This window comes from Phaeodactylibacter xiamenensis, from assembly GCF_965229835.1.
In the GTDB taxonomy this organism is placed as follows: Bacteria; Bacteroidota; Bacteroidia; order Chitinophagales; family Saprospiraceae; genus Phaeodactylibacter; species Phaeodactylibacter xiamenensis.
Genome location: NZ_OZ245931.1, coordinates 3,516,626 through 3,573,783, shown reverse-complemented (window position 1 = coordinate 3,573,783; position 57,158 = coordinate 3,516,626). Strand labels below are relative to the sequence as shown.

Below are 57,158 nucleotides of genomic sequence, written 5' to 3'. Positions count from 1 at the left end.
AGCCTGTTGGCAATATGATTATTGATATAGGCGGGGGCACTACTGAAATTGCGGTGATCGCACTTTCAGGTATCGTTTGTGACCAGTCTATCCGCATCGCTGGAGATGAATTTACCAGCGACATTATGAGCTACATGAAGCGGCAGCATAATATTCTCATCGGGGAGCGTACAGCAGAGCAGATCAAAATCAACGTTGGCTCTGCACTGCACGAACTGGAGAACCCACCTGAAGATTTTGCGGTCAACGGGCGGGACCTGATGACGGGTATTCCCAAGCAGATCATGATTTCTTACAGCGAGATCGCTCACTCCCTCGATAAGTCTATCTCAAAAATTGAGGATGCCATTTTGAAGGCACTGGAAACTACGCCACCTGAACTTGCATCCGATATTTACCGTACAGGGATTTACCTGACTGGTGGTGGTGCGCTCATTCGCGGGCTGGACAAACGTATTGCTCAGAAAACGAAGCTTAAGGTGCACGTTGCTGAGGATCCGCTCCGTGCAGTAGTATTGGGTACCGGCATAGCGCTTAAGAATACCGACCGTTTTTCTTTCCTGATTGACCGGAAGAGCGTGTAGGAAAGCCAAATCACTGAACTTTTAAAAAACAACCGCCAGCCATGAGAGGCCTATTGCAGCTTTTTGCAGCTTATGGGAACTTCCTGCTTTTTGGTTTCCTGGAGCTGCTCGCCCTTATTCTGGTGGTCAGTTTCAATCAGCGTCAGGGTGCGATCTGGGATAATTCCTGGGGAATGGCTACTGCCGCGTTGGATCAGTCCGCAGACTGGCTGGGAGAACAATGGGCCCTGCGCGATGAGCTGATTAAACTGCAGGGCGAAAACATACGCCTCATGGAGCAGCTTGACAACGCAAGGTACTCCAATGCGGTGCGGCAGGATACCTTTCTGAAAGATTCCACTGAGCAGCTCTTTTCTTATATCCCTGCCAACGTAATCAGCAACTCCACCATAGGCACAGCTAATTACCTGCGCCTCGATAAAGGCTCAAATCATGGGGTCCGGCCCAATATGGGCGTTGTTTCTTCGGATGGTATCGTGGGGGTGGTCAGAGCCGTGACACCCCATTACAGCCAGGTGATGTCGCTGCTGCACCGGGAAACCCGCATCAAAGCAGCTCTGTCCAACTCCGGTTATTTCGGGACACTCACCTGGAACGGCAAAAACGCCCGGCTGATGCAACTGGAAGCGATCCCCAAGCACGCGGTGGTAGCGGAAGGTGATACCGTGGTCACCAGCGGATATTCTCAATTGTTCCCGTACGGACTACCTGTCGGGACTATAAAGTCTTTTGATTTTTCGGGAGGTGGGAATTTTTATAACATACAGGTCATGCTGCGCAATGACCTTAATAAGTTGCGTTATGTCTACGTCATTGAAAATGAGATGTGGAAAGAGCATAAGGAATTAGACGAAGCGGTCAATGAATAATACGGTCATTTGGAATATCATACGGTTTTTTGTCCTGCTGGCGCTGCAGGGGCTTTTCTTAAAGCGCATTTCTGATGGTTGGGTGACTGGCAGCCTGTATATCAATGTCTTTCTCTATCCGTTGTTTATTTTGCTGCTGCCGTTGCAGACGCCCCGTACTGGTGTTTTGCTGCTGTCCTTTTTGATGGGGATCGGTGTAGACCTGTTCTATGACTCTCCGGGTGTTCATGCTGCCGCTTTAACAGCTATGGGGTATGCCAGGGCCCTCTTTTTAAGCCTGTATGAGCCCCGTGAAGGGTACAAGCTAAATGATAAACCTACACCTGCCGGCCTCGGTATGAACTGGTTTATGAAGTATTCAGCGTCCCTGATGGTGTTGCACCTGCTGGTTTACTTTAGCGTTGATGCCTTTTCGCCCATTTATATTTTGGGCATACTTTTACGTACCTTTTTCACCTTTGTCTCCTCAATGGCGGCGGTCTTGATCTTTGTTTTTATCTTCATGCCTAAACGCTGACCCAGGGTTTAAGCATTAATTGTTCACTGAAATTATTTTGAAGTGGCAGATACATTTAGCAGACGGCAATACATCATACGGAGCCTCTTTGTGTTGGCGGCATTCGGGCTGATTTATCGTGCCTTCCAGCTACAGGTACTGGACTCCACCTACAAGGACAATCCCGACGCCACAGCAATTGATGAGCAGGTTGTCTATCCGGCACGGGGCACCATCTACGACCGCGATGGTGAAATACTGGTCTACAACGTACCCATGTATGACCTTATGGTTACTTACAATCAGCTGAATGAGGACATGGATACGGCTGCTTTTTGCGAACTGCTGGGTATAGAGCGCAGTTATTTTGATCAGACCCTCGACAAAAACTGGCGTGACCCAAGGTATTCCAAATCAGTTCCCTTCCCTTTTCTGACTCAATTGTCCGCAAAACAGTTTGCAGCATTGGAGGAACGCCTCTACCAGTTCCCGGGCTTTTCCCCTCGCCTGCGCCATGCCCGCGGCTATCCTCATGACAACGCCTGTCACGTTCTTGGCTATATCCGGGAAGCGGATCAAAACGACATTAAACTCTCTGATGGCAAATACGAGCCCCGGGACTACCTGGGCAAAAGTGGGCTGGAACTTTCCTACGAAGACACCCTGCGCGGTGAGAAAGGCATGTCTCTGATACTAAAAGACAACCTGGGCCGTGAAGTAGGGCCCTATAAAGATGGTGAACTTGATGTGGATGCCGTTTTTGGGAAGGACCTGATTACGACTATTGACCTCGATTTGCAAGCCTACGGTGAGTTGTTGATGGAGAATAAAATAGGTGCGGTAGTCGCTTTGGAGCCTACCACCGGAGAGGTGTTGGCCATGATCAGTTCGCCAAATTACAATCCAAATCTTCTTGCCATCGGGCACGGCAAAGGCAATCCCTACGGCCGGCTTTCAGTAGATAAAACGCAGCCCCTGTTTGACCGCAGTATTATGGGGCAGTATCCGCCTGGGTCGCTGTTTAAGACCATCGTCGCTTTGGTCGGCATGCAGGAGGGCTATCTGGACCCCAACCGTACCATTCCCTGCTCTGGCGCCTACTACTTCAACGGAATGCGGCTCACCGGCTGTCATGGCCACCCCACCTGCCTCAATGTAGAAATGGGAATTCAGCATTCCTGCAACGCCTACTTTGTTACTGCTTTCCGCGAAATCGTTGACGGGCCGGGGGGCTTCCGTAACCCGGAGAAAGGGCTTGATCTTTTCAACAGCTACCTGGATAAGTTTGGCCTGGGCAAACCACTCGGGATCGACCTGCCCAGAGAGCAAAGCGGATTCTATCCCACCACACAATTCTACACGGATTACTTCAATAAACAACAGGAGGGGCAGCGCTGGAACTCTGTTTGGATCCGCTCCCTGGGCATTGGGCAGGGGGAGCTGCAAATGACCAACCTGCAAATGGCAAACGTAGCCGCCACTATCGCTAACCGGGGCTTCTATGTAACCCCGCACCTGGTCAGAGGTTACAGGGGAAGCGGCGTAGATGTGCCTATCCCTGACCGGTTCACCAGGCGCAACTACGTCGGGATTGACAGTTCCTACTTCGAAATCATTGCTAACGGCATGGAAAAAGTAACGGTCTCCGGTACAGCACGCATGGCTTATATACCGGATATTCCGGTCTGTGGAAAAACCGGTACAGCCGAAAATCCCCATGGTGAGGATCACTCGGTTTTCTTTGCTTTCGCGCCTAAAAAGGACCCGAAGATCGCTATCGTCGTTTATGTGGAGAATTCAGGTTTTGGCGGTACTTACGCAGCACCTATCGCCAGCCTGATGATTGAAAAATACCTGACTGACACCATTAGTGACAACCGGCAGTGGCTCGAAAAGCGTATGCTGGAAGCCAATCTTCTGCCTGAACTACCCTAACGAATATTAACGCATGATTTTATCCGCTATCGTAGCCACTGATAAAAACGGAGTTATCGGAAAAGACGATGATATCCCCTGGCATCTGCCGGCGGATTTGAAATATTTCAAGCGCCGTACGCTCAATCATCACATCATCATGGGGCGTAAGACCTTTGAGTCTATCGGCCGCCCCTTGCCGAAGCGCACCAATATTATCGTTACCCGTAACCCTTTCTTTATGGTGTCTAACTGCCTCGTGGCAGGGAGCCTTCAGGAGGCGATAGATCTGGCGCGCAACAACGGTGAGGACGAAGCCTTTATCATCGGAGGTGGTACCATTTATGAACAAGCTATGCCCCTCATAGACCGGCTCTATCTTACAGAAGTGGATACAGAAGTGGAAAACGGAGAGGTCTTTTTCCCGGCGGTAGATCCTGCTGTTTGGTCCGAAGTATCGAGTGAGGCGCATCAGCCGGATGAGAAAAATCCCCACGCTTACACCTTCAAAGTACTGGAGCGCAAAGCTTAAGCTTCTGTTTGTTTGATGCCATAGGGCGTCCACACTGACCTGGCTTTGCGCGTATGTTCCCGGATAGCCTGATTACGATCCAGGCTTTCTTTTGTCATATAGCCTCGGGCGTGGTCCAGGTGCAGCAGTATGGCACGGTGCCTGATCTGTTTGCTTTTTAAGCCTAAGTTGAACAGGCGTTCTCCCAACTCCCGGTCTTCACCGCCGTATTGCATACGTTCGTCAGCGCCATTCACAGCAAGCACATCTGCTTTCCAAACCGAAGTGTTGCAGCCATTGAAGCTGGCTTTGGTAGGTGTGGCAAAATCCCAAAAGGCGCCCCAGTTCGGGCTTGCACCAAGTTTGCGCAGCTGACTGCGCCCCTCCAGTCCACGGGCTTTGAGCCAGGCCGGGTCAAAACATTGCTGGGTCTGAATATCCTCTTCTGATATGGCCTCGCTCAGGGACATAGGGAGCTTGCAGTAACCGCCGGAAAGGAAATAACCAGGTTCGGCAAATTTTGCATGCGTCTCAAGAAAATCGGCACGGGGGATACAGTCTCCATCCGTAAAAAGCAGGTAAGGATAGCGGGCATCTGCCGTAGCTTTATTCAGAATAGCTGTTTTTTGAAAACCATTGTCTTCGTGCCAGATATGCCGGATCGCAAAAGGGCTGTCTTTTTGGTGTTGGTTGATTAGCTTTCGGGTTGCTTCTCCGGAGCCATCATCAGCAATGACGACCTCAAAATGCGGGTAGGTTTGCTGTTGGTACCCCAGCAAAACCTTATGCAACCATTCGGGCTGATTGTAAGTCGATATAATGACGGATATCTGCAATGGTTGTTCCATTTTCTGGCATAACTTATTTGGCAGGACGACGGTTGAGTTCCCACAAGCGGGCATATTTCAGGAAGTTGAAACCGGCGGCCATACAGCAATAAAGAAAACCGTAAAGGCCATCCAGAAAACCCCGCTTCAGAATATAAAGTTTGAAAAACTTAAAAAAGGGCCCCAGGATTAAATCCCTGAATAAAGAAACGCGTTGCCCTTCTGCATTTTTGAATGTTGCATCAATGTCCGCAAACTTTAGGAGCTGTTCGGCATGTTCCAATACGTTGCGGTAGGGGTAGTGGTGCAAATCCGCAGGCAAATGCCGAATCTGTTCTTTGGGCAATATAACCCTGTCGTGTGGGTTAGTGCCGCCCCACTGCCCCTGCCGCCGGTCCCAAAGCCGGGTTTTACGGTCGGGGTACCAGGCGTAGCGCAGCCAACGCCCGCAGTAGTTGTTTAGCCGGTTGAAGGCATAGCCGTTAGCAGCCCAGTTTTGTTTTACTGCCAGGATAGCTTTAGCCATCTCCTCGGAAACCCGCTCGTCGGCATCAAGCGAAAGCACGTAGTCGTACTTCGCCTGCTGCATGGCGTAGTTTTTTTGCTCAATATGCCCCTTGAACGGGTGCTGCAAAAACCGCACGCCGAGTTCCTGGCAAATAGCCGGGGTCTCATCTGTACTGAAAGAGTCGACCACTACGACCTCGTCCACCACCGGCAGCATCGATTCGATGCAGGCGCGGATGTGCCTCGCTTCGTTTAGCGTAATGATAACACCAGAAATGCTGACAGGGTTACTCACGGTACGGTCCTATGGTTGAGCCGCAAAATTACGCTTTTTTCAGGAGCAGGCAACGGAAACAAAAGGGCCACTTCAGGTGTCTATTCAAAAAACTAAAAGGACCACATGAGCTTTACGCCTGAACAAACCACTGAGCTGATCCGCCGCCGCCGGGCGATTTTCCCCAAGACCTATATTGATAAGCCTATTCCAAAGGCTATCATTGAGGAGGTACTGGAAAACGCCAACTGGGCACCTACTCACCGGTTTACAGAACCCTGGCGCTTTCGCGTATTCACGGGCGACTCCCGTGCGCGGTTGGGCGAGCGGCTGGCTGAGTTGTACAAAATGAAAGCGCAGGGCGAATTGTTCTCTGAGCGGAAGTACGAGAAGAACCTGCAAAAGCCGCTGCGCTCCGGTTGCGTGATTGCCATCTGCATGCAACGCGACCCCGGGGAAAGTGTGCCGGAGTGGGAAGAAGTCGCTGCGGTAGCCTGCGCAGTTCAGAATATGTGGCTGACCTGTACGGCACACAGCATCGGTAGCTACTGGAGCTCTGCCAAAGCCCTGCAGCAAGACCGCGAATTTCTCAACCTGCAGGAAGGGGAGCGCTGCCTGGGGCTGTTCTATATGGGCTATCACAACCTGCCGGAACTGCCTGGCAAACGGGGGCCGATTGAAGAGAAGGTAACTTGGATGTAATTCAGCTCTTCAGCACCCACTGCTCCAGCTCCTGCAGTGAAATCTTATTTTCGTAGATAGCTTTGCCGATGATGGCACCAAAACAGCCAATGTCCCGGAGCTCGTCCAGCTCGTCCAGGCTGCTGATGCCACCGCTGGCAATCAGTTGCAGGCCGGTGAATTCCGACCGGATATCCTTGTACAAAGGCAGGGCGGTGCCTTCGAGCAAACCATCCTTGGAGACATCGGTGCAGATGGTGTACCTGATGCCTTTCGAGATGTAGCCTTCCAGAAACGGGAATAGCTCCTGCTCGCTTTGCTCCTGCCAGCCACTGACGGCAATTTTCCCATCCTTTACGTCGGAGCCCAGTATGATGCGCTCTGCCCCAAAACGCTGCAGCCAGGCTTCGAATACCGCCGGTTGCTTCACGGCTATGGTGCCGCCGGTAACTTGCTTCGCGCCGCTATCGAAAGCTATCCTCAGGTCTTCATCTGACTTCAGCCCGCCGCCGAAGTCGATATGCAGGTTGGTCTTCGTCGCCAGCGTTTCCAGTACCTTGTAGTTGACGATCTGCTTGGCTTTAGCGCCGTCGAGGTCGACCAGGTGCAGGCGCTGCAGGCCATGTGCTTCGTAAGCCTTCGCTACCTCCAGCGGGTCTTCGTTATAAACTTTCTTGCGGTCGTAGTCGCCCTGTGTCAGGCGCACGCATTTGCCTTCAATAATGTCAATAGCGGGGATGGGGTGCATACTAAAGTTGGATAAAGTGCTTAAGAATGGCTTCGCCTACCTTGCCCGATTTTTCCGGGTGGAACTGAGTGGCGTAGAAATTGTCTTTTTGCAATGCAGAGCTGAAAGGCAGTACATGTTCGGTGGTCGCAGTGGTATAGGGCCCCTGCTCCACGTAGTAGCTGTGCACAAAGTAGACGTATTCCCCTTCCAGCCCGGGGCTAAACAGCCCGTCGCCCAGATTGCGGATGCTGTTCCAGCCCATGTGGGGGATTTTTTCACCCTGCTTTGGGCGGAAGCGCACCACTTCCTGTGGGATAATGCCCAGGCAATCGGTATCGTTTTCTTCAGAATGCCGGCACAACAACTGCATGCCCAGGCAGATACCCAGTACCGGCTGCTTCAGGTTGCGGATGACCTCGTCCAGCCCGCGCTCCCGAAGATAAGCCATAGTGGTATTTGCTTCGCCCACGCCGGGGAAGATCACCTTTTCGGCGGCTTGTATTTCGGCAGCGTCTCCAGTCAGATGAGCCTCAATGCCCAGGCGCTGCATGGCGAACTGTACCGACCGGACGTTGCCGGCGTTATAATCGATGATGGCTACTTTCATGGTTTGGCTGGTTTATAATACGCCCTTCGTGCTTGGCAACTGCAAATGCTCCGTATCCCGTCGTTTCGCCATTCGGATGGCCCGCGCCCAGGCTTTGAAGATCGCTTCGATTTTGTGGTGCTCATTGGTGCCTTCCACTTTGATGTTCAGATTAGCTTTTGCCGCATCGGAAAAGGACTTGAAGAAGTGGAAAAACATCTCGGTAGGCATATCGCCAATTTTCTCCCGCTTAAATTCCGCCTCCCAGACGATCCACGGGCGGCCTCCGAAGTCAATAGCCACCTGCGCCAGACAGTCGTCCATAGGCAGTGCGTAGCCGTAGCGCTCCAGGCCAAGTTTGTCGCCCAGTGCTTTGGCGAAAGCCTCGCCCAGTGCCAGTGCGGTGTCCTCTATGGTATGGTGTTCGTCCACTTCGAGGTCGCCCCTGACTTTGATGGACAGGTCGAGCCCACCGTGGCGCGCCAGTTGGTCGAGCATATGGTCGAAAAAGCCCAGCCCGGTATCCATCTCACTCTTGCCCGTGCCGTCCAGGTCGAGCTGTATGAGAATGTCGGTCTCCTTGGTGGTCCGTTGCACTTTAGCGGTCCGTTCGCTCAGGCGCAGAAAGCGGTAGATGTCACCCCAGTCGGTAGTAGTGAGAGCAATAGCCTCATGTACGGCCCGGTTGTCTCCTTCCACCTCATCGGCCCCGAGGTCAGGCTGATTGTTGAGCCAGATGCCCTTTGCGCCCAGATTTTTGGCCAACTCCATATCTGTCAGGCGGTCGCCCACGACAAAAGAATTCGCCAGGTCATAATCGCCGTTCATGTAGGGGGCCATCAGCCCGGTGCGCGGCTTACGGGTGGGGGCGTTGTCTTCCGGAAAACTTCGGTCAATCAGCACATCAATGAAGGGGATCCCCTCGGCTTCAAAGGCGCTCATCATTTTGTGGTGCGCGGGCCAGAAGGTCTCCTCCGGGAAAACCTCTGTACCCAGCCCATCCTGATTGGTGATCATGACGAACTCGAAGTCCAGTTCTTTCACAATACGGGACAGGTGCTGAAAAACACCGGGGTAGAAATCCAGCTTTTCCAGACTGTCGATCTGATAGCCTTCCGGCTCCAGAATAAGCGTACCATCGCGGTCCAGGATCAATAATTTCTTCATCCTGCAAAGGTAGCAAATTCAAGGTTTAGGGCAGTAGCCAGTGCAGAAACCTGACACAGGGAAGACGAGCCCATGGATACTTTATTGAAATTTTCATATCTTATGGGATAACAAATTTGCCTTATGAAAACCCTGATCCATAGCACATTACTCTTCTTCCTGAGTGGGCTTTTAGCCTCCGCGCCGCCCTATGCACCTGCTGTTCCCGAAGCTGGCCTTGTGGCTTACTATTCTTTCAACGATTGTGATGCCCGTGATGACTCGGACAATGGCTCTCACGGCCGGATGTACGGCAGCACGAGCTGTTGGTGTGGGATAGAGGGCAGCGGACTGCTGTTTGATGGCGTAGACGACTTTGTGGAATTTGAAGGATCGGTCAACCGTTATTTCAACACTTCAGACTTTACGGTCAGCTTTTATTTTAAGCCGGAGCAGTACCTGGTTTTTCAGCAAAGCCTGTTGTCCAAGCGGGAGGAGTGCGAAGATTACAATATGCTGGACATTTTGCTCGACCTTAATGCTCAGGAAATTACTACTCTGGTGCACGAGAACCCTCATAAATTCTATCCCGGGCTTAGCCCCGGTCTCGACACCACCCGTTGGATGCACTTCGCCATCACCCGGGAGGGCACCCGTGCTTTTACCTACGTCAACGGCCGCCTGGCCCAGAAAGCTTTCCGCTGCAGCGGTGTGGACATTTCCAACTCAGTCCCCCTTTCCTTTGGCAACAGCCCCTGCGTCCAACAGGGCAGCGCCCGCCGGTTCAGGGGCGTCCTCGACGAGCTGCGGGTATACAGCCGCGCCCTTAGCCCGGAGGAAATCTGGTCTCTTTACCAGCAAAATCCAGCGGAGGAGGCCCCTTCCGATTGCCTTACCTGACCTCCCGGAACGGGTCGCTGTGGTAAGCCCTTGAGGTGGTATAGTTCCAGGAGCGCCAGCCAGGCTGGTACTGCCTGCTCAGTTGCCTGCTAACCGACTTTAGTTTGCGCTCCAGCTGTTCATCTGTCCAACCGGCAGCAATCTGCAGGCGGTGCCGCTCTTCCCAAAGGGTAGGCAAATTGACCGGAGAGACTTCGCGGGTCAGGAAATCAGTGTCTAGTTGGCCGGGGGAAGCCTGCCGGATATTGTAGCGCGTGATCATCCGGTCCCAGTTGACGGTGCTGTACAATAGCAGGAGTACCAATGCCAGTTGTGCGGATTTTTGAAGCACAAAGGAGATGGTGCGTTGCTCCCGCGTTTTGAGGTAAACCAGCCATAGTCCGCCTAGTGTGGCAATCAGGAAGCCAAATACGCCCAGGCGCTTGTACGCCAGCCCGAAGTTGGCCACATACTGCCAGTTGCGTAGCCCTACCGATAAGACCAGCATCGCATTTTGTGCCAGCCACAGATGAGCCAGCCACCGCAGCCTTTCATTATCCGGCAAAAAATTGAGATTGCCCCGGAAGAACCAGAGCAACACCCCCATCGCCATGAGGATAGACAAGATCAACAGATAAGTGCCCTCGTGCACGTACTGACTCAGCTCCTGCGGCGTGGCCTGCCCGTAGTTGATCCAGACGAAACGCAAATCCGCCAGGTTAGCCACAAAGAGAAGCCCGTTCAGCACAGCCAGGCTGAAAACCCCCGTTTGGTACTCCCGTTTGAGCCCCAGCGTGCCCACTTCCGGCTTTGGTGTGCCCCGTTTGCGCTTCAGCACTGACCGGAAAGGGGCTTCCCAGTCTTTGAGGAAATCGCCCCACAGCGAAGGCCAGACCAGGCCACCAACTACAAAGCAGCCCATCACAAACAGGAGTATTTGGCCCACATCCCAGTTGAATTGCAGCCAGCTGCCCGGCCAGAACCGTTGCCAAAAGGCCGCGAATTGCGGGTTGGCATGGTAATAAATCGTTCCGAAAGCCAGCCCGAGCCCTGCCGGCAGGACCGCAAAGGGTGCCCAGCGGAATGCCGGTTTCCAGGCCAGGGGCTGCCAGGAACGGATGAGTTGATACAACGCGGCTATCGGGCTGCCAAGAAGCTTGGTGATGCCCAGCATGCCGGCAAACCAGAGGAAGCGCAGTGGCCGCTGGTGCAAATGCCCGGTGAAAATCAGAAAAGAGAGGAAGAAGGCTATAATCGAAAGGTCAGAATTCCGCCAGGCCACCAGCACCGCACTGCTGAGCAATGCCCCTGCCAGCCAGCGGGATGCGCTTTGGTGCCGGAGTTCAGGGTAGCTCAGTGCCGCAGTGCCAATAGCCGTGAGTGCAAAGACCACCACATTTAGCCCGAGGTAGGCATCGTAGAAGAGTTGTACGTAAATTAATGCACCAGTCATCCATAGTGCCAATTTGGTTAAGGGGTGCTGAAGGTTAATGTTCTTTTTCATAAAGTACTTTGTATTTCAAAGTTGGTAGATAAAAAAATAGAGTTTTTACTCTGGCTGCCCGCTATTGCCAGCCCGCAGCAATGCCTCCAATACATCGAGGTGGGCCTGAAAAGCCTTGCGCCCTTCATCTGTAGCCCGGTAAGAGGTATTAGGCTTCCGGGCAATGAAACGTTTTCGGACTTCCAGATAAGTTTCCTTTTCCAGGGCTTTGATGTGGGAAGCCAGGCGGCCGTCGGTCAGGTTGAGGGTTTCCTTCAGGCTGCTGAAGTCTACCCATTCTTCCAGCATGAGCACAGACATAATGCCCAGCCGTACCCGGTGGTCAAAAGCAGGATTTAATTTGGTGATGATGTGTTTCATGCCTCCCGCTCATATTTGAAGTACATAGCAGTACCGTAAAGGATATGCAGAATTCCGAAGCCTATGGCCCAAAACTCCAGCCCGTATCCGGTAAAAAAGGCGGAGATAAGCCCCAGCCCGACTTCCATCAGCCCGAGATAGCGGATGTCGTTGAGGGTGTACTTGCTGGCATTGAAGAGTGCCAGCCCATAGAAAATCAGGGTAGCTGAAGCGATGAGGTCGGCTTCTCCATGTTTAATGAGCGCCAGACAAAAGATCCCCCCAGCCGCCAGCGGAATGAACAGGTTAATCAGGAGCCGGCGGGTGAGCCGGTCCCAGACAGGCAATCCCTTCCGGCGTGCCTTCCGGGTCGTGAAGTAAATGCCTGTGGCCAGCGCCAAAATCAGCACCAGAGCCGCATCAAGAAAGAAGAAGCTGATAGGGTCGAGTCCGGTGGGGTGATCGGAAATGCGGTCATAGGTTATGGTGCCTTCGAAAGGCGTTGCGCCCAGATACCAAAAGGCGGCAACCGCACCGAGCAGCGCCCAGATGCCGGCAGCTACTCCGGAGAGGCCGCTAAGGGAAATGAAACGGGAGGAGCGCTCCATAATGCTGCGGATTTCTGTCAGCGCTTCCAGGTGTTCTTGGTGGTGAGTTGTCATTTTAGAGTACTTTGAAATTCAAAGTTATTGGTTTTAATGATAGAACGCAACTTTGGCGGGCTTATTTTGGAAAGATTCAGTTGGGTCTACCGCTGAAGCACTACCGGCTGTTTTCGGACCTCCCCGGTTGCTGAGCGTCCCAGCAGATAGTAGGTGCCATTAGGCAGAGCGGAAACCTGGCATTGGACGGTGCCTTGCATATCAGTCCACACCTGCATGCTCTGCCCGGTACTGTTGAAGAGTTGTAGTTCCCAGGTGCCTTCCGGCAAATTGGCGGTAAACTGTTCTCTCACCGGATTGGGGGCAATAACAAGGTTAGCGATAGGCGCTGCTGTGGAGTTGCTGGCCACAACCGGGTCGAGTTCGAAATCCCAAATGCCCCGGCCATAGGTACCAAAGCGGGCGGTGTGGATCTCAGGCAGGTATTCTACCGACCAGTAAGTCTGCGCGGGCGAGCAGTCGCCCCCCAGATAGTACCAGCGCTCCTCTGCTGTGATGAAAACGTAAGGGCCGGCTTCTGTTGCCGCAAACAGGTAGGCTTCGTCTGGTGTGCCGGTGATTTCAAAGACCAGCGTTGAGGGCAGGCCTTCCGACATATCGGTAAAGTTTTGCCCTCCGTCTGTGCTGACGTAGACCGGTGGATTGGAATAACCACTCCCGCCCAGGTAAACCTTGTCAATATCCTGAGTGGAAGCGTAGATCGTTTGGCCGTAGAGGTAATGCCCTTCCGGAATGAAATTCACCGTCTGTTCCCAGGTATAGCCAGCCTCGTCTGAGGTAAAAAACCGGCCATTGGTGGTCGCGGCGTACCAGCGGTTGTAGTCCAGAGGTGAGGCTTCCATGGCAGAGAGTTCTCCATCGCCGGAGGCGGCGGCAAAATCGAAGTCAATCTGCGTGGCGGCAATTCCGTTTGGAGATGGGTCAAGGCGGATGAGGTAAGAGCCCGGTCCACCATCAATATTCCCACCAGCCATAAAGGCGCCCACATCGCCTGGGAAGGGACTGGCCATAAGCGGAGGCAGCCACACAGACTCATCCTCAGACTCAAGGTCGTAATCGCCGGTAATCCCGCCGTTTTGGGGGTTTTGATAGTAGGATACCCAGCCCCCGGGGTAAACCGTCCAGAGGTATTGCCCGTCATTGGAGAAAACGATATGGCCGTAGTCTCCCGAGATAATCTGATCGAACCGCTGAATACCAGGATCATCGAAATGGCGGGAGCGCTGAAAACCCTGATCCTGTGAACCGGCATATACGAATTGGTTATTGGCAGGGTCGGTACGGACGCTGTAGTATTGGCTGACATTGAGGTCCTCCATGCCGATATTGTCCACCGTTGCCAGTTGATCGTAAGATACTGACAAGCCGCCGTGGTTACTAATGAGGGTAAAAGGTATGCCATCAGCGGTTTCGTAGGCGTCAAAATGCATGATATCGGCATGCAGGGTATTGGCAATATCAGAGTAGTAAGCCCACCAGTCATTGATTTTTTCCCAGGATTGTCCTCCGTCGAGGCTGCGGAAGCATTCCACTTCGCCCATGTACAGCACATCCGGGTTGTCAGGGCTGACGAAGATGCCAACATCCCAGGGGCGGGCGGGCAGGTCACCCCGTTTTGACCAGGTCATGCCTTTGTCCACTGAGCGCCAGACTTCCCAGCTACCCTGCTGGGGGCTGGTGTAGGCATAAAGTACCAGGCTGTCAGCAATTGCGGTACCGGCCAGGTTGGCCCGTGCCCCGCCAAAGTCCAGGTTGGTCGAAGGGTTAATCCAGTCGAGCTGTCCGTTGTCGGGATTGGCGTGGTAAATTTTACCGGTGTTATTGGCGGCTTTCTCCACCAGCATCATCCGGCCATAGTGGTGGGGTGCGGAAAGACGCAAGCGGTTGAAATCATTGGTGTTGAAAGTGCTCACGGGCGAGTATATTTCTCCCTGACTGGTGGACCGGTACAGTTGGATGTCTGCCCAGTAGGACGGTTTGGCGAGCACATAAATTCTCGAAATGCTGTCTTGCACAAGGATAGGGGAGTGGATGTTGCCCCAGCGGTCATCGTGGCTGATGCCAACGGACTGCTGCCAGGTGTAGCCATCGTCATCGGAGTAGTGTGGAATCCGTCCGGTAAAGGCAATCATGCGCCGCCCATTTTGATAGGGAATAAATTCCAGCATTCCGGGGGTAAACCGCAGGTCCTGATTCACGATTTCCCAGTGGCTGCCATCGAGCAGCCCCCGCCAAAGAGAGCCGCCTGCGGAGATCAGCCACAGCTCGTCGGTAGCCGGGTCGTACTCGGTATCAAAAACACTGCCCGCCTGATTGATGCTGCCCCGTTCCCGCCACGAACCGGGGAGGAGCCCATCGGCGAAAAGCCCGCCCTCGCAGCCCGACCTGAGGTCGATTCTCCGGCTGGCCTTGGCGCGGTGCCGGCGCAGCCGGGTTTGGTGTTCAATTGCTTTCCAGTCCGTGCCGGGAGCTGCCTGATGCAGGAGTTCCAGCCATTGGCTTTTGGCATCATTTTTTGATTCTTCCTCTCCAAAATGAATGATCGTTTCCCCGTTTGTAGGAGCGGGGAGCGGTACCTCATTTTGTGTGGATGAAAAATCAACCAATGTCAGGTTGAGTACAGCTAAGCATAAGAGCGCGAGTGGCCATTGATATTTCATGAACATGGGATTTAAGGATCTTGGGTACAAGATAATGGATTGCGGCTACTCCGAAAGTAGCCCGGACGTCAAAAGGAGGGAAAAGGGAGGCCGGAATTAGTCCCCAAGATACGCATCTACAAAATACATGTCAATATCCTGCCCCTTTGTTTCGGTATATTTTCCGTTTCGCGAAAAGCTGAAGAAGTCCTGTATAAAGGCATGAGTAGCCTCGGAAACATTGACTTTTCCGGCTTCTCCGCTGGTTTCCATGCGGGCGGCAAGGTTGACGGTGTCGCCCCAGATATCGTAGGCAAATTTTTTGATGCCTACGATGCCTGCAACTACCGGTCCGGTATGTATGCCGATACGGGCTTCAAAGCAGGTACGCCCTTCGGCTTCCCGTTGTATTTTCAGGCCCGCCATGAACTCCTGAATCTCCATAGCAGCCAGGGTCACGCGCACGGCTTCATCTTCATCCGTGTCCCGCATGCCGCCTACGGCCAGGTAAGCATCGCCTACCGTTTTGATCTTCTCCAGGCCGTATTTTTCCATGATCTCATCAAAGGCGCGGAAGCAGTGGTCAATCTCGGCGACCAGGTCCTCCGGTTCCATGCCCTCTGAGATATGGCTGAAACCTTTGAAGTCAGAGAACATGACTGTGACCAATTCATGCCGCTTGGCTTTGGCAAAACCAAACTCTTTGAGTTCCCGGGCGGTTTCTTCAGGCAGGATATTGAGCAGGAGTTCTTCGGACTTTTGCTTTTCCTTTTCCAGTTCTTTGGTGCGTTCCTGTACCAGGGCTTCCAGTTCCTGCTCCCGGCGGTGGGCGAGGATGATCCGCCAGCGCATAACGCCAAAAACGGCACTGCTGAGCAAGAGCGTGCACAGCACCCAAAACCACCAGGTATTGTAAAAGGCTTCGTGGACGACCACAGGTATAGCTAGTTCTCTCTGATTCCAGTTAGGGCTGTTCGCCCCGGCTTTGGCTCGGACCCGGAAGGTATAGCTGCCGGCAGGGATGTTGTTGTAGCGCACCAGGGTGGTGGTGGCAGGTGGGCTCCACTCCTCCTCGTATCCTTCGAGTTTATAGCTATAGGTGTTTTCGAGTGGCTGCCGGTAGTCAGCCAGTGCAAAGCCAAAAGAGAAAATGCGGTCCCAGGGGGAGAGGTCTACCCGCTCGCCGGGGTCTAATCCGTAATTGCGTTGGATAAGAGTATCTTCTGCTACATCGTATTTGCTAAAGTGGGTCAGCAGCAGGTGTGCTTCCTGGTCTTCGAGCTGTTGCTCCTGAAACTGCGGGCCGGGGAAGAAGGCATTGATGCCGTTCAATCCGCCAAAGTAGAGCCGTCCTGCCCGGGAGCGGTAGAAGGAAATCCGGTTGAACTCATTCGCTGTCAGCCCGTCTTCCACATAGTAGTTGGTGCAGGAGCCATTGGGCACGGCCATCCGGCTCAGCCCGTTGTCCGTACTCACCCAAAGGCAGGAGTCGCCTTCCGGCAAAATACCATTGATGAAGTCGTTCGATAGCCCATCTGCTGTGGTGTAAATGACCAGGCTGTCCTGCCCGGGAAGGATGCAATGGAGCCCTTCACCCGATCCGATCCATAGCTTACCAGCTTTATCCTCGTAGATGGCATTCACCTGATTGCTCCGAAGAGGCACCGGGCTGTCTTTTCCGGTATGATAGTGAGCCACCCGGCCCTGCCCCGGCACGATTTCGTGGAGCCCATTGTCGAGTGTGCCTACCCAGAGGCGGTCGCCGGAGGCATTGAAGTGGAGGTAGCTGATGTTGCCGTCTAAACTATCCCATTGCCCCACCTCATCTTCAAAAGGAATAAGGCGGTCTGTGGTGGGCTCATATTGATAAAGCCACTGCAGATAGCCCATCCAAAGCGTGCTGTCGGGGGCCACGACCACATGGCCGAGGTCTTTATCCGGCTTTTTGAGAATATCACGCACCTGTAGTGTTTCCAGGTCGATCCGCTTGCCGTTTCCGGTATAAAGCGCCCCATCAAAGTAGGTCAGCCCAAAAGGGGAATTGAAATAGTCATTGAAAGGGAAAAGCGGGCGGAGCCCATCGGTTTCCGGCTCAAGCACATGGATGGAACTGTAGTAGGAAAAGTAGATATTCCCATCATCGTCCTCGGTAATCCCGCGGGTGCTGCAGTAAATGTTGCTGCAATACTCACTGCCGCCTTCGAGGTAATGGGCAAAGAGTTGTTCTGCCTGCACGATCCGTATAGCACCAAAATCCGAAGCCACCCAAACCACGCCAGACTGATCGCGGAAAATCTGCCGGTAGGTAGCAGTATTTTTGGTAATGGACCGAATTTTGGGCGCAAAGTTTTCAACGCTACCCAGCAGGGCATTGTAATACAGCAACATACCCCGGCAGCCCACCCACAGGCTGCCATCCTGCTCCACCAGAAGAGCGGAAGCAACGGCATTACGAATACTGGCAGGGTGTTCGCTGAAGGTTTCCTGTGCCAGGTCAAAGGTGAAAAGTTGTCCATCAGCACATAGAACATAAACCAAGGCATCCGTTCCAGCGATTTGTACGATACGGTTGCTTTCCGGTACCGGCACAATATGCCGCTGCAGCACACGGCCTGTAGCACTGAGTTCCCAGAGCTCATTGCCTACGGCCCCGAGCAATAACTTTTGCCGGACCTGAGCCATGGGGCGCCCGATGTGCCTGCCGGCAAGTCGTGACAGCTCCTCATAACGGCCATCCGGCTGCATGAGCAAAAGGTGCGTAGTGGCTGTTTCTTCATGGTAAGCCGCCGACCAGATCTGCCCGCCGAGACCAAGCGTGAGATCATGCGGGACTACCGCTTCCCGTATGCGTACATCGCCTTCTTTGATCTTATAGTCTTCAAATTGGTTGTTGCCCGGATCAAAGCGGGTGATATAATTGGGGCTGCCCAGCCACAACCGCTGCTCGGTATCGATAACCATATCGGAAAAGGATTCGTGTGGCAGATAGGTGGAGGGGGACTGCGGCGTGTAGGTGACGAATTCATACCCGTCAAACCGGTTGAGCCCGTTGATGGTAGCCATCCAGATAAAGCCGGCGCTATCCTGCAAAATTTTTGAGACAATACGGTGGCTCAGCCCATCCTCAAAGTCGTACACCTTAATCTGTACATCACTCTGTGCCCGCAGCAGGGTGCAGAACAGCAATGGGAACAGTAGTATGCTTAGGCGGTGCATAAGGTTTGGATTGAGGCAATTGTGGGTTCGCTTCCAAAGTACGCAAATTGTGCGGAAAGGTGCGCCACCCCAGGGTATACTCTTTTCTACTTTTGGATGAAACCTTTGGTTGACCCGATGAACTAGGATTGGGCACGACAGCGGCGCTTGAATTGCGAAAATAAATATTTGTTTTGCAATTGATTTATTTAAAACATTTGTTTATTTTTACAGTAGATTGACAATTCGTCTAGTTCACCCGTCACTAAAACCTATTACATATTATGCAAATCCTCAAAATTGGTTTATTTATTCTGGCCGGGCTTATCGGCCTGTTCGCTATTGGAGGGCTTATTGCCCCCCGCGAAGTGTCCCTCAGCCGTTCCACCATTATTGAAGCACCACAGGAAATGGTTTTCAATACCGTGAATGACCTGAAAACCTGGGAATCCTGGTCACCCTGGAAGGAAATGGACCCGGCTATGAAGGTCACTATGGGCGACCCTTCTGTAGGCACAGGCGCATTTTATTCATGGACAGGCGAGAACTCGGGGGAAGGGCGTATGGAGATCACTTCTTCTTCTGCACCGGAAGAGCTGACCACGCACGTAGATTTCAAGGGACAGGGCGGTGCAGATGCAGCCTGGACGTTCAAGCCGGTAGATGGTGGTACGGAAACCACCTGGGCGTTTCATACGGAGTTCCCTTACCCTTTCAATGCGATGCTGCTGTTTCAGGACTTTGAAGGTGCGATTGAGAAGGATTACGACAGAGGGCTGGAGTTGCTGAAGGAGCAGGTGGAGGCGAAGGCTGCCGCTGCGCCTCAGTTCAGAGTACGGGCGGTTGAGCTGCCGTTGCGCCATTTCATAGCCTTACGGCAAACGGTGGATATGTCGGAAATGACCGACGTTTTTGATACCAATACTCCAAAAGTTTATCAGGCGGTAGAGCAGGCGGGGCTGACGATGGTGGGTATGCCTTGCGGGCTGTACTATACCTGGGATGAAGCTACAGGAACTACGGACTGTGCGCAGGCTATCCCGTTAGCAGAGGCTCATCGGTTAGAGGGTTTTGAAAGTATTGAGATCTCAGAAAGTGAGGCACTTTTGGTTGAATATTACGGTAACCCTGAAGGTACAGGTGCTGCACATGGTGCAATAGAAGGCTATTGCAAACAGCAAGGTTTAGTTGCCGGAGAGCCTGCTATCGAAGAGTACGTCACGGACCCGGCATCAGAGCCGGATACCTCCAAGTGGCTGACTCGTATTTACTATCCTTTGGTGTCAAAGGGATGATCCGACTGTAATAATTGGTGCTGATGGAGGTGGGTGGCAATGCCCATCTCCTGCAGTGCTACCATGAGGTCTGTGCGGATATTGTGCTGTACGGACCAGGCATTGGCCGGAGAGGTTGCCCATGCAGCGATCCAGCATTTGATGGCTTTCTCGCCCATTTCCATCACCCAAAACCGGGGTTTTTCCTTGACCTGGCTGGCGTTGTACTGTTCAGCGATGCGCATAGCCGTATAGCGGACGCTGGAGAGGTCAGCTTCCGGAGAAATAAAAAACTCCACATGCGCCCAGATGTAGGTGTCATGGACAGAAAAATTGATAACCTCCCGCTTTAGCATATCTGAATTCGCAACGATGTATCGTTTCCAGTCCCAGGTTTTGACGGTCGTGTGCAGCATGGAGATATCCTCAACCGTACCGTAGTATCCATCTATAACCACTGTATCGCCCAACCGGATGGCGGAGGAAAAGCTAAGGAGGATGCCGGAAATGAAATTCTCAATGACTGGTCTGGCAGCGATACCCAAAACGATACCGAAGGCAGAAATCAGTAGAGAGATTGAAGTAATGGGGAGCTTCGTGGAGAAGGGCAGTACCCCAATCAGAATGATTATGAGGATAGAGAAGGTGATTGTTCCTTTTCTGATGATGCTGAAGCGCCCGGAGATATTGTCGGCGGCCCGTTCCAGGGAAGCTTCCGGTGAATCCCCGGGAGGAGAAACGGTTTTGACAGGGTTCAGGGTTTCTATTTCCTCTAATCGCTGGAGCTTGCGCTTTTTGTAGCCCGCTATCATTTTGAGCAGGCCATACAGCAACAGGGCACCCCCCATGGCGACCAGTGATACATATATCCAAATGGTTTGTGTCATTTGTAGTGAGCTTTTATTATTTTAGCTTATGTCAACCAAACGAAACAAGACAAAGCTGAAGAACTATGATAACTCTACGCCCCATTCTTATGAAGTTTTCCTTCCTTTTGTTGTGCGCCGGTTTTCTGGCTTCGTGCGCCACCAACCCGGTGACGGGCAAAAAGGAATTCATGTTGCTCAGCAAAGAGCAGGAGGTGCAAATGGGTATTAGTTATGACCCTCAGGTCGTTGCCTCTTATGGATTATACGAAGATGATAAAATCCAGCAGTTTATTACGACTCAGGGCCGGTTAATGGCCCGGATTTCTCACCGGCCGGACCTGCCCTATGAGTTTAAGGTGCTGGATTCGCCGGTAGTGAACGCTTTTGCAGTACCGGGAGGTTTCGTCTACTTCACCCGGGGGATTATGGCTCACTTCAATAACGAAGCTGAGTTTGCAGGGGTGCTTGGGCACGAAATCGGGCACGTGACCGCCCGGCATTCGGCCCGGCAGTACAGCCGTCAGATGCTTGGCCAGGTAGGGCTGATTGCCGGCATCATCGTCTCTCCTAAGTTTGCGGAGTTTGCAGATGTGGCGAGCCAGGGTTTGGGGCTGCTGTTTCTGAAATATGGCCGGGATGCGGAGACCGAGTCCGACCGGCTGGGCGTGGAATACTCTACGAAAATAGGTTATGATGCCAGGGAAATGGCCGACTTTTTCCAAACACTGAAGCGCCTGACCGATCAGAGCGGAGGGCGGCTGCCAACCTTCATGTCTACGCACCCAGACCCGGCTAACCGGTACGAAAATACCAAGGCTCTGGCCCAAAAGTGGCAGCAGCGCTCCAATGGCCGTAATTTAAAGGTAGGGCGTGATTCTTACCTGAATATGATCGATGGGCTGCTCTACGGCGAAGACCCCCGTCAGGGCTATGTGGAACGCAATACTTTTTATCATCCTGACCTCAAGTTCCAGTATCCCATTCCAAATGGCTGGCGGACGGTCAATACGCCCAGTCAGGTACAAATGGCACCTGAAGATGGTAATGCCCTTATGACCCTCTCGTTGTCTTCTAAGAATAACCTGACTCAGGCAGAACAGGCCTATATGGAAACCCATCAGTTTGAAGTGACGAGCCGGAATAACCGGCAGGTTAACGGACTGAATGCCCGTGTGGTACAGGGGCGTCAGGTGGATGAGCAGAATCAGCAGGTCATCAATATTCTGCTTTACTTTATTGAGTACGAAGGGCGGGTATACCAGCTACTGGGCATGGCGTATCAGCAGCAGTATGGCAACTACGAAAGCAGCTTCCTGCGCACGATGAACGGTTTTGACCGCCTGACGGATGCCTCCAGGATCAATGTACAGCCAGAACGCATCAAAATCGTAAAAGCGCCGCGCACCACCAACCTGCGTAGCCTGCTGACCAGCAATGGGATCCCGAATGATCGTCTGGAAGAGTTTGCTATCTTGAATGGGATGGAGCTCAATACGCAGGTAGAGAGCGGAACCCTTTTCAAGGTGGTGGATAAGGCAAGGAATTAATATCTTGCGGCAAAAATGAAATCTATGAAAAGTCCAATCCGACTAACTTTAATGCTGGCAAGTGCCTTTCTGTTGTTTACGGCACAGAAGTGCGGCAGCGGTAAATATGAGTACGAGCCCACCACCTCTATCGAAATTGCGAAAACAGGCTGCTTTGGCCAGTGCCCTACCTATGTTTTCTCGCTTAAAGGCGATGGTTCGGCTACTTTCAATGGGCGCCGCTTCGTAGAGCCGGAAGGGGAGCACCACCGGACTTATTCGGCAGATACCACCAACATGGTTTTTTCCCGCCTGATTGAGGCCGATCTGTATCAGTACGAGCGGGAGTATACCGATAACGTGACGGATTTGCCGACCACATACCTCACCTTTGAGCATGAGGGCAAACAGAAAAAAATCAAACTCTACTATGGTTACCCGGAAGAGCTGGGCACCATCGTGGAGCAGCTACAGGAAGTTGCCCTCACGAAAGGCTGGATGGAGGGAAAAGCTCCGGAAGAGGAGAAATAAGAAAAGTTATGCAAAAATGATAACAGCCCTCAGTGCTCCGCTGCGCTGAGGGCTGTTTTGTATTAGCTGGTTGCCAGCACCGGGCGCCCCTGCATCCATTTTCTGAAAATACGGTCAACTTCGGGATTGTCTTTCCAGTTGTGCTCAATGCCATCCAGCACCAGTATTTCCTCAAAAAGGGCGTCCTGCGCATGCCCTTCCTCCAGTGCTTCGCTATAGGGGATATGGCTGAAGGTCACCTGTGAGTAAAGCGGCAGGAACTCCGGGTAAATCTTGTTAAAATGAGCAGCGATTTCCTTACGCAACAGGAATTTGGGGTCTGCCACCTTATCCCGCATTTCTATAAAATTGCGCAGGGCAAGGTCGGCAATAGCGTTGGCATCTTTGATCCGCGAATGATTGAAGGCTTCGATGATCTCCGTCCAGTTGCCATCGTGAGCGTCAATGAGCTCATCGAGTAAGGTACAGTCTTCAAAACCAGAATTCATGCCCTGCCCGTAGAAAGGAACGATAGCGTGGGAAGCATCGCCCATGATCAGGACCTTATCTTCGTAGCGCCAGGGGCTGCAGCGAATGGTGACCAGGGAAGAAGTCGGGTTCTCGCGAAATTTTTCCAGCAGGTTGGGGATAAGTGGGATGGCATCTGCAAAGTAAGTTTGGAAGAAGGCCATGATCTCCTCATCCGTATTCAACTGATCGAAAGCCGGGGTTTGCCCCTCATAGGCCAGGAACAGCGTGCCGGTGAAGCTGCCATCAACATTAGGCAAAGCGATCATCATGAACTGGCCCCGTGGCCAAATGTGGAGTGCATGGGGGTCAAGTGCGTGCCTGCCATCCGTTGTAGGAGGTATGTGCAGTTCCTTATAGCCATAGTCCAGGAAGGACTGACTGTAATTGAAACGGGGGAGGGCTTTCATAAGGCTTCGCCGCACTGCTGAGAATGCACCGTCAGTGCCGAATATCCGGTCCGCATTTACCGTCAGGTGCTCGCCGGTATCCCGGTGCTCAAAGTGCGCTTTGGCTTCCTCAGCCACTACGCCAAGGCACTTATATCCAAAGTGAAATTTCAGGTTGTCGTACTGATCGGCGATATCAATCAGCTCAATATTGAGCCCGCCCCGGGAGACAGAGTAGATGGCCTGGTCTTGGTCGCCATAGGGCTGAAAGGTAAGCTGCCCGGCGGTATCATGCATTTTTCTGCCCCGCATCGGGATGGCCTGTTGCCGGATCGTATCTTTAATGCCAGCCCGTTCCATGGCTTTCCACCCCCGGTCGCTCATAGCCAGGTTGATGGACCGCCCACCTTTGAAGCCTGCCTTCCGGGGGTCATCGCGGAGTTCAAATACATCAACCTGATAGCCACGCTTGGCAAGCAGTACGGCCCAAAGCGAGCCTACTAGCCCGGCGCCAACAATGAGGATGCGATCTTTCATAATGGGTTGGTTTTGAGTCCTAAAACATGAAGCGCAGCGCGATAAATTGCGATACGAATCCGACGAGGTAACCGCCGTAGAGGTCAGTTGGTTCATGCGCCTGCAGAATGAGGCGGCAGGTGCCAACGAGCCCGGCCAGGAGCACTGTAAGCATCAGCACCCAGTACATGCTGACTTCATAGACGCCGATTGCGCCAAGATTGATGAGGAAGGTGTCGTGGCTAAAGAGCAGCAGGGTAATGACCACCATACCCAACAGGCCGCCCATACCCACAGCGTGCGCACTGATTTTGGAAAAGATATTGATGAAAAAAGCAATAAACAGGCCAATCGCTGCCCCCAGCAGAAAAGCGGAAAAGGCATTAGGCACCTGTGCATTGCCCAGGAAGTTGCGGAACATCCAAATGTAAAACATGCCCGTGATGACGTAGGGGCCGATGCGCTCCTGCTTCGTCTTCATCTCCAGGGAACTCACCAGCCCGGTAAAGCGCAGCATGGCTACAGCAAACCCGGGAATAAAAAAGGTAGACAGGAACACCTGCAGAATGAGCAGCTTGCTAAACTTATCGCCAATGCTGTATACTCCGAAGAGGTAGGGATTGATCAGCAAGAGGAGAACCAGCATGTAGGTCACAATCAATAGGGGGTGGAAAAGTACGGAGATGACCTGAGCCAGTGGTTTCAGCATGTAACGACGTTTTGGTTGCGCCTAAAGATACAAATTATGCAAGAGTAAAGTTGACCCTGCCCGGCAGTAAAGAATATGCAAATATTTAGTCATCCATTCCGTTTTCAACAACGGTCTGCTTAACTTTCCGTCAAGATCAGGGCTATGCAGGAGATATTTGATCAGATAATACTGGAGTACAATGGATGGGCGCTGCGCCTGGGGCAGGTGGTGCTGGGTACCAGTATTCTGATTGTGCTTGCTTTCCTGTACTGGCTGGTCGCCCGCCGGCTTTTTCCAAAAATTGCCGCTCACCTGGAGCTGCCACAGGAGGAACGCCGCAAAGCCCGCCGGATTTTAGGCACCTTACTGGTCCTGATGGCAGCCGTCGCGCTAATTGCGGTGCTGCAACTCGACCGGCAGCTGGTGGAGACTACCAATGAGAATGCACCCAACCTGTTCATCTCCACTTTCGTTCAGGCGATGCTGATCTGGCAGTTTGCCCGCCTGCTGGACTTCGTCATTTCGCGTCTGCTGGTTACCAATTATTATCGTAACCGGAGGGAAGACCCCGTGGAGTTGGACCGCTATCAAACGGATTCCAAAAACAAGACGAATCGTACGGTACAATATGCCGTATACATCCTGGCGCTGCTCTTTATTGTACAGGCTTTTGAAATAGACTGGGTGTTTTACACTTATAAACCCGCTGGTGCGGAGGACGGGCAAACCCGGAATTTCTCAGTCTCCAATCTTCTGAATGCGGCGTTCATTATTGTGCTGGCGCGATTGTTCAGTTGGATGATCATTCAGCTTATCCTCAGTCAGTACTACCGGAGCAAGCAGATTAATGTGGGCTCGCAGTATGCCTTCAATCAGCTGCTGCAATACTTCGTTTATATCATTGCCGGGCTGATGGCGCTGGAGGCACTTGGCTTTACGCTTACCCTGATTTGGGGCGGTGCAGCGGCGCTACTGGTGGGCGTGGGGCTAGGCCTTCAGGAAACGTTCAAGGATTTGTTCTCTGGTGTGATCCTGTTGTTCGAGCGCCGGGCAGAGGTCGGTGATGTAGTGGAAGTGGACGGCCTTATCGGTACGGTAAAACGGATTGGCGTGCGGACTTCGCTGGTGGAGACCCGTGATAACATCGTTGTGATTGTCCCCAACTCCCGCCTGATCGTTCAGCATTTTGTCAACTGGAGCCACAACGACAATAAGGCCCGCTTTTACATTAAGGTGGGTGTGGCCTACGGATCGGATACGGAGCTGGTCAAGCAGTTGCTGCTGGATATCGCGCGGAGCAATGCGGAAGTCATCCGCCACCCGGCACCTTTTGTGCGTTTTGTGGATTTTGGAGACTCTTCCCTCGACTTTGAGCTCCACTTCTGGTCGCACGAGTTCATCCGAATCGAGGATGTCAAGAGTGATATGCGTTTTAAGGTTGACCACGCTTTCCGGGAAAATGGTGTCACCATTCCATTCCCACAACGCGATGTTTGGATGAAGGGAGGAGGTTAAGTTATCTGTTCCGGGGTCAGGTATTCTTCTCCAATTAGTTCTTCGTACAGATCAATCATTTTTTCGGAAAGGGGCTCGCCCAGGAATTGTTGGGCATGTTCAAAGCCGTCATGGATGAGCCGGGCCTGGTATTCGGTATCGGTAAGCACTTTTCGGATACCCTCGGCAATAGCTTCGGGTTGTGTGGGGTCTGTCAGATGTGCTCCGGGGCCGCCTGCTTCAGGCAGGGAAGCGGTATCGGACGTCAAAACCGGGACTTTACTAAACAGCGCTTCGAGAATAGGAATACCGAAGCCCTCATAAAGCGAAGGATAGACAAAAAGAGAGGCACTTTGGTAGACTGCCGGGAGGTCGTTAAAGCGGACATCTGCAAAGTGGATATGATCGCTGATTTGCAGTTGCTTGGCCAAACGAAGGATTTGCTGCTTATGCCTGGCACCTCTGCCCACAACTACAAGTGGAATCCGTTCTGATGCAGGCATTATGGATAATGCTTTGATGACCCCGGATAAATTCTTGCGTGGTATGATGGCACCCACCGATAAAATATATTCTTTAGGTAACTGGTACCGCTGCCTTACCGCTTCCAGGGTTTTATTTGACCGTTCCTGCATATAGCGCTCGTGGCAGGACTGGTAAATAACCGATACCTTCTCCGGTGGCACCTCATAAAAGTGCAGCAGGTCCTGCCGGGTATTTTCGCTAATAGCTACGATGTGGTCTGCCTCCCGGCAAGCGTACTTAAGTCTGAAGTCAAGCGCCAGCCGGCGCGAAAAAGTATACTGCTTAGGGAATCGTTTGAAAATCAGGTCATGCACCGTGACCACACTTTTAATTCCCGTTTTGGATAAGCCAAAGGGCAGAGACTGATTAAGACCGTGAAAGAGCTGTATGCGTTGCCGCTTCAGGTCACGTTTGATACCAAAATTTTGCCATAGCAGCGGGAACCCTTTTCGGCGGGGCATGTGGGTATTGTACAAGGCACTGTTGAGGAAGAACTGCGTCTCTTCGTTACGGGTCAGGCGCGGCGTATACAGGAAATAGGCATTGTCCGGATAGTACTCCGCGAGATTGGAGAGGAGCGTACGGCTGTAGTTGCCGGGCCCGGTAAAATTATTGTACAACTGCCTTGCGTCATATCCGATGCGTAGCATAGGCGGTCAGGCGTTGGTAGCTGAAGTAGAACAAAAGGAGTCAGGCATTGGATCAATACAATTGACGGTTTTATGCAAAAGGAACTGCTTCAATTTAGCAATTGTTTTACCTTTTCCAAAGGCAAATTCATAATTCCTGCTATGTGCTCCGGTGTCTGCCCGGCCTCGAAAAGTGTTTTGATCGCCAGTTGTAACTGCTGACGGGCTTGCTGCAGCTCTTCCTCTTTCCGGGAAAGCACCTCCTCTTTCTGTGAAATGACTTCCTCCTTCTGTGAAATGACCTCCTCCTTCTGTGAAATGACCTCCTCCTTCTGTGAAATGACCTCCTCCTTCTGTGAAATGACTTCCTCCTTCTGTGAAATGACCTCCTCCTTTTTGGCTATCTCCAGCTCTACTTTGGTAAGTTGTAGTTCTTTATCGGCTAATTGCCGCTGGTAATCTTTGAACTCTTCAATCAGGTCATCTTCGGCATCCATGATTTCTCTGACCACCGGTTCCGCAATGGCCTGTTGCAGGCGTCGTAGCAGGGGACGGTACCGTTCGGGCAGCTCGGTTTCTTCAATATGCAGCATGTGCCGGTCGTTGGTAGCATAGGATTGGTCAAAAAGCGCAAGCAGCTGCTCCAGTTCGGTGCGCCGGTGCCCTTTCAGATAAGGGATTTGGATGATGATGCTATCGTGCGTGAGGCTTTCGATGAAGATTTCCCGGCCTTCAATTTCTTCTCCGGTAGCCGCATCAATGTACTGCCGGTTAACCCGGATAACCGGAGCAGTAGTATGTTCAAGCTTATGCCCGAGAAAGTAGATGCTCAGTATAGGCAGTGCCTGCCTGGAAGCATAATCTTCCGGAGACTCCTGTACAACGTTGTTCTTATTCCTGTACTGTTCGCCCAGGTAACGCCGGAAGCGCATGATATCCGTGGCAAGCTTGGCTTTTTGCAATTCCAGGATGATCAGTTGCTCCTCTCCATTGGCATACCTTATCCTGGCGCTGAAATCCATCCGAAGCACCATCAGGTTCTCCCCAAGGGGGAAGTGATGCTCAGTCGGGCGAAAGTCAAGGCTGATGACTTCTTCTCCAATAATGGCAGACAGTAAAAGACGAGCTAGTTTCTCGTCGCGCATGAGGTATTTGAATACCACATCGTAGATTGGGTTTGCAATTTGTACCATACCATTTTACAGTTTGGGATTAATAATAGCTCCGTACAAATTGACTATTGGGCGTTATAAAGCAATTAACAGAAACAGAGCCCACTACCCGATTTGTGGAAAGCATCGACAATAAACATAAGCAAGTAGTGGGTTTAAAACTCTTTTCCTAAACAGCAAAGCTTTCTCCGCAGGCGCAGGTGCGGGAGGCATTCGGGTTGTTGAATACAAAGCCCTCCCCATTGAGCCCGCCGGAAAACTCCAGCGTGGTGTTACAAAGGTAAATGAAGCTGCGCAGATCGGTGACGACTTTCTCGCCGTTGTCTTCAAAGACCTGATCATCGGCTTTAGCCTCATTGGAAAACTCCAGTTGATAGGTTAGCCCGGAACAGCCCCCGCTCGTGACCCATACCCGGACAAAGTAATCGGCTCCGTAATTCTTGGCTTTACGAATCTCTGCAATCTGGCTTTTTGCGCTTTCTGCAACTTTTATCATGGCGGACCAATATTTATCATTTAGACACACCGGCTATTCCACCGGAAGATCAAAGTTAGTAACATTAGCAGAGCCAGTCAAGTTCACACCTTTGCAGCAGCGCACTTTTCCATAAGATGGGGCAGAAAAATCAGGCCCATGCTCCGGATTATTTTTTAATCCCTTCCCGGTGCCGTAACTTTAGGCGTTCAACCCTGAGCCTATGTTTTTAGAACCGCATTTTAAGGGACAGCGCAGCGGATGGATAGAAATCATCTGCGGGTCCATGTTTTCCGGTAAGACCGAGGAATTGATCCGCCGCCTGAAGCGCGCCAAAATTGCCAATCAGCGGGTGGAAATCTTCAAGCCCAAGGTCGATACGCGCTACGATGAGGCCAAAGTGGTGTCCCACGATGCCAACTACATCCTCTCCACGCCGATCGAGCACTCCCGCCGCCTGCTGGAGCTGACCGAGGGCGTCAATGTCATCGGGGTAGATGAGGCGCAGTTCTTTGATGAGGACCTGCCGGAGGTCTGTCAGATGCTGGCCCTGCGCGGGCTGCGCGTCATTGTGGCGGGGTTGGATATGGACTTCCGGGGCAAGCCCTTCGGCCCCATGCCCAATCTGCTGGCCGTGGCGGAGTACATCACCAAAGTGCACGCCATCTGTCAGCACTGCGGCAACCTGGCCACCCATTCCTACCGCCTTTCGGCAGATGACCATACCGTTGTGCTGGGCGAAAAGGATACCTATGAGGCCCGCTGCCGCACCTGCTACCATATGGGCAATATTCTGGACCTGAAGACGGAGAAGCCAGCCAGCCAAGCGCAACAGGAAGGGAAGGTGCGGCGGATGTAGGGCTTTGAAAAAAATAAAAGCTTCGATGATGCCAGGCACTTAGTACGGGAGGGACCCGGTTCACAACGACAAAGGCAAAAAGAGTTGTAAATCGAAATAATCCACAAACAAGGAATCTGCTTTGCCATTGGAATAAACGAATCCGGAGTACTGAAAATTTAATTCGCATACCCTTTCTCCGTAAACCCTGCAATCAATGTTCTCAGGGATGCGAAGGATTGATTCCGAATCAGAATCGGCATCAGTGTTTGTAGTACGCTCTGTATAGAAAAAGCTATTGGAGTAACTTACATCCTCATCCCTTATCGAAAATTGCAAATGATATTTCCGCGAGGAGTTGCCTTGAATGATATCAGTGACAGCATTGTAAAGCGAAAGGTCTGTCTCTTCAAATCGATTCCAGTACACGTAGAACGCATAGCTGAGCACTTTCGGTTGGTTAACGATATTAAGCGGGCTTAATATCACCTCGTAAACTACTGTGGAGTCACCGTAATGCTTGTAGGTTGAAATACTCCTTGTGCTGACATCGGTACAAAAGTCATATCCTATATCTTCATCGCTGTAGGTTGATAAAGTCCCTTCCAGACTTAAAGAATAATTGGAGCTCAGCCATGTTGTATCAGGAACAGCTTCACCTTCGTCATCGTTAAGGCCTTTATCATTTATGCAACTTGCCAATAGAAAAAGCATCAGGCATAAGCCAGAAAATGTAAACTTCTCCTTATTGTATAGCAAGCAAAGAGTCATAACTTATGAATGATTCAATCGACTTCCGTTTAAAGTACTAATAAATCGGGAATACTATGCATGAGACGATCCATATTGGCTCTAAAATAGTGAATAGTTAGCATTTTGCTTCGCAACCTGCTTTATTTATAGTTTTCACCAGTGTTAATTAAAATTCCGCAAGTGCTACGGGGCTAAAAAGACTGCGTCTAACAAGTATACCATAGTATTTATCTTATCCCATTCATCCAAAAATCCCAATCCCTAACCGAATTTCTTGCTTCCCCCGCAGAAATGGGCTTATCTTCCCTGCCACAACCTATTGAACCGTGAGCAGACCTATACTTGATATTCAAAATATTGTGAAGGCTTACGAAAAGCACGTCGCTGTCAATGACGTGAGTTTCGAAGTGCCCGCCGGGAGTATCTTTGGGCTCCTGGGACCGAATGGAGCAGGCAAGACTTCCCTTATCCGCATCATCACCACCATAACCCGGGCCGATGAGGGCACCGTGTTTCTGGATGGCGAAAAGCTCAACAGCCGCCACCCCGAGGAAATTGGCTATATGCCGGAGGAGCGGGGGCTTTACCGCAAAATGAAAGTGGGCGAGCACCTGACCTACCTGGCCCGCCTCAAAGGCTTATCCGCTACAGATGCCAAGGCCAAGATCAGCGGCTGGATGGAAAAATTTGGCATTGAGGACTGGTGGGACAAAAAGGTGGAAGAGCTCTCCAAGGGCATGCAGCAGAAGATTCAGTTTATAGCGACTGTCGTCCACGAGCCTAAGCTGCTGATCCTGGACGAGCCCTTTTCCGGGCTGGACCCCGTCAATACCAACCTGATCAAGGACGAAATCCACAGCTTGCGCGGGAAGGGCATGAGCATCATATTCTCCACCCACCGCATGGAGCAGGTCGAGGAAATTTGCGAGCACATCGTACTCATCAACAAAGGCGAGAATGTGCTGGAGGGCAAAGTCAGCGCCGTCAAAGACCGCTTCAAGCAAAACCTGTTCGAACTGGAATACGAGGGTGAGCTGCCGGAGGGCCTGCTGGAACGGGCTAAAGTTATTGATCAACAGCCCGGGCGGCTCACCGTACAAGTGGCAGAAACAACCGAGTCGAATACCCTCCTCCGCGCGATGCTCGACCGGGGTGTTTTTGTGAAGCGCTTTCAGGAAATCCTGCCTACACTGAACGAAATTTTCATTCGTCAGGTCAACTAATTAACCCTAAACAACGATCATGGATAAGCTTTGGCTCATCATAAAGCGGGAATACCTCACACGGGTGACCCGCCGCTCCTTCATCTTGGCTACCTTGCTGACCCCGCTGGCCTTTGGCTTGTTTTTCGTAGTGGCGGGCCTGATCTTTCAGTATGAGAGCGACGATTCCCGGCGCATTGCCATCATCGATGAAGGCAATATCTTCGACCGGTCTATCAAAGATGAAGAGAATTTGTACTTCAAATTTGTGGACACGGACCTGGAAACCCTCCGCCAAAATTTTGATGACTTCGACTACGATGGCATTCTTGTCGTGCCCAAGGTCAAAGATGTGATGGCTACCCGCCACACTATTTACTACTATGCCGACAAGCAGCCCTCCCTGGATATAGATGCGCTGATCCGTGACCGGGTGCGGGGACAAATGCGCGATTACAAAATTGAAGCCCTTCAGCTAGACCCTCAGCAACTGGAAGCGATTGATACCCGCATCGAGCTGGAGCCGGAGCCCATTGATGACGAAAGCGCGGATGCCAGTAAGCTCACCGGAGCTATTGCCGCCGGTATTGGAGGCATCATGGGCATCATCATGTACATCGTGGTCTTTATCTATGGCATGATGGTCATGCGCTCGGTGATGGAAGAAAAGACCAGCCGTATTGTAGAGGTCATGATTTCCAGCGTCCGCCCCTTTCAGTTGATGTTGGGCAAAATTGTAGGCGTTGGCGCGGTAGGGCTGACGCAGGTCGCCATTTGGGCTATCCTGATCCCGATTATCATACTGGTGAGCAGCCTGCTCTTTGGCATTGATTCCAGTGCGCAAATGGAAATGGCACAACAGCAGCCCGGCGCTGCCAATTTCAACCCGGAGGACACAGAAGCTATGGTCGCCCTTGCCATTGAGGAGTTTAAAAGCCTCAACTGGTGGCTCATCCTGCCGATGTTTATTTTCTTCTTCCTGGGCGGGTACTTTTTGTACTCCTCCATGTTCGCGGCAGTGGGCTCAGCTATGGGCGATGATCTGGGCGAAGGGCAATCCCTAACCATCCCGATTACCATTCCGGTGATCCTGGCGTTTTACATTATGATTGTGGCTATACAGGCCCCCAATTCGAGTTTGGCAGTATGGTCGTCTATATTCCCGCTCTTTTCGCCAATTGTGATGCCGGCCCGGCTGGCCTTTTCGCCTCCGGTCTGGGAAGTGGTGCTGTCGGTCGTCCTGTTGGCCGCCACAGCGATCTTTTTTGTCTGGTTGTCCGGGCGGATCTACCGGGTAGGTATTCTCATGTACGGTAAGAAAGTGACACTTAAGGAACTGGGCAAATGGCTCTTTTACAAGGACTAATATGAATACATTTTACACCTGGCCCAAGGCCGTACAATGGATTCTGGCGTTACTGCTTTTTGCTGCCGGCGCTTACCTTACCGGTAAAGTCATCATATATGGCACAGAGCACTGGCTCTTTTACATTCCGCTGCTCTTGCTCATTGTCCCGGCGATACAATTTGCCTTCACGCCTTTCTTCAGGCTCATCGGGCTGTACCGCTATCTGTCGCCCATGCTGTTGGTGTATGCGCCCAATGAAAAGGTTTGGGGACTGCACAACGGTACTTCTTTCGACTACCTTTTTGTGCTGCGGGGCACGCCCGCCGGTGCGCCCCTGCGCCGCCGCATCCTGACTTATTATCTGACCTTTCGCACGCGAAAGATTTGGAAAATTGATTAATAATGTTGGGGCAGTTATCTTGCAGCTCAAAGGAGCGCAAGATGAAAGACCCAAAGTTACTTGACTTGTATTCGGACTACCTGCTGGCATCGTTTCGCATGGCGACAGCCACCGGCTTGTCCGAGCTGACCGATCAGGCACTGAGCCATGACAAGATCAGCCGTTTTTTAGGGCAGGAAGCCTTCACGGCAAAGGACTATTGGCGTTGCATAAAGCCTTTGGTACGTAAAGTGGAGCACCCGGACGCGGTCATCAAGATAGATGACACGATCGAGGAGAAGCCGCACTCTACGGAGAATGAAGTGGTCACTTGGCACTGGGACCACTCCAAGAAGCCGAAAGCGGGGCACACCAAAGGGATCAACATCCTGAATTTCCTTTACCAGAGCCCACAGGGCATAGAGCTGCCTGTTGCTTTTGAGATCGTGCGCAAGTCGCAAGAATACGTGGATGCCAAAAGCGGGCAGGTAAAGAAGCGCAGCCCCCGCAGCAAGAACGAGATGCTGCGCGACCAGCTTTTTGCACTTGTCAAATACAACCGCGTGCCCTTCCGCTATGTGGTATGGGACACTTGGTTTGCTGCCAAGGAGAACTTCGAGTTCGTGCATTATGAGCTGGGCAAGCATTTCATCAGTGCCTTGAAGAGCAACCGCAAGGTCGCCCTTAGCATGGAAGACAAGCTGGAAGGCAAGTTCCACCGAGTCGACGGGCTAGAACTGCAAGCAGGCCAGGCCATTACTGTTTACCTCAAAGGGCTGGATTTCCAAGTCCAGTTGGTCAAGCAGGTCTTTATAAACCAAGACGGCTCAACTGGAGACTTGTACCTGGTCACCAACGATCTGGAGCTAAGCGGCCCAGCTATCTGCACAACCTACGGGACACGCTGGGGAGTGGAGGTATTCCACAAATCGCTCAAACAAAACGTGGGGCTGGAAAAGTCCCCCACCAAGCACGAGACATCCCAGTGCAACCATGTTTTTGCTGCCATGATTGCCTGGACTAAACTCGAACTGCTGGCTGCAAAAGAGCAGACCAACCACTTTGCCCTAAAAACCAAAATTTATGTCAATGCCCTCAGGGCGGCTTTTCAAGAGGTGCAAAGGCTCAAAGCCTATGTCCCTAAAATTGGACCGCCGGATGGGCTAGCCACCCCTCTTTTGGGGTAAGGCCTTGATTAACTTGTTCATGCGAGTGCTTTTTCAGTGCCATGCACTGAGTGGGCTTGCTGTGCCAAGCACCCTGAGTACTGCTAACTTTTTCAATTGTCATAACCTTTCGCGTGCGAAAGGTCAGTTATTATCTGGAAGGGCTGCTTCATTTGACAGACTTGGTGGAAAAAGGAGAGGTCTCAGAGGAAACCCTGATCAAAGGCAGCTCCTACTTTTTCAGCGAGCGGACCGCGAAACGGCTGGGATTTGAACTGGTGGAAATCCCTTCCTACGAAAAGTACAACCTCTACTTCAACTTTCTGGATTTACTGTGGAAGTACTCAGCCGCTTACAAAACCCTACGCTTTCCCAACCTGAAAGAGGCTAAGACGGCTCAGGTTACTGCAGGCGCTCTGCTCCGCAACCGCCCTCAACTGGAACGCCTTCACAACTACCTGAAAAATGGATAAACAAGCTCTGCGGGAACGTCAACTGGACTTGGCGCAACAAGTGCGCATTCCGCAATCTTCGCGGCAGGACTTGGCGCTAAATCCTGGTGATTGGGTTTTTACTACAGACGTGCAGTATCAAGGGGATATTGGTGCAGTAGCCGTGGATGTCTTGCGCTGGCCCAACGAGCCTGTTGGTACGGTGATCAAAACTTACGAGGTGACGGTTCCTTACGCACCGGGCTTTTTCGCTTTTCGTGAGGGACCCCTGCTGGTCAATGCCCTGGAGGATATCGCCCGGGAATTCAACCGCTACCCTAAAGTGATCATAACCGATGGGCATGGGACCAACCATCCCCGGCAGTTCGGGCTGGCCTGCTGGCTGGGCGTAACTACCGGCTACCCGGTAATTGGGCTAGCTAAGGATACGCTGCTTCCCTACACAGGCGAACTGCCGCCGGAACAGGGCGCTGTATTGCCCATTATGCTAAATGAAAAAATAGTGGGGCATGCCCTGCGCACCCGCAAAAATGTTAAGCCGGTATTCGTCAGCGCCGGGCATAAAGTGAGTCAGGGTACTGCGCTGGAAACCGTAAAGCAGCTGATGGACAAATACCGCAACATCGAGCCCATGCGCCGCGCCGATCAGGCGGCCCGGCAGGCATTCCGGGGTTAATCCTCCGCTTTTCCAGGGAATACTTCCATATCCAACCGCTGCCGCTCGGGCATATCTTCACGGCTATTTAATTTCCAGTAAGGCGATAAAATAGTATTCGTCCGCCGGGCCAGCGTGGTACGGGGTTGCCGGTCAAATGCGGAAGGATAGGTGTCTTTCCAGCCCTCAATAATGTAGGGGGATTCAGCCTGGTAAACGATGGATAGCGTTCGCTTTAGTTCGGGATATTCCAGCGTATATACCTTGAGGTTGCTGCCTTCAAAATCGGTACCGCTGTAATCGCCGTGAGTGACCTTGGCGGTATAGGCTTTAAAAGGTAAATGGCGCAGGCGGATCACCGTGGTTGCCGGAATGATCTCGATCTGCCCGGTCGGCAATCCTTCCGGATGGATCCGGATGCGGTTGAACAGCTCGTCTTCCAGCATTGCGTAGCCCACCTTCTTGTCCTGGTCCGCCTCATTTTCAAAGTAGGAATGCAGTTGCATGCGGTACTGCTCTTCTTCGTAATTGAGCTGCATGTAAGCGTGCCCGCACCAATCCTGTGCCGTGGTGGAAACCTTCAGCGTCTGGGGGTAATCCTTCACTTTAGTGGGTGTGAAGACAGAGGTCATAATGCTGTAGTCATAAATGCCGGTGGGGAATTTGCGCAGCAGGTTTGTCTTTAGTACCGGTGTGCTGTTGGGGTTGCTGTAATTATCATTTTTGACCTGCTTGTCGGTCAGGAAATCCTCCGTTACAAAAATAGCAACGGCTTCTCCCGGGTGTACATCTTGATAGCGGTTTTGCTCCAAATCATACCGGCTGATTTCAGCCTTGCCCTGATACCAGTAATCGCTCAACCCCGGGTCTTGGTCAGCAAAAGTAAAGGCAGCTGTTTGGACGGGCGTGGCGTTGGATGTAGCTCTATCCGGTGCCTCCTGACCTGTATTACATCCAAAAAGCACGAAGCTCAAACTGCAAATTATGGTAAGGAATCTCATCAGTGAAGGGTTTTTTATTGTGCAAGTGCTCGCTACGAAAGCAGAACGTTGTTATAACAACAAAAGATCTCCTATGTTTTAGTTCCTCAAATGCGAAAGGGCTAAATCTGTTGCCGAATGCCAATAATGACAAAGAGATTATCCAGGCCCAGATTCGGGTATTTGAAGCCGGCATTGGAGATGTGCCGAAAACGGGTGCGCAGATTGATGCCCCAGTCTCTGGCAGGTGGGAGATAAGAAAAGCCCAGTTCAAAATTATCAGAAAAGATAAAGCCCGGCGCCTGGCTTTCTGTATTGAGGGTGATGTAATGCGGTCCGGCTCCAATGGCCGCCCCCAAAAGCCACCGCTCCGAAAGCTGCGCCTGATACCGGAAGCCCATATTCAGGCCGGTTTCGTAAACGGCGCCCGGTTCTATGGGAGTATCAGCATAGACAAACTGCCCCTCTGCATAAACCGATACCGGACCTATGAGCCAGAGTGAGGTTTCCGCCAGTAAAGTGAAAGGTTGATAAGCATATCCTTCCCGCAGGTCTTCCTGAATGACACTGACGCCAAGGTTGAGCCCGGTGTAGTGCTGCCGGTTGGCTTGTTGGGCCATGCCCAGTGCCGGGAGAAAAAGAAGAAACATCCAAAATTGAAGTCGGGCCATGGTCCTGCTGTTTGTGCAGCAAAGGTAAGGGAGAATTCCTTATCTTGGTCATCCCTTTGGTTTTGTGTTCTGTCAGGTACAGCGATGGCTTACCTGGGATTCACGCAGAGGGCGCGAAGGATGGTTGCTATGGCGATTGAGAAGGTTCTGAGCCTTATATACTGACGATTAAGTGGTTTGCCACAGCAAACCTACTCAATGTCAGCATCTACGCTGAGAAGTGGCTTGCGCCTGTCCTGACAAGCTATGCTTCGTCAGTGGCCGATGTCGCAAATCCAAGATCCCGACATTCATCGTCGGTGACCACTTCGTATTGCGTATAACTTTGCGATCTTTGCGCTACCCTTTGCGGCTTTGCGTGCAACAACAGAAATTACTTCCTCTACATTTAATCTGCATACTCAATAGTTTTATCATCTATGCTGAATCGTTTCTTACTGCTTTCACTGTTCGCACTATCGCTCCTTTTCCACAGCTGCTCCAAAGAAGATCAGCAGGACGACATCATGCCTGCCAACCAACTGCCGGTCATCGAGGCACCATCCTCGGTTTCGGCTATTGCCGATTCCCTGTTTACGCTGCAACTGGAAATTACCGATCCCGATGGCCCTGTTCCGGTAGTAAGTTTTGAAGGCTTGCCGGACTGGCTGTCCTACGATGCGGCCACACAAGTGCTTTCCGGAACGCCCGCCCGCTCCGATCAGGGCAATGTGACCATAGACATCATTGCTGCCGATGATATAGGGCAACGCAAGCGGACGCTAAAGATTGCCGTGCTGGTCTACCTGTCCATCACCGAAAAGCTCAACAACGAAGTCACCAGTAAATTCCAGTTCACCACCAGCGGTATGCTTGGCGTGTCCGTAGCGCTGATGACCCCCGAGGATGAGCTCATCACGACCACCCGCGGAGAACACAGCCCCGGAGGCAATAACCCACTCGACCCCAACTACCGGTACCGGGTGGCCAGCGTGACCAAATCTTTCACAGCGACCCTCATCCTCCGCCTGGCAGAAGAGGGCTACTTTGAGTTAGATGATAAGCTGTTTGAATACCTGGAAATCCCCGGGCTGGACAACGGCATCGCTATTACCATTGAACACCTGCTGACGCATACTTCCGGCATGGGCGACCATCTCAATGACGGTGGCTTCTACACCGGCAGCGACTGGCAGACCCGCGTGTGGGAGCATCAGGATATCTACGACTACACGGTCGATCAGGGCTCCTTCTTCTGGCCTGGCAGCAGCTACCGCTACTCCAATACGGGCTTTTATGTGCTGGGCGCTTTGGCGGAAGCCGTCACCGGACAGTCGCTGAGCGATCTGTACAAATCCTACATCTTCAATCCACTCGGGCTGGATCAAACCTTGTACGACGACTTCAGCTCCTACGCAGAAAAAATCGACAGCCTGGCGGAAAACAGCCGTGCCTATGAGTACCACCTGACCTCAGTGGGCGCTGCCGGCGCTATCGTTTCCACCCCTTCCGATCTGGCGAAGTACGGCAATGCCGTGTACGGGGGCAACTTCCTCACCGCCGCTTCCAAAGAACTGATGATTACCGATTATGGCTTCGCCGTAGGCGGCAGTAACTACGGTCTGGGCACCCGTCTTTGGGACGACTTTGGCATCGTCCACTACGGGCACACCGGCTCTCTGATGGACTACCGGAGCATCATTATGTATGTCCCGGAAGCCGATGTCAGCATCGCCCTGTCTACCAACGACCCGCACCCCAACTGGTTTGATCTGGTGAATGGCGTGTTGGTGGTGGTGACGAATCATTACCGGTAGGTTGAAGGCCTTGGCTTTCGTCAACTCTATTTTAGTGATCCCAATTGGGAAGATTGCGGTTGAGGTCGGTATGTACCTGCTTCCTGCATATTTCCCGGCTCTTAGAGTGAATTATTCCCGCACCTTCAGATCACTGCAGCTAGATATTTAGTTGAAAAAAGCGATTGCTCCAACAGCAGCACCTATGGTCTCCAACAGAAAATTAGGAGTAGCTTGGATAAATACGAAAAGCTTACTTTTGCCAGCCATTACACTACTATGACAATCTGCTTGTTCCTCGCAACTGATCAGGGAGAACTTTGTTCTGCACCAAAATATTCGTTAGTATGAAGTCCAACGCTATACATTTTTCCCTCTTGTTAGTTTTTTTGCTGGTGGTTTCCGCTATATCGGCTCAGCCTCCATGGGGCGGCACTGGGGGCGGCAAGAAGGGGCCTACCATTAAAGGGCGTATTGCCGGGACGGTGATCGATTCGATCAGTGGGCAGCCGGTAGAATTTGCAACCCTGGTTTTAATCAAGTCAGCCGATGGGAAGCAACAGGATGGCGGGATTACGGAATCGGATGGCTCCTTCAAGATCATTGAGGTGGAGAATGGGAAATATGATTTGAATATTAGCTTTTTGGGCTACGAACCTAAGGTACTGGAAGGTCTGGAAACCACCCTGGAAAAGCCCGACCTGGACTTGGGCACTATTTATATCCTGCCAACGGGTGTAAACCTGGAAGAGGTTACGGTGACGGGGCAGGCGGCCCTTGTGGAAAACCGAATTGACAAACTGGTTTACAACGCGGAAAAAGATGCGAGTACCGTGGGGGGCGACGCCGCAGATGTACTTCGTAATGTCCCTTTGTTGTCAGTAGATCTGGACGGGAACGTAAGCCTGCGGGGCTCCTCCAATATTCAAATCCTGATCAATGGCCGCCCTTCCACCTTGTTTGGTTCCAACCCGGCGGATGCCCTGAAAACGATCCCTGCTAACCAGATTAAAACGGTGGAAGTAATAACGACGCCTACCGCTAAGTATGACGGAGAAGGGAGTTCGGGAATCATCAATATCATCACCAAAAAAAGAAACGCTGAAGGCTTTACCGGCTCTGTAAACACCTCCATCGGAACCCGCCAAAATAACGGTGGGGTCAATCTGAATTGGGTGCGTGGCCGCTTTGGGCTCAACGGTGGTGCCAACAGCTTCTGGTCCTGGAGGCGCGAAGGGTCTGTAGACTTCCTGCGGGAGGAGCAGGAGGGCGAAACCATACTAAGCACCTTTAGCCAGGGTGGGCCGAATAGTAGTCAGGTACTTGGGTTTAACGGTAATTTCGGGGCCTTCTACGACTTCAATGCTTACAATAGTATCAACTCCAGTATCCGGTTCAATGGCTTTAATAATTGGCGGGACGGTACAACCAATGGCCGCATCGCCCCCAATACAGGCGATATCGTGGATTTTGTGCGCAGTAATGATAATGCAAGCGTACGAAATGGCTACGATTGGACAGTAGATTACAAGCGTACCTATCCCAAATCTGAACGGGAGTTTTCTGTAGCCTTTCAGCTAAGTACCACCAACAGCGATCAGGAAAACATCACCGATCAGGATGGCAGTGAATTGCGCTACGAGGAAGATATCCGAAATTTTAACGATGGTATCAACAGTGAGTACACTCTGCAGGCGGATTATGTACACCCCTTTCCCGGAGGGACAAAACTGGAAACGGGGCTCAAGACCGTCATTCGGCGCATCAATAGTGATTACAAGACCCTGACCAGGGAGACGAATGCCGTTATGTTTACCCCCATTCCTTTCCTCACTGATAATTTCCTGTACGATCAGGATGTGTACGCCGGTTATGTTTCCTTGAACTGGAAATTGAGCAAGTCTATCGGACTGATCACCGGCGCGCGTTATGAGCATACCACCATTCGTGGCGCATACCGGGAGTTAGAGCAGGAGCCATTTACGCAGCAATACAGTAATATTTTGCCCAGCATTATTCTGAACAAGCAGTTTAAGAACTTCAGTAATGCGAAGGCGAGCTATTCGCGCCGTATTCAGCGGCCAAGTCTGTTCTTTATCAATCCATTCACCCAAATCAGTGACCCCAATAACCTGGTTTTCGGAAATCCAACGCTCGATCCCGAAGTCGTGGACCAGTACGAGTTGAGCTACAATACCTTCGTCAAAGGGGTCGCTATTAATGCCGCGGTCTATTACCGGCAGACAACGGATATTATTGAGTCCTTCGTCCAAATCGAGCCGGCTTCAGAGGTGTCGTCTACCAGTTATCTGAACATTGGTGTAAACAACAGTGTGGGAGTTAACCTCTTTACATCGGTCAACATCAAAGAAATAGGTTCCTTCCGCCTGGGCTTTAACATCTTCACCTATAACGCCGAGTCGACGGTAGACAGCATTGATCTGAGCCGGAGCACGGTAATTTGGAACGGCAACATCGGTGCGAATATCAATTTACCGAGGGATTGGAAGTTTGATTTGTTCGGTTTTGCCCGTTCTCCACAGCAGACGCTGCAGGGAGAGAACCCGAGTTTCTGGCTTTATGGTATGGGGCTACGGAAGCAGTTTAACAAGCGCTTCAGCCTTGGTATCCGTGCTATCGAGCCGTTTAATGAGCGCAAGAGTTTCCCCTCCGAAATTCAGGGCGAAAACTTCTATCAGCGCTCCAACTTTAGCATTCCGTTCCGCTCGATTGGCTTTAGCATCAGCTACAATTTCGGCGAACTGGATTTCAGCGGTAACCGCCGCGGCCGCCGTTCCAAGATCAATAATGACGATCAGAAAGGTGGAGGGAACGATAATTTTTAGGGGCTAAGGGTTGATAACCTTCCTATGGTAGTCAAGCCATTGTGATGCTGCTCGTTGAGTAGCCATGAAAATGCAACGCCGGGCATACTGTTTTTTAACGGTATGCCCGGCGGTTGTATCTACACAATGCGCTCGCATGAAGTCGAGGCTCCCTCAGCCCTATTAAATATTCTTGCCCTCAAAGATTTGGCAAGTTTTTTGGCATTAAGGCTGCACCACCACCTTCTCCACCCGCATCCCCGTTTCCATCCGAGTCCGCAGTGTATAAAGCCCCGCCGGCAGCCCGCTCAAATCCAGCGTATGTTGCTCAGGGAAGGGGCCCTGCGCGCGGCGTACAGCCTGTCCGGTGCTGTTCCAGACTTCCAGTTGTTCCACCTGCTGCCCGGGGAATTGTACGTGGAGCTGCCCGGTGGTGGGGTTGGGGAAGAGGTGGAGGGGAGCGATTTGTACCTAATCGGGAGCGGCAGGCTGTTCGTTCTGTTAGAACGCCCGGTCATACTCAAAAAGAGCCCGTTCGTCTGATGGCGCTCAGTATGTTAATTGAAAGTGCGTATTATTGGGTTATTATTTTTCTCAAAAAAACCAATGGAAACATGAAAGCATTTAAACTTATTCTAATTTTAATTGTGGGGGGGGGTAGTCCTCAATAGTTGTACCAAAGATCCCGACCAAATTCCAGAAAGAGAACAAGACTATGACAATACCATAGACACCAGGAGTAACGCTACTTTACTGGCAGACTCTATTTGGCAAAAGCCATCCGTCTCCCGGTTGAATTTGCTGTGGGCGCAAATGATGGAAGAAGCTACCGTAGATGAGATTGGCACTTTCATCTACAACAATGGCTTGTTTGACTGGAAGCTGGCGAAAGTGGTAAAAGAGTTTGAGCCGGAGCACTACATACTTTCCGTGCCTACCCTGAAACACGATAGCCTTCAATCCATCCTTTTTGTTGCTGTGAATAACGGTGCCTACTCTTTTTTTCATATTACCAAAGATCAGCTACTGGCAGATACAGAGGTATTGTTAGAGCAGTTTGGGCCCGGTAATCTGATCATACCCATTTTTTCTTTTTTTCAGTATAGTCAGGTGTTGGGTAGCAGCAGGGCATTTGATTTCCTGTACACGCACCTGACCCACCCGGAAGTAGCAGACGAAATCCTGGAAATTATACCACGAGGCTGGTGCCTGATCGAAATTGAACTGTACACGGAGAATCAATCACAGGAGGATGTTGATGAAAATTGTTATTGTACATACGTCAATCAGCTTACGGGCCATGAAATTATGAACCCTCCTTCTGGGGTTCATCCTTCCGTATTTGACCCTACTTGGTTTAACAACTCTATCCAACAGCACAAATGGCGCATCAACTATCTGAATAATGATGGTACCGTAATCCACGGTAGCCCCGGCGAAAGTGGAACAACGGTCTATCACTTTTGGGCATGGTGCGAGGATGAAGTAGGTCAGGACCCCTGGGCGCATAGCTGGGCCACTAATCTGGAGCCAACTGGCGGAGGTGGCGGCCCTATCAATACCGGCCCCGACTGGAGCTACAACAAACCGCGCTGGAATGAAAATACCATGGAATGTATGTTTGCCTTCAATCATCCCCACTCCACTGCAATGATCAATCAACTTGAGGAGGCATTACTGACCGCGTCCTGTGGAGAAGCGGCGGAGTATAACATCAAAAGCATTATAGACAATATCGTAATGCGGCTGTGCAATGAATACTATGATAATCAGGAAGCACAGGGCGGTGAGTTTCCGCAATTCCCTACAAGTCCCCCGCATGATATCCACGAGACGCTGGAAGCCATCACATCAGGTGTGGAAGGCAGCAGTTATTATCAGATCGGGCAGCAGATTTGTGAAGTTTGTGACAATGCGCTTAACCCGGGGCAGTGTTATGAGGCGGTGAATAATTGTGGGACGGAGGGGTATGAGGCTTGTGTGGAGGAGGCGCTGTGCAGTTATTCCCTGCAGGCTTTCAGAGCTGCCTACGACCTTAGCCTGCCCTTGGATGATGCCTGTACTGATCATCCCGAAGTGGTTCAATTTTTATTGGAGCATCAGGAGACAGCGCAGTTTAGTGAGGAGGAGATTAACAGGTTTTTGGAAAACCCGGAGTTGTTTCAGGAGATATCCACGTTTCTTGGACAGCACCTTATTTCAGGAGGCTCTGAAAGTGATAAAAACCTGGCAGTAGCCATTGCAAGAGCCTATGATGATATTTATGCCGAGTTCGGCAGTACAATGCTGGACTTAGGGGATGGTCCTTCTGACCCTATACGGGATATTGTCATAGAGATGCTACTGGAAACAGTTAAAGAGTTAGTAGCTGATCTCATTCCAGGAGGAACGCTCGCCACCATTGGGCCTGAATTATTTGCTAACCTTCAAGGTGGCCAGTGGATGGATGCTATGTTTAATGCAGTTGATATTGTATTGAATGAGGCGGATGCTTTTTTTCCTGCGGCGAAAATGGGATCGTTTGCGTACGGTCTTTTTGTTAAGGGAAAGCACTTGAAGAAGGCATTTGAAGCCTTTAAAAGGGCAAAATCGCTTGGAGAAGACTTTTTGTTGAAACTATACAATGTATTTAGGAATCGATTAAATTGGACAGTAAAAAAAGTAAGAGACAAATTCCAATGGATTTCCCCAAATTTAGGAGCGAAGTTAAATGATGTAGCTTCCTCAGAGTTCTTCGATAAGTTAAAAGATGAATTCGGGGTTACTACTCCGGTTTTTTTTAATGATCAGAATGGAACTCTAACTCCTGTTTTTAAAATAGGAGAGTTATATGGTGGTTTATGCATTTTTATGGAGCTTTATCCTGATTCTAATTCGGGCTACGCTTGGACTATCGGTTTTTATACTGGCCCATGTAATGCATCAAGTTCAGGGCAATTGAATAGCAAATTCAAAATCAGATTTGATGACTAAGGAACTTATATTCAACATATAACGCCATAGTATTTAAAATCGCTGAGCGGTTCCTGTTTTCTCCTAGGAGAAAACAGGAACCGCTCAGCAGGCGAAAAAAGTTATTCGTAATGACAAGACATCAATATCACGCTAGCTTATCAGAGAAAAGCCTCAGAGGGCTTCAGGGAATGATTGGAATGGAAATCATACAATTCCAAGCCTTCTGTGGAACAAGTTATTCTTGCAATATTAGGGGGGATGCTATTCTTGACATTCATTTCAACGCAGATGTCCACATGACATTTAAAAATGGTGACAGAGAATACTTTGAATGGACAATTATCAATCAATCCTTTGGTGATACTTGGGTAGGTTTTGACATGTATGGTCTCGATATTGAACTCAAACAGCACAAAGCTTCTATAAAGGATTGGCTTGAATCAATAAAAGGGAGTCCTGAGAGTAATATGCTTCGATTTTCAACTACAGAGACGCTAAAAAATATCGACATTTATGGCGTTAATGAAAAATTTAATAGGCTTGATGAGGGTAGGTCTGTGGCGCATGTAGATGCTAACCTTGACTCGTTGATTGTTTTGAACACTACAGATAACAACAAGTTGGTAATCACAGGAAACGGGCGTAATAGTAGCAGAGATATTTTAATTACCAGATACCCCAAAAGAGAAACTTACGAATTTGAAGAATGGGTGGAGAGTAGAGAAAACCAATGGAATGAAAGAATTTTTAACTTTAAAAGGAGAATTGAGTAATATAGATGTTGAGACTCATTTGCCTAATCGGACTAACGGTTTGCTTAAGTGCTTGTTATTCAGGGAGTGGAGGTGTCCCTTTGTCAGGGTATAGCATGAAAACGGCTCAAAGCACAGTATTATGGATCATTACTCTGCTAGTCGTAATTGAAGCAGGTTGCCAATCTCCTTTGCCTTCCTCGCACTGGGTATCCAGCGATTTGGCAACCCTAACCTTTTCAGCCAATGAGGTGGTCATTACAGAAAACACAATCTCCATGGCTTTCCCCTACGCTATTAAAGGCGGTCAGCTCCAAATCATGTATGCACAGGACACTGCAATTTTCCAATTCAAACAAACCAACGACTCCCTGTTTTTGGAGCTTTTGGCTGTTAACCCGTCCAAACACCGAAACCTGTTTGAGTACCTGGGAGGGCAACAGTTTGTAAGGTTATCCAGTTGGAACGGACAAACGAATTGGGATTCTGTTTTGGTGGAACGGCACTACTGGATTAATCAAAAGAAAGCATCACTGGCGGAAAAGATAGTGCTATATCCAAACGGACATGCACAAATACAGTCCGTGTTGAAGGAGCATTTGAAGCCAGGCACGACTATTCACACCTGCAAAGTTCGCGATGAAATAAAGGAAAAACTTTCAACCGAACTGAGCCGAATCACCCCAACTACTTTCCATCTTTGGCAGGGGCCAGTCGAGGATGCATTGTTGATGAACACGGTTACACTCTACAGTTCCTCTGGGGTTGATACCTTTTCCGGCTTCGATGTGCCCTTAGCGTACCCACTGCTCCATGATTTGCTCAGCCGGATGCCGGAAATATTGTATTGTGAAAAGTAGACCCCCGTATTGAGGATCAACGCACCACCACCTTTTCCACCCATATCCCCATTTCCATCCGCGCCCGGAGAGTATAAAGCCCCGCCGGCAGCCCGCTCAAATCCAGCGTATGCTGCTCATGGAAGGGGCCCTGCGCGCGGCGTACAGCCTGTCCGGTGCTGTTCCAGACTTCCAGTTGTTCCACCTGCTGCCCGGGGAATTGTACGTGGAGCTGCCCGGTGGTGGGGTTGGGGAAGAGGTGGAGGGGAGCGATTTGTTCATTATCGGTGGAGACCGGCTGTTCTTCTGTGAAAAAAGTCCGGGTATTGGCACCGAGAAGAATATACGTCCCGTCAAACATAATACCCCAAGGGTTTTTGATGCGGAATTCTACCTGGTCTCCGGGGAGGTCTTCTTCCGGGAGCAGACTTAGAAAAATCCTGATGATTTCACCGGAGAGAGGGACCGATTCGTCCGGGCGTGCTACTGCAATATCTATTGCGCCCTCTTCAATCCGTTCCCGGTAAAACAAGGTCCGGTCGGGCTCAATCCTGATGGGGAAGAAGTCTTCATCCAGATAGAGGGTTGAAATGTTTTTCACATAGCCCGTATCAAACTCCAGCGTGAAAGCCAGCGCGGCAAGCCCGGGAATCTCCCGCAAGTCAATGTTTATTTTGTTGGCTAGTTGATTGTTTTGATTAAATACATCACTCCAGGGCGGAGCGTTCCCAAATCCCTTGATGAGGAGGTCGGGACCGGAGGGGTAGTTAGCGGCAGGTGGTATATAATCTGATAGGGCCTTGCCTAGGTTGAGCCCACAAACCCGGGCGTCTTGCAGGTCAATAGTGCCATCACCATTAGCATCAGCGTGTTTGAGGTTTTGTCCCGAAACCTGTGTCCCCGACCATGGAGCCGCAAGCTGAGGCGCCCAGAAGAAGCCGCTACGCTCCGGACCTGTGGTGCCCTGCCAGGCAGCAATAGGGAGCAAGTCGTAATGGTCTGCAATGCCGTCTTTATTGGTGTCTCCGGGCCAGACACAGTCTGTTTCGCAAATCTGTTGTTCACAGGCTGTTGCGAACCGGTCGGCATAACCTTCGTGTAATGCATCAAGCTGCCCGTACATCGCGTTGACATTTTCCAGGTGGTTCAACCCAGGCTCCCTTACGTACAACCGGGCAGTATGCACCTCCTTTGCTTCTCCTGGTGCCAGGCTTCCGAGCCAGGTACTGCCTACACCTTTGAAGTTTGAATAATCATTGTAGATGGTTTCGGATCTCATAGACCATTCAGAAAGGTTGTTGGGGTTCCCGTAGAAAGCAAAACTGGTAACAGGTGCAGTGCCCCAATAGCCATCGCCGATAGCTGTGAGAGGTGTGCCATCCCGCCATCGGGCTGTCATATAGTTGAAGCAGTGTTGTGATTTTTTAGGTCTCGATTTTTCAGAATGCTTATTGAGGTTGTGATAAGTAAAGGATGTCATCGGATGGTTCAGAAATACTGTTGCTAAAACGGGTGGATTTTCCCCAAATCCAGGATGTTCGTTTTGCCCACACTCAACAGGCTGGGTATTTTGCCAGTCGTAGGTAAAAAATGCATGATGGTCAGGAGAGGATCCAACATATTCAATTAAAGAACAGCCAATATTAAAGGAATTGAAAATTGCCAGATGCATAGAATCCAGTATCGTAGGACTACGATTAATGACTTTAAAGTCAACAAATATAGTCCGGTCTAGCGGATGCCCTCCGCAGCCAAGGGTCCAAACGGTGCGCTGTACCTCCATATTCATAGGTGGTGTATCTACAATACTGGATTGTCCCTGAGCATCGTTAAAGACCGTCCAGATGATTTGAGCAGGGATTGCATCTGTTGCCTCAACAGAGGGGTAGTCTCCCTCCATAGGCTCATACCATCCGTCTTCATCAAGATCAGCAAATGGAGCAAGCCCATTTTCATCTTCTGGCAGCTCAAAGCCCAACTGCTCAAAAAAATGAGGATTGCCCCGTGCTGGCCATTGTAAAATAGCATCAATGGGTTCGTCAATAATGCCATTATCTTCAAAGTCGGCAATGTGTGCCTGTATGTCCATGCCCCGGACACTCCATAGCCGGTCCCACTGCGCACAATAAGCAGAATCAAGTGGGCCTTCTCCTTGGGGAAGTGGCCCTGGGTGGTAGCCGTGCTGCCCGTTTTTTCTTCCAAAAGTTTGGGCTGCTACACGGAGTTGTCCATCGGGTGTTTTCCCTCCCAGCCAAAGAGCTTCGGACTCTAGTGGACTAGCCTGATTGAATAGTGCGGCATCGTAGAATTTAAAGTCCCAAAATCCATCTCCGCCACTCTTAATCATAGCCTGCATCTCATTTCCAAACAGAAGGGCCTCGGCCTCAGGCGGGGCACACTGCGCCCGCAAAAAAGCAGGCAATAATAGCCCCAATAAAAACAAACTGTAAATTCTCATCATGCAAAGCTTACTTTATTGTATACTATCAAGGCTGTACCACCACCTTCTCTACCCGCATCCCTGTTGCCGTCCGCGCCCGCAAAGTATAAAGCCCCGCCGGCAGCCCGCTCAAATCCAGCGTATGCTGCTCATGGAAGGGGCCCTGCGCGCGGCGAATAGCCTGTCCGGTGCTGTTCCAGACTTCCAGTTGTTCCACCTGCTGCCCGGGGAATTGTACGTGCAATTGCCCGGTAGTGGGGTTGGGGAAAACCTGAAGCTGCTCTTGCGCTGGCACATCTTCTGTGTCCACAAAGACCCCGTTAAAGATCACGGGTACGGTCATGCCGCCAATGGGGATCAGGCTGCCATCTTCCCGCACTGCAACGATATCCCGAAAGCGCAGGTAGGAGGTATCTGAAGGGACTGGAATGTCGAAATATTCCCGGACTTGCATCGTGAAGAGTTCGTAGGTGCCGGTGCCCTCAATTAAGGTGCCTGGTGCCATTTTATACCGGGCGAAGCCAATAAGTCCTTCCTCATTGAGGGGCATCCTGGCGTATAGTTCTTCCGAACTGCCAGAAATAGTAGCAGGATGGATGGTCCCATCAAAGTATCGGGTATCAAATTCGATGGAAAAGGACAATCCTTTGAGCTCCGAAACGTCAGCCAGAGAAATACGCGTAAGTACGATACTACCCGCATTTACACCGTTAAAACCATTTGGGAAACCCGGGCCAACCTGCAATTCCGGCCCTTCCACGTAAGTCGGGCTCTCCACATAGTCGGGCCGCCGCAGATTGTAGTTGAGGTGGGTGACTTCCACATCAGCGGTGTCAATACTGCCATTTCCATCGGTATCGGCGTGTTTGACCAAATCGGTGGACCAGTCATCGGCTACTTTGGGGCCCCAGAACAAACCGCCATCGCGGGTAGGGCCCGTGGTTGTTGCGTTCAGCCCGATAGCGAGCAGGTCCTCCTGATTGGCAATACCATCGGCATTGGCATCCCCGGGCCAGACGCAGTCGTTGGTGCAAAGCGGCTGTTGCGGGCAGGCATCTTCAAAGCCATTGGCGTAAGCCTCGTGCAGGGCATCAAGCTCGCCGTACATGGCGGAGACGTTTTCGAGGAAGTCATTGCCGGGCACGCGGGTGTAGAGCCGGGCGGTGGCAACAGTTACCGATTCGTTTGGGCTTAAGCTGCCCAGTCGTACGCCACCTACGCCACGCCAGTCTCGGCCCATAAGCTGTTCTGAATACAAAGACCATCCCTCCGGATCGTTCGGGTCATCAGGGAACATAAAAGTGGTTTCTTCTGTAGAACTCATATAACCATTGCCTCCCACAGTGATGGGTGTATCATCCAGCCATCTGCCATTCATATAATGGTAATAGCTTGTCGGCTGTCCGGGGTTGCTTGTACCAGGCGGACCATTACCGCCAGTGAAGAGTATATAGGATGACAGTGGGTGACTGAGGATAACCGAGGATTGTACGGGCGGATTTTCTCCAAAACTGTCTACGCCCTGCGGGCATGGGTTTTGGTCAATGGGATTGTCGTTGTACACAAAGAAAGCATCGTGTTCGGGAGCGGAGCCGACATAATCATCGGTATAGCAACCCAAGTCAAAGTCGGTCCAAATAGCGAACCGTAAAGAGTCCAGCAATTCCACTCCGCGGTTGATGAGTTGGTACTGAACAAAAACCGTCCGGTCCAGGATGCTGCCTCCGCAACTGACGGCCCAGGAAGTCCGCTGTATCTCCATGTTTAGCGGATTTCCTAATGTCTGACCATGAACATCGCCAGCATCATTAAATACACTCCAAATCATTTGCTCAGGTGTCACCGCCACTTCTTCCAGGGCCGGATAGTCCCCCGCCATGGGGTCGTACAGCCCATCGCCATCGGTATCGGCAAAGGGGGCAAGACCGTGCTCGTCATTAGGCAGAGGGAAGCCAAACGCCTCCTCGAAGTAAGGGTTGCCCTTGCCTGGCCATTCCAGGATAGCGGGTAGGGGAGTGTCAACTGTACCGTTGTCGGCAAAGTCGGCAAGGTGAGCCTCAATCTCATACCTGCGCACACTCCAGGTGTGGTCCCAATTGGCACAGGCATCGGCATCGATGGCGCCACCATTAGGCAAGGGGCCCGGAAAGTAATCGCTCTCTCCACTGGCTCTGCCATAGGTTTGAGCAGATACCTTCAGGTTGCCGGCGGGGTCAATACCGCCCAGCCACAGCCCTTCCGCAAAAATAGTACTGGGCATACCCGGAGCGCTTGTGATGCGAAATCTCGCATCGTTGCCATCCCAAAACAGGTCGCCACCCGTAGTGATCCGGGCCTGGATTTCATTCCCAAACAAGTCGCTCATATTTTCAGGCGGCCCGCACTGTGCATTCAGGAGGTGCTGCAAGCCTAAAACGGTAAGAAGTAGAAGTATCCGGGTCTGCATACGCTGGTATTTTTGATGTGTATTCCAATATGGCCATTTTCCCTGGCGGCTGCCATCTGCAATGAGTGAGTGCTTCTCTGGAATGGCTGAATGAGTGCTTTCAGGGTGTAAGTTTACCTTGCCACCTGGTTAGATCAGCATTCAGCATCGGTACGAACTACGGGTTTTCCAACTGAAAGATACTGGTTTTTCGGACAAACAGGCAATGTGGAATTGTGAAGTCATATTTTGACTTCGTGCGTACAATCCCTGAATGTGTGAGCAACGCAATTTTCCTACCTTCGCGAAAAGTAACGTTTTCAAATGCTAGCCAAACGCATCATACCTTGCCTGGATATCAAGGACGGGCGCACCGTAAAGGGTGTCAATTTTGTCAACCTGCGCGATGCGGGTGACCCCGTGGAACTGGGCGCCCTCTACAGCGAACAGGGGGCCGACGAACTGGTCTTCCTGGATATCACCGCCACGCACGAAAAACGCAAAACCCTGGCGGCGCTGGCCCACGATATCGCAGCGCACCTGAGCATCCCCTTCACCATCGGCGGGGGCATTAAATCCGTTGAGGATGTGGACGTCCTCCTGGCCTCCGGGGCAGACAAGATTTCCATCAACTCGGCAGCAGTTCGCAACCCGCAGCTGATCGAAGACCTCGCCAAGCGCTTCGGGAGTCAGTTTGTGGTCGTAGCCGTAGATGCCAAGTCTATTGATGGCGACTGGTTTGTCCACCTCAACGGGGGACGGCTCGCTACTGAGATTCGACTGCTCGATTGGGTAAAGGAAGCCGAAGACCGGGGGGCGGGGGAAATCCTCTTCACCTCCATGAACCACGATGGCACTAAGAATGGCTTTGCCAATGGTATCACCGCCCGGGTATCCGAAACGGTTTCCATTCCGGTCATTGCCTCAGGCGGTGCCGGGAACATGGAGCACTTCTACGATGTTTTTACGGAAGGCAAAGCCGATGCCGGGCTGGCGGCTAGTATTTTCCACTTTCGTGAAATCGGCATCACCGACCTGAAGTCCTATCTTAGGGATAAAGGCGTGACGGTGCGGCTTTAAAATATTCACCTCAAAGACAATCAACGATGGCTGTAGATCCAACCACTATAGATTTTCAAAAAGGCGATGGCCTTGTGCCCGCTATTGTACAGGATGCCACCACCGGGCGGGTGCTCATGCAGGGGTATATGAATGAGCAGGCGCTGCAGAAAACCCTCGATACGAAGCAGGTCACCTTTTTCAGCCGCAGCAAAAACCGCTTGTGGACTAAAGGCGAGACTTCCGGCAATTCCCTGGCATTGGTTGATATCAAAGCCGATTGTGATCAGGATTCCCTGTTGGTCTATGCTCATCCGGCAGGTCCGGTTTGCCACAAAGGCACTGACACCTGCTGGGCGGAAGACAACTACCCGGCAGGCTTTCTCGGCCACCTGGAGTCTGTCATCCAAAGCCGGAAAAATGCCGATCCGGATACTTCCTACACCGCCCGCCTCTTTGCCCGCGGCATGAACAAGGTCGCCCAAAAGGTAGGGGAGGAGGCAGTGGAGCTGGTCATCGAGGCCAAAGACGATAACGAAGCGCTCTTCCTCAATGAAGCAGCGGACCTGATGTACCACTACCTGGTCTTACTGGCCGCCAAGGGCTACGAGTTGAAGGATGTGCTTAAAGTTTTGGAGGAGCGGCACCGGTAAGATCAGGCAGTCTTAGGGAGGCTAAATTCCGGAAACATACGCGCAATACTTTCTTCTGTAGCCTCACAAATTCCCCGTTCTGTAATCAGCCCCGATACCAGCCGTGCCGGCGTTACATCAAAGGCGTAGTTGGCTGCCGGGCTGTCGACCGGTGTGAGCAGGACTTTGAAGATTTTCCCGTTGCGCATCCCCTGAATGTAGCGCACTTCATCTGCAGAGCGCTCCTCAATCGGGATTTCCAGTACGCCATCCACCACTTCAAAGTCGAAAGTGGAAGAGGGCAGGGCGACGTAAAAGGGGACGCCATTGTCTTTGGCTGCCAAAGCCTTGAGGTAGGTGCCGATTTTATTCGCCACGTCGCCCTGCCGGGTGGTGCGGTCGCTGCCTACGATGACGAGGTCGACCTGCCCGTGCTGCATGAGGTGGCCACCGGTGTTGTCGGCAATTACCGTATGCGGCACACCGTGCTGCAGCAGTTCAAAGGCAGTGATGCGTGCGCCCTGATTGCGGGGGCGGGTTTCGTCCACCCAAACATGCACGGGGATGCCGGCATCGTGAGCGGCATAAATGGGTGCAGTGGCCGTGCCGTGGTCAATACAGGCGATCCAGCCGGCATTGCAGTGGGTGAGGATGTTGACAGGCGCCCCGTTTTTCCGCTTGCTGATGGCTTCGATAAGCGGTAGGCCGTGTTGCCCGATGAGGCGGCAGTGCTCCACGCTTTCTTCGGTAATATTCCGGGCGGCCTGCAGGGCAGCGGCTGTCTTGCCTTCCAAATCAGCCTGCGTATCTATTTTTTGCAGGCTGTAGCGAATAGCGTAGGCGAGGTTGACCGCAGTAGGGCGGGTCTGCAGCAGGGTATCAGCTGCCTTTCGGATGTATTTAGGCAGGCGGCGCTTATCTGCCGGGGCTTCAAGCATAGCGCTGTAGAGCCCGTAGGCAGCCGTGGCACCAATGAGGGGCGCTCCCCGCACGTGCATATCTTTGATGGCTTTCGCAAAATCGCTGAGCCGCCGCAGGTCTTCTATCATCAGCTGATGCGGCAGGTGACGCTGATCTATAATCTGAATAACGCCGGGCTCATCGGCTTTTTCCCAAATCGTACGGAAGGGCTGGCCATCAATTTTCATATCGGAGGAGGTTTTGCGAGCCCTGAAAATAGGGTGCATTAGGGAGAATTTTGACCTCTTAGGAAAAATTGATGTAGAATTAATACCGGCAGGCCCTTTTCGGAGTGGCTACATCGCACTTTGCCACATTAACCATGCAAGGATATAATCTGACCTTGCTTCTCCTACATCTTGCCTGCCTTGGTGAGATTCCGAATACCCACAACCAGTAAAATCCCGGGAGGAATAATGAAAATCAAAACAGGGAGTACCAAGCTTCCTCCTGAACCTATAAAAGCTAAGTATAAACCTGCTGTGAAGCTGGCTAACCCCACTGGGATAATACCTAATAGCTGAAAGAACCCTATTCTGGCAAGCCTTTCGGAGCCCTGAGATTCTATTCGTTTCTGCCGGGCATCCCGCCGTATCTGCCGGCGGTCCTTGACGAGGCCGGTGGCATACCGGATTTGCTGTATTTGACCAGGTGCAATTTTGCTCCTTCGGGTATCCCGGCAATATTGAACGATAAAGGTGTCTGCTGCGAAGTCCACGATCCGGACTTGCATCTCAATACCATTTCTCATGACAAAGGTGTCGCATTTGAGCGTATCTGTAGGCCAGTGAATGGCAGCTGCGCTTAGGTGGAGGGCAAGAATCGTAAGCGATAAGGTTAGGGTGAATTTTTTCATAGGGGCTTTTGCCTACATAGTGCAGTTGCTACTGATTATTTGCAATGATGAAAGTCAGTAAAATGGTTGTTACCCGCTACGGCGTTTACGGAATAATTGGCGTACGCCCTTTACAATTCGGAATAGCCCCTGTAGTAAGTGTATGTTTGGAGGTGCACTTCGGCTGATAACCAAAGCCTTGTGAACAGTGACGTCATAGAAAAATACTTATTTGACCCGCCAAACGCGCATTTTTTCATTTAGTCATAACCACAACTCTTTGATTATCAACTCTTGTTTGCTCCAAACATACACTAAGAGACCGGTGAATACTGTGGCTTTATTGTAGATTTAGAAAGCACAAAGACAGGGAATAGTATGAAGTGCTTCATAACGTCAGGTTTTTATGAAGCCAAAAACCATTCAAAGGCGCTCAGAAAGAAGACTCCTGTTTTTTTAGCTTTTTGCGCAGGCGCCCGGCTAGAATGAGGTTGGAGATGCCTCTAAACAAAAGATAGATCACTAATACCGTCAACGAAATGGAAAGGACTAATACCACAGATGCCCCTGAAACCACGAAGGCTAATATAGAAAAGGCTGCTACCGGTGCCGCGAGAAATGCACCGAGGAGTTGTAACTTACCCGTTGATTTAATACGCTTGGGGGTAAGGGCTTTGGCCCCCCTGCGTTTAAGCCTTATTTCCTGTTTGATTTCAGGCTTGCCAAACTGGGTGCCGTCGCTAAAACGGATAGCTTCCAGGTCGGCGCTGTGGATGTGAGTTTGGCGGTCCTCATCGCAGTACTGAACTATAAAAGAATTACCGGAAACCCCTACGATTCGGGCATGGGTTTCGATACCATTTTTAAGAACCAGCGTATCACACTTTAGCGTATCTGCGGGGCAGTGAACCGCGGCAGTGGCGAGGTGAAAAGTAAGCACGGTAAGCAGTAGTGTCAGGGCGAAGTTTTTCATAGGGGCTTTTGCACATATAGTATAGTTGCCACTGATTATCTGCAATGATGAAAGTCAGTAAAATGGGCGCTACCCGCTACGGCGTTTACGGAATAATTGGCGTACGCCCTTTACAATTCGTCCCAGCCCTTTTACCAGGAAAAAGCCGGCAAAGATTGCTGTGATGATTAAAATAGGAAAGCCCAGCCATGAGTTGTAGACTGCCAGGACAAGTGCGCCCAGATAAAGGCCCGATAGCCCAATCAGCCCCGACCACAGGAGTTGCAGGAAACCGCTCAGTGTAGTGTTTAGAGCGAGGGTTTTGGGCCAGGCTTCCCGCCGGATATCTTTACGGCTTTTTACTGTCCCATCGGCATAACGAATCCGGTGTATCTTGCTAACAGGAATGCGGCTCTTTCTTTCATCCTTGCAATATTGAATGACGTAGGCTTTTTCCTCCAGTTTGATGACTTTTGCATAGAGTTCAAAGCCTGCTCTCATTTCTAAAGTATCACAACGGGCAGTGTCAGGGTAAATGTGCCGTGCACTGGCTTGAACCTGACAGGTAAGGCCAAGGGTGAGAATGAGGGTAGCCAGGGTTTTCATTGGGTTTTTGTCGTCTAAAATAGGGCGTTTGGGGTCAGTCAGGCAAATTTTTACAGGCTGTATCTTGCAACATGCCCTTAATTCGACTTCCAAAAATAAGGCGTAAACAGCACCAAAATCGTAAACAGCTCCAGGCGGCCAAGCAGCATCAGAATAGAAAGCACAAACTTAATCGGCGGGCTCAGCCAGGCGAAGTTGTCGACCGGGCCAACGCCACCAATGCCGGGGCCAACGTTGCCCAGGGCCGTGGCGGTAGCGCCTACCGCGGTGGTGAATTCCAGGCCCAGAGCGGCTACAACGATAGACCCTATGACGAATAAGATCATGTACAGTAGCAGGAAGATAATGATGTGGGTTAGAATCCTCCCGGTCACGACCTGCCCGTTCAGCTTCAACGGGATAACCGCACGGGGGTGCAGGATGCGCTTGAACTCCAGGAAGGAGTTTTTGAAAAACACCAGATGCCGTATCAGCTTGATACCCCCACTCGTGGAGCCCGCGCAGGCGCCCAGGAAAAGCAGAACAAAAAACAGCATTGTCAGGGCATTTCCCCAGGAGGTATAGTCAGCCGAGACAAAGCCCGTTGTGGTGATAATAGAAACGATCTGAAAGAGGCTGTCCCGGAACGCTTTCTCCCATGACAGGTCGGTGTTGTTGTGCACGCCCAGGGTGACAATGACGGCCAGTAAGCCTACAATAGTCAGGTAGGCCCGGAACT

53 protein-coding genes (2 of these 53 running past the window's edge) are annotated in these 57,158 nt (G+C 51.4%); 26 read left to right on the top strand and 27 right to left on the bottom strand.

The features are described from left to right. The 5 genes in view from ACO08I_RS13320 to ACO08I_RS13300 are tightly spaced (at most 42 nt apart) and all read left to right on the top strand, a layout consistent with a single transcriptional unit that may run on beyond the window. Window positions 1-584 carry the 3' portion of a rod shape-determining protein gene (locus tag ACO08I_RS13320; protein WP_044216865.1) on the top strand. 448 nt of this gene lie to the left of the window's left edge, so the window shows 584 of its 1,032 coding nt (coding positions 449-1,032); its start codon lies off the left edge, out of view; the stop codon is at window positions 582-584. Window positions 585-625: 41 nt separating this feature from the next. Then, the gene (mreC, locus tag ACO08I_RS13315; RefSeq protein WP_282777361.1) at window positions 626-1,453 is read left to right on the top strand and encodes a rod shape-determining protein MreC; all 828 of its coding nucleotides are present in this window, start codon (window positions 626-628) and stop codon (window positions 1,451-1,453) included. Continuing rightward, window positions 1,446-1,970 (top strand): hypothetical protein, encoded by a 525-nt coding sequence (locus ACO08I_RS13310; protein WP_044216863.1) that lies wholly within the window; start codon window positions 1,446-1,448, stop codon window positions 1,968-1,970. Before mreC ends, ACO08I_RS13310 begins: the two co-directional genes overlap by 8 nt. A 42-nt stretch (window positions 1,971-2,012) precedes the next feature. Further along, on the top strand, window positions 2,013-3,884 hold the full coding sequence (gene mrdA / locus ACO08I_RS13305; protein WP_282777359.1) for a penicillin-binding protein 2: 1,872 nt from the start codon (window positions 2,013-2,015) through the stop codon (window positions 3,882-3,884). Between the two features lie 13 nt (window positions 3,885-3,897). Continuing rightward, the gene (locus tag ACO08I_RS13300) at window positions 3,898-4,395 is read left to right on the top strand and encodes a dihydrofolate reductase (RefSeq protein WP_421949558.1); all 498 of its coding nucleotides are present in this window, start codon (window positions 3,898-3,900) and stop codon (window positions 4,393-4,395) included. On the opposite strand, the gene ACO08I_RS13295 is transcribed toward ACO08I_RS13300, so the two are convergent. Together ACO08I_RS13295 and ACO08I_RS13290 are read right to left on the bottom strand one after the other, a co-directional pair. Continuing rightward, complete coding sequence (locus ACO08I_RS13295) at window positions 4,392-5,222, bottom strand: glycosyltransferase family 2 protein (protein ID WP_421949557.1); 831 nt, start codon at window positions 5,220-5,222, stop codon at window positions 4,392-4,394. The two genes, ACO08I_RS13300 and ACO08I_RS13295, sit on opposite strands and share 4 nt — an antisense overlap. Window positions 5,223-5,235: 13 nt before the next feature. Next, entirely contained in the window at window positions 5,236-6,003 is a 768-nt protein-coding gene (locus ACO08I_RS13290; protein WP_421949556.1) for a glycosyltransferase family 2 protein, read from the bottom strand. Window positions 6,004-6,108: 105 nt separating this feature from the next. On the opposite strand from ACO08I_RS13290, the gene ACO08I_RS13285 reads away from it, so the two are divergent. Next, entirely contained in the window at window positions 6,109-6,684 is a 576-nt protein-coding gene (locus ACO08I_RS13285; protein WP_282777352.1) for a nitroreductase family protein, read from the top strand. A 1-nt stretch (window position 6,685) separates the two neighbouring features. On the opposite strand, the gene hisA is transcribed toward ACO08I_RS13285, so the two are convergent. The 3 genes from hisA to hisB are packed head-to-tail and all read right to left on the bottom strand — an operon-like array spanning window position 6,686 to window position 9,146. Next, window positions 6,686-7,411 carry a 1-(5-phosphoribosyl)-5-[(5-phosphoribosylamino)methylideneamino]imidazole-4-carboxamide isomerase gene (gene hisA / locus ACO08I_RS13280; RefSeq protein ID WP_282777350.1) on the bottom strand — a complete coding sequence of 242 codons (726 nt, stop codon included), beginning with the start codon at window positions 7,409-7,411 and terminating at the stop codon, window positions 6,686-6,688. Between the two features lies 1 nt (window position 7,412). Then, a complete protein-coding gene (gene hisH / locus ACO08I_RS13275) occupies window positions 7,413-8,000 on the bottom strand; it encodes an imidazole glycerol phosphate synthase subunit HisH (protein WP_044216855.1) in 588 nt (195 codons plus the stop codon). 12 nt (window positions 8,001-8,012) lie between these two features. Then, window positions 8,013-9,146 (bottom strand): bifunctional histidinol-phosphatase/imidazoleglycerol-phosphate dehydratase HisB, encoded by a 1,134-nt coding sequence (hisB, locus tag ACO08I_RS13270; RefSeq protein WP_421949555.1) that lies wholly within the window; start codon window positions 9,144-9,146, stop codon window positions 8,013-8,015. 123 nt (window positions 9,147-9,269) lie between these two features. Between hisB and ACO08I_RS13265 the strand changes: the two genes are divergently transcribed. After that, on the top strand, window positions 9,270-10,025 hold the full coding sequence (locus ACO08I_RS13265; RefSeq protein ID WP_282777346.1) for a LamG domain-containing protein: 756 nt from the start codon (window positions 9,270-9,272) through the stop codon (window positions 10,023-10,025). Here ACO08I_RS13265 and ACO08I_RS13260 read toward each other — a convergent pair. The 5 genes from ACO08I_RS13260 to ACO08I_RS13240 all read right to left on the bottom strand — a co-directional run bounded on the left by ACO08I_RS13260 (window position 10,018) and on the right by ACO08I_RS13240 (window position 18,364). After that, window positions 10,018-11,508 (bottom strand): DUF4173 domain-containing protein, encoded by a 1,491-nt coding sequence (locus tag ACO08I_RS13260; protein ID WP_421949554.1) that lies wholly within the window; start codon window positions 11,506-11,508, stop codon window positions 10,018-10,020. The two genes, ACO08I_RS13265 and ACO08I_RS13260, sit on opposite strands and share 8 nt — an antisense overlap. A 45-nt stretch (window positions 11,509-11,553) precedes the next feature. Beyond that, window positions 11,554-11,868, bottom strand: coding sequence for a winged helix-turn-helix domain-containing protein (locus ACO08I_RS13255; protein ID WP_282781615.1), 315 nt, complete (start codon window positions 11,866-11,868; stop codon window positions 11,554-11,556). Further along, entirely contained in the window at window positions 11,865-12,509 is a 645-nt protein-coding gene (locus ACO08I_RS13250) for a hypothetical protein (protein ID WP_421949553.1), read from the bottom strand. Before ACO08I_RS13250 ends, ACO08I_RS13255 begins: the two co-directional genes overlap by 4 nt. Before the next feature lie 86 nt (window positions 12,510-12,595). After that, on the bottom strand, window positions 12,596-15,169 hold the full coding sequence (locus ACO08I_RS13245) for a hypothetical protein (protein WP_421949552.1): 2,574 nt from the start codon (window positions 15,167-15,169) through the stop codon (window positions 12,596-12,598). A gap of 96 nt (window positions 15,170-15,265) precedes the next feature. After that, window positions 15,266-18,364 (bottom strand): ligand-binding sensor domain-containing protein, encoded by a 3,099-nt coding sequence (locus tag ACO08I_RS13240; protein ID WP_421949551.1) that lies wholly within the window; start codon window positions 18,362-18,364, stop codon window positions 15,266-15,268. Window positions 18,365-18,627: 263 nt separating this feature from the next. Between ACO08I_RS13240 and ACO08I_RS13235 the strand changes: the two genes are divergently transcribed. Continuing rightward, window positions 18,628-19,638 (top strand): SRPBCC family protein, encoded by a 1,011-nt coding sequence (locus tag ACO08I_RS13235; RefSeq protein ID WP_421949550.1) that lies wholly within the window; start codon window positions 18,628-18,630, stop codon window positions 19,636-19,638. Here the strand turns inward: ACO08I_RS13235 and ACO08I_RS13230 are convergent. Beyond that, a complete protein-coding gene (locus ACO08I_RS13230; protein ID WP_282781605.1) occupies window positions 19,614-20,504 on the bottom strand; it encodes a mechanosensitive ion channel family protein in 891 nt (296 codons plus the stop codon). The two genes, ACO08I_RS13235 and ACO08I_RS13230, sit on opposite strands and share 25 nt — an antisense overlap. A gap of 65 nt (window positions 20,505-20,569) precedes the next feature. On the opposite strand from ACO08I_RS13230, the gene ACO08I_RS13225 reads away from it, so the two are divergent. Next, window positions 20,570-22,033 carry a M48 family metalloprotease gene (locus ACO08I_RS13225; protein WP_282781604.1) on the top strand — a complete coding sequence of 488 codons (1,464 nt, stop codon included), beginning with the start codon at window positions 20,570-20,572 and terminating at the stop codon, window positions 22,031-22,033. Between the two features lie 24 nt (window positions 22,034-22,057). Next, window positions 22,058-22,543, top strand: coding sequence for a DUF6438 domain-containing protein (locus tag ACO08I_RS13220; protein ID WP_152604911.1), 486 nt, complete (start codon window positions 22,058-22,060; stop codon window positions 22,541-22,543). Between the two features lie 62 nt (window positions 22,544-22,605). On the opposite strand, the gene ACO08I_RS13215 is transcribed toward ACO08I_RS13220, so the two are convergent. Beyond that, a complete protein-coding gene (locus ACO08I_RS13215) occupies window positions 22,606-23,976 on the bottom strand; it encodes an FAD-dependent oxidoreductase (RefSeq protein ID WP_421949549.1) in 1,371 nt (456 codons plus the stop codon). Window positions 23,977-23,995: 19 nt separating this feature from the next. Further along, complete coding sequence (locus ACO08I_RS13210; RefSeq protein WP_081968608.1) at window positions 23,996-24,664, bottom strand: hypothetical protein; 669 nt, start codon at window positions 24,662-24,664, stop codon at window positions 23,996-23,998. Between the two features lie 144 nt (window positions 24,665-24,808). Between ACO08I_RS13210 and ACO08I_RS13205 the strand changes: the two genes are divergently transcribed. After that, window positions 24,809-26,161: a mechanosensitive ion channel family protein gene (locus ACO08I_RS13205; RefSeq protein WP_202965203.1), complete on the top strand. Its 1,353-nt coding sequence runs from the start codon at window positions 24,809-24,811 to the stop codon at window positions 26,159-26,161. Here ACO08I_RS13205 and ACO08I_RS13200 read toward each other — a convergent pair. The 3 genes from ACO08I_RS13200 to ACO08I_RS13190 all read right to left on the bottom strand — a co-directional run bounded on the left by ACO08I_RS13200 (window position 26,158) and on the right by ACO08I_RS13190 (window position 28,962). Next, window positions 26,158-27,315 (bottom strand): glycosyltransferase family 4 protein, encoded by a 1,158-nt coding sequence (locus ACO08I_RS13200; protein WP_282781598.1) that lies wholly within the window; start codon window positions 27,313-27,315, stop codon window positions 26,158-26,160. The genes ACO08I_RS13205 and ACO08I_RS13200 overlap by 4 nt on opposite strands. Before the next feature lie 89 nt (window positions 27,316-27,404). Further along, window positions 27,405-28,487: a hypothetical protein gene (locus ACO08I_RS13195; RefSeq protein WP_421949548.1), complete on the bottom strand. Its 1,083-nt coding sequence runs from the start codon at window positions 28,485-28,487 to the stop codon at window positions 27,405-27,407. A gap of 148 nt (window positions 28,488-28,635) precedes the next feature. Continuing rightward, window positions 28,636-28,962: a HesB/IscA family protein gene (locus tag ACO08I_RS13190; RefSeq protein WP_044216832.1), complete on the bottom strand. Its 327-nt coding sequence runs from the start codon at window positions 28,960-28,962 to the stop codon at window positions 28,636-28,638. Window positions 28,963-29,164: 202 nt separating this feature from the next. Here ACO08I_RS13190 and ACO08I_RS13185 point away from each other — a divergent pair, with 202 nt between their 5' ends. Then, complete coding sequence (locus ACO08I_RS13185; protein WP_282781593.1) at window positions 29,165-29,800, top strand: thymidine kinase; 636 nt, start codon at window positions 29,165-29,167, stop codon at window positions 29,798-29,800. Window positions 29,801-29,860: 60 nt separating this feature from the next. Here ACO08I_RS13185 and ACO08I_RS13180 read toward each other — a convergent pair whose 3' ends face one another. After that, window positions 29,861-30,538 carry a hypothetical protein gene (locus tag ACO08I_RS13180; protein WP_421949547.1) on the bottom strand — a complete coding sequence of 226 codons (678 nt, stop codon included), beginning with the start codon at window positions 30,536-30,538 and terminating at the stop codon, window positions 29,861-29,863. 320 nt (window positions 30,539-30,858) lie between these two features. Here ACO08I_RS13180 and ACO08I_RS13175 point away from each other — a divergent pair, with 320 nt between their 5' ends. The 6 genes from ACO08I_RS13175 to ACO08I_RS13150 all read left to right on the top strand — a co-directional run bounded on the left by ACO08I_RS13175 (window position 30,859) and on the right by ACO08I_RS13150 (window position 35,755). Beyond that, window positions 30,859-31,755, top strand: a complete 897-nt coding sequence (locus ACO08I_RS13175; RefSeq protein WP_282774085.1) for an ABC transporter ATP-binding protein — start codon at window positions 30,859-30,861, stop codon at window positions 31,753-31,755. A gap of 19 nt (window positions 31,756-31,774) precedes the next feature. After that, window positions 31,775-33,100, top strand: coding sequence for an ABC transporter permease (locus ACO08I_RS13170; RefSeq protein ID WP_282774087.1), 1,326 nt, complete (start codon window positions 31,775-31,777; stop codon window positions 33,098-33,100). A 1-nt stretch (window position 33,101) separates the two neighbouring features. Next, window positions 33,102-33,482: a hypothetical protein gene (locus ACO08I_RS13165; RefSeq protein ID WP_421949546.1), complete on the top strand. Its 381-nt coding sequence runs from the start codon at window positions 33,102-33,104 to the stop codon at window positions 33,480-33,482. Between the two features lie 41 nt (window positions 33,483-33,523). After that, window positions 33,524-34,648: an IS701 family transposase gene (locus tag ACO08I_RS13160; RefSeq protein WP_421946784.1), complete on the top strand. Its 1,125-nt coding sequence runs from the start codon at window positions 33,524-33,526 to the stop codon at window positions 34,646-34,648. A gap of 113 nt (window positions 34,649-34,761) precedes the next feature. Continuing rightward, window positions 34,762-35,100: a hypothetical protein gene (locus ACO08I_RS13155; protein WP_421949545.1), complete on the top strand. Its 339-nt coding sequence runs from the start codon at window positions 34,762-34,764 to the stop codon at window positions 35,098-35,100. Next, on the top strand, window positions 35,093-35,755 hold the full coding sequence (locus tag ACO08I_RS13150; RefSeq protein WP_421949544.1) for an endonuclease V: 663 nt from the start codon (window positions 35,093-35,095) through the stop codon (window positions 35,753-35,755). Before ACO08I_RS13155 ends, ACO08I_RS13150 begins: the two co-directional genes overlap by 8 nt. Here the strand turns inward: ACO08I_RS13150 and ACO08I_RS13145 are convergent. Beyond that, a complete protein-coding gene (locus tag ACO08I_RS13145; protein WP_421949543.1) occupies window positions 35,752-36,735 on the bottom strand; it encodes a hypothetical protein in 984 nt (327 codons plus the stop codon). The genes ACO08I_RS13150 and ACO08I_RS13145 overlap by 4 nt on opposite strands. 101 nt (window positions 36,736-36,836) lie before the next feature. Then, window positions 36,837-37,385 (bottom strand): acyloxyacyl hydrolase, encoded by a 549-nt coding sequence (locus tag ACO08I_RS13140; RefSeq protein ID WP_044216824.1) that lies wholly within the window; start codon window positions 37,383-37,385, stop codon window positions 36,837-36,839. Between the two features lie 419 nt (window positions 37,386-37,804). On the opposite strand from ACO08I_RS13140, the gene ACO08I_RS13135 reads away from it, so the two are divergent. Further along, window positions 37,805-39,181, top strand: a complete 1,377-nt coding sequence (locus ACO08I_RS13135; protein ID WP_282774094.1) for a serine hydrolase — start codon at window positions 37,805-37,807, stop codon at window positions 39,179-39,181. Between the two features lie 326 nt (window positions 39,182-39,507). After that, window positions 39,508-42,006: a TonB-dependent receptor domain-containing protein gene (locus tag ACO08I_RS13130; RefSeq protein ID WP_421949542.1), complete on the top strand. Its 2,499-nt coding sequence runs from the start codon at window positions 39,508-39,510 to the stop codon at window positions 42,004-42,006. 204 nt (window positions 42,007-42,210) lie between these two features. On the opposite strand, the gene ACO08I_RS13125 is transcribed toward ACO08I_RS13130, so the two are convergent. Further along, on the bottom strand, window positions 42,211-42,381 hold the full coding sequence (locus ACO08I_RS13125) for a T9SS type A sorting domain-containing protein (protein WP_421949541.1): 171 nt from the start codon (window positions 42,379-42,381) through the stop codon (window positions 42,211-42,213). Between ACO08I_RS13125 and ACO08I_RS13120 the strand changes: the two genes are divergently transcribed. The 4 genes from ACO08I_RS13120 (at window position 42,307) to ACO08I_RS13105 (ending at window position 46,552) form a co-directional block, all read left to right on the top strand. Then, window positions 42,307-42,528: a hypothetical protein gene (locus ACO08I_RS13120; protein WP_282774098.1), complete on the top strand. Its 222-nt coding sequence runs from the start codon at window positions 42,307-42,309 to the stop codon at window positions 42,526-42,528. The two genes, ACO08I_RS13125 and ACO08I_RS13120, sit on opposite strands and share 75 nt — an antisense overlap. Window positions 42,529-42,777: 249 nt before the next feature. Next, entirely contained in the window at window positions 42,778-44,958 is a 2,181-nt protein-coding gene (locus ACO08I_RS13115; RefSeq protein WP_282774100.1) for a hypothetical protein, read from the top strand. A 110-nt stretch (window positions 44,959-45,068) separates the two neighbouring features. Further along, window positions 45,069-45,713 (top strand): hypothetical protein, encoded by a 645-nt coding sequence (locus ACO08I_RS13110; protein WP_282774102.1) that lies wholly within the window; start codon window positions 45,069-45,071, stop codon window positions 45,711-45,713. A gap of 257 nt (window positions 45,714-45,970) precedes the next feature. Beyond that, complete coding sequence (locus ACO08I_RS13105) at window positions 45,971-46,552, top strand: hypothetical protein (protein WP_282774104.1); 582 nt, start codon at window positions 45,971-45,973, stop codon at window positions 46,550-46,552. Between the two features lie 16 nt (window positions 46,553-46,568). Here the strand turns inward: ACO08I_RS13105 and ACO08I_RS13100 are convergent, their stop codons facing one another. Then, complete coding sequence (locus ACO08I_RS13100; protein WP_421949540.1) at window positions 46,569-48,992, bottom strand: T9SS type A sorting domain-containing protein; 2,424 nt, start codon at window positions 48,990-48,992, stop codon at window positions 46,569-46,571. A 25-nt stretch (window positions 48,993-49,017) separates the two neighbouring features. After that, window positions 49,018-51,417, bottom strand: coding sequence for a T9SS type A sorting domain-containing protein (locus ACO08I_RS13095; protein ID WP_421949539.1), 2,400 nt, complete (start codon window positions 51,415-51,417; stop codon window positions 49,018-49,020). Window positions 51,418-51,720: 303 nt separating this feature from the next. Here ACO08I_RS13095 and hisF point away from each other — a divergent pair, with 303 nt between their 5' ends. Together hisF and hisIE are read left to right on the top strand one after the other, a co-directional pair. Then, window positions 51,721-52,476 (top strand): imidazole glycerol phosphate synthase subunit HisF, encoded by a 756-nt coding sequence (hisF, locus tag ACO08I_RS13090; RefSeq protein ID WP_282774109.1) that lies wholly within the window; start codon window positions 51,721-51,723, stop codon window positions 52,474-52,476. Window positions 52,477-52,502: 26 nt separating this feature from the next. Next, window positions 52,503-53,108, top strand: coding sequence for a bifunctional phosphoribosyl-AMP cyclohydrolase/phosphoribosyl-ATP diphosphatase HisIE (gene hisIE / locus ACO08I_RS13085; RefSeq protein WP_282780549.1), 606 nt, complete (start codon window positions 52,503-52,505; stop codon window positions 53,106-53,108). Between the two features lie 2 nt (window positions 53,109-53,110). On the opposite strand, the gene mtnA is transcribed toward hisIE, so the two are convergent. The 5 genes from mtnA to ACO08I_RS13060 form a co-directional block, all read right to left on the bottom strand. Next, the gene (mtnA, locus tag ACO08I_RS13080; RefSeq protein ID WP_421949538.1) at window positions 53,111-54,235 is read right to left on the bottom strand and encodes an S-methyl-5-thioribose-1-phosphate isomerase; all 1,125 of its coding nucleotides are present in this window, start codon (window positions 54,233-54,235) and stop codon (window positions 53,111-53,113) included. 164 nt (window positions 54,236-54,399) lie between these two features. After that, on the bottom strand, window positions 54,400-54,903 hold the full coding sequence (locus ACO08I_RS13075; protein ID WP_421949537.1) for a hypothetical protein: 504 nt from the start codon (window positions 54,901-54,903) through the stop codon (window positions 54,400-54,402). A gap of 412 nt (window positions 54,904-55,315) precedes the next feature. Beyond that, the gene (locus ACO08I_RS13070; protein ID WP_421949536.1) at window positions 55,316-55,855 is read right to left on the bottom strand and encodes a hypothetical protein; all 540 of its coding nucleotides are present in this window, start codon (window positions 55,853-55,855) and stop codon (window positions 55,316-55,318) included. Between the two features lie 69 nt (window positions 55,856-55,924). Continuing rightward, on the bottom strand, window positions 55,925-56,440 hold the full coding sequence (locus tag ACO08I_RS13065) for a hypothetical protein (RefSeq protein WP_421949535.1): 516 nt from the start codon (window positions 56,438-56,440) through the stop codon (window positions 55,925-55,927). A gap of 77 nt (window positions 56,441-56,517) precedes the next feature. Next, a protein-coding gene (locus ACO08I_RS13060) for a TrkH family potassium uptake protein (RefSeq protein ID WP_282780540.1) crosses the window boundary here: on the bottom strand, window positions 56,518-57,158 show its final stretch. The gene runs 811 nt beyond the window's last position; 641 of the gene's 1,452 nt are visible here — the last part of the coding sequence; its start codon lies off the right edge, out of view; the stop codon is at window positions 56,518-56,520.

Excerpts from the sequence above, each read along its gene's own strand:
- mreC (WP_282777361.1), top strand. The coding sequence starts at position 626 with ATGAGAGGCCTATTGCAGCTTTTTGCAGCTTATGGGAACTTCCTGCTT.
- ACO08I_RS13310 (WP_044216863.1), top strand. The coding sequence starts at position 1,446 with ATGAATAATACGGTCATTTGGAATATCATACGGTTTTTTGTCCTGCTG.
- ACO08I_RS13300 (WP_421949558.1), top strand. The coding sequence starts at position 3,898 with ATGATTTTATCCGCTATCGTAGCCACTGATAAAAACGGAGTTATCGGA.
- ACO08I_RS13295 (WP_421949557.1), bottom strand. The coding sequence starts at position 5,222 with ATGGAACAACCATTGCAGATATCCGTCATTATATCGACTTACAATCAG.
- ACO08I_RS13285 (WP_282777352.1), top strand. The coding sequence starts at position 6,109 with ATGAGCTTTACGCCTGAACAAACCACTGAGCTGATCCGCCGCCGCCGG.
- hisA (WP_282777350.1), bottom strand. The coding sequence starts at position 7,411 with ATGCACCCCATCCCCGCTATTGACATTATTGAAGGCAAATGCGTGCGC.
- hisH (WP_044216855.1), bottom strand. The coding sequence starts at position 8,000 with ATGAAAGTAGCCATCATCGATTATAACGCCGGCAACGTCCGGTCGGTA.
- hisB (WP_421949555.1), bottom strand. The coding sequence starts at position 9,146 with ATGAAGAAATTATTGATCCTGGACCGCGATGGTACGCTTATTCTGGAG.
- ACO08I_RS13265 (WP_282777346.1), top strand. The coding sequence starts at position 9,270 with ATGAAAACCCTGATCCATAGCACATTACTCTTCTTCCTGAGTGGGCTT.
- ACO08I_RS13260 (WP_421949554.1), bottom strand. The coding sequence starts at position 11,508 with ATGAAAAAGAACATTAACCTTCAGCACCCCTTAACCAAATTGGCACTA.
- ACO08I_RS13255 (WP_282781615.1), bottom strand. The coding sequence starts at position 11,868 with ATGAAACACATCATCACCAAATTAAATCCTGCTTTTGACCACCGGGTA.
- ACO08I_RS13250 (WP_421949553.1), bottom strand. The coding sequence starts at position 12,509 with ATGACAACTCACCACCAAGAACACCTGGAAGCGCTGACAGAAATCCGC.
- ACO08I_RS13245 (WP_421949552.1), bottom strand. The coding sequence starts at position 15,169 with ATGAAATATCAATGGCCACTCGCGCTCTTATGCTTAGCTGTACTCAAC.
- ACO08I_RS13240 (WP_421949551.1), bottom strand. The coding sequence starts at position 18,364 with ATGCACCGCCTAAGCATACTACTGTTCCCATTGCTGTTCTGCACCCTG.
- ACO08I_RS13235 (WP_421949550.1), top strand. The coding sequence starts at position 18,628 with ATGCAAATCCTCAAAATTGGTTTATTTATTCTGGCCGGGCTTATCGGC.
- ACO08I_RS13230 (WP_282781605.1), bottom strand. The coding sequence starts at position 20,504 with ATGACACAAACCATTTGGATATATGTATCACTGGTCGCCATGGGGGGT.
- ACO08I_RS13225 (WP_282781604.1), top strand. The coding sequence starts at position 20,570 with ATGATAACTCTACGCCCCATTCTTATGAAGTTTTCCTTCCTTTTGTTG.
- ACO08I_RS13220 (WP_152604911.1), top strand. The coding sequence starts at position 22,058 with ATGAAAAGTCCAATCCGACTAACTTTAATGCTGGCAAGTGCCTTTCTG.
- ACO08I_RS13215 (WP_421949549.1), bottom strand. The coding sequence starts at position 23,976 with ATGAAAGATCGCATCCTCATTGTTGGCGCCGGGCTAGTAGGCTCGCTT.
- ACO08I_RS13210 (WP_081968608.1), bottom strand. The coding sequence starts at position 24,664 with ATGCTGAAACCACTGGCTCAGGTCATCTCCGTACTTTTCCACCCCCTA.
- ACO08I_RS13205 (WP_202965203.1), top strand. The coding sequence starts at position 24,809 with ATGCAGGAGATATTTGATCAGATAATACTGGAGTACAATGGATGGGCG.
- ACO08I_RS13200 (WP_282781598.1), bottom strand. The coding sequence starts at position 27,315 with ATGCTACGCATCGGATATGACGCAAGGCAGTTGTACAATAATTTTACC.
- ACO08I_RS13195 (WP_421949548.1), bottom strand. The coding sequence starts at position 28,487 with ATGGTACAAATTGCAAACCCAATCTACGATGTGGTATTCAAATACCTC.
- ACO08I_RS13190 (WP_044216832.1), bottom strand. The coding sequence starts at position 28,962 with ATGATAAAAGTTGCAGAAAGCGCAAAAAGCCAGATTGCAGAGATTCGT.
- ACO08I_RS13185 (WP_282781593.1), top strand. The coding sequence starts at position 29,165 with ATGTTTTTAGAACCGCATTTTAAGGGACAGCGCAGCGGATGGATAGAA.
- ACO08I_RS13170 (WP_282774087.1), top strand. The coding sequence starts at position 31,775 with ATGGATAAGCTTTGGCTCATCATAAAGCGGGAATACCTCACACGGGTG.
- ACO08I_RS13165 (WP_421949546.1), top strand. The coding sequence starts at position 33,102 with ATGAATACATTTTACACCTGGCCCAAGGCCGTACAATGGATTCTGGCG.
- ACO08I_RS13160 (WP_421946784.1), top strand. The coding sequence starts at position 33,524 with ATGAAAGACCCAAAGTTACTTGACTTGTATTCGGACTACCTGCTGGCA.
- ACO08I_RS13150 (WP_421949544.1), top strand. The coding sequence starts at position 35,093 with ATGGATAAACAAGCTCTGCGGGAACGTCAACTGGACTTGGCGCAACAA.
- ACO08I_RS13145 (WP_421949543.1), bottom strand. The coding sequence starts at position 36,735 with ATGAGATTCCTTACCATAATTTGCAGTTTGAGCTTCGTGCTTTTTGGA.
- ACO08I_RS13140 (WP_044216824.1), bottom strand. The coding sequence starts at position 37,385 with ATGGCCCGACTTCAATTTTGGATGTTTCTTCTTTTTCTCCCGGCACTG.
- ACO08I_RS13135 (WP_282774094.1), top strand. The coding sequence starts at position 37,805 with ATGCTGAATCGTTTCTTACTGCTTTCACTGTTCGCACTATCGCTCCTT.
- ACO08I_RS13130 (WP_421949542.1), top strand. The coding sequence starts at position 39,508 with ATGAAGTCCAACGCTATACATTTTTCCCTCTTGTTAGTTTTTTTGCTG.
- ACO08I_RS13120 (WP_282774098.1), top strand. The coding sequence starts at position 42,307 with ATGTTGCTCAGGGAAGGGGCCCTGCGCGCGGCGTACAGCCTGTCCGGT.
- ACO08I_RS13110 (WP_282774102.1), top strand. The coding sequence starts at position 45,069 with ATGACAAGACATCAATATCACGCTAGCTTATCAGAGAAAAGCCTCAGA.
- ACO08I_RS13105 (WP_282774104.1), top strand. The coding sequence starts at position 45,971 with ATGGCTTTCCCCTACGCTATTAAAGGCGGTCAGCTCCAAATCATGTAT.
- ACO08I_RS13100 (WP_421949540.1), bottom strand. The coding sequence starts at position 48,992 with ATGATGAGAATTTACAGTTTGTTTTTATTGGGGCTATTATTGCCTGCT.
- ACO08I_RS13095 (WP_421949539.1), bottom strand. The coding sequence starts at position 51,417 with ATGCAGACCCGGATACTTCTACTTCTTACCGTTTTAGGCTTGCAGCAC.
- hisF (WP_282774109.1), top strand. The coding sequence starts at position 51,721 with ATGCTAGCCAAACGCATCATACCTTGCCTGGATATCAAGGACGGGCGC.
- hisIE (WP_282780549.1), top strand. The coding sequence starts at position 52,503 with ATGGCTGTAGATCCAACCACTATAGATTTTCAAAAAGGCGATGGCCTT.
- mtnA (WP_421949538.1), bottom strand. The coding sequence starts at position 54,235 with ATGAAAATTGATGGCCAGCCCTTCCGTACGATTTGGGAAAAAGCCGAT.
- ACO08I_RS13075 (WP_421949537.1), bottom strand. The coding sequence starts at position 54,903 with ATGAAAAAATTCACCCTAACCTTATCGCTTACGATTCTTGCCCTCCAC.
- ACO08I_RS13070 (WP_421949536.1), bottom strand. The coding sequence starts at position 55,855 with ATGAAAAACTTCGCCCTGACACTACTGCTTACCGTGCTTACTTTTCAC.
- ACO08I_RS13065 (WP_421949535.1), bottom strand. The coding sequence starts at position 56,440 with ATGAAAACCCTGGCTACCCTCATTCTCACCCTTGGCCTTACCTGTCAG.